Here is a 57,671-nt window from a genome sequence, read left to right as displayed (position 1 = left end):
CGCATCTCCTTGATCGTAAATGATAAAGTTATTGTCTCTATTAAGTAGATGAATGGATCTACGCAAAATAAATACTGCTAAGCTGTGGAATGTACACACCATGGGAATATTTTCACCTCGGACTTTTGAGCATAAATGTATAACGCGTTCTCTAAGTTCTCTAGCGGCTTTATTTGTAAAAGTAACAGCGAGAATTTCTTTAGGAGAGATGCCTTCATTAATGAGGTGGAGAATACGGTGAGTAACGACACGAGTTTTCCCAGCTCCGGCTCCTGCTAAAACAAGAATAGGACTAAGAGGAGCCGTGACAGCATTCCTTTGGGCTTGGTTTAATTCTGAAGTTAACATAAAATTTATCCTGATTGTTAGTTTTTCCCTATTAAGGATTAGGATCACAACTAAGTCATTATGGAATAATCAAACGGATGGTTTATGCAAGACGCATTTACTATGGATCAGCTTCCTATGTCTTGGCAAGTACAGCTTAAGGATACTTGGTCCCAACCTTATATGTATCAGCTTAAAGAATTTTTACTATCAGAATATTCTCAAACTACTATATACCCAGCTAAAGAAAATATTTTTGCAGCCTTAAAAAGTACACCATTTGACTCAGTACGCATTGTGATTCTTGGGCAAGATCCCTACCCTGGAGAAGGACAGGCGCATGGACTCAGTTTTAGCGTCCCTACAGGAGTACGTCTTCCTCCTTCGCTCGTCAATATTTTCCGTGAATTACATACCGATTTAGGGATTGAAAATACTACAGGTTGTTTACAGTCTTGGGCAGACCAAGGAGTTTTATTATTAAATACTGTATTAACTGTTCGTGCGGGATCTCCTTTTTCTCATGCAGGCCGGGGATGGGAATATTTTACAGATGCCATTATTACGAAGCTTATTGAAAATCGATCGCATATTATTTTTGTTTTATGGGGAAGTGCAGCAAGGAAAAAATGCAATTTATTGTTTCGCTCTTCTCATAAACATGCCATTTTAGCTGCTCCTCATCCTTCTCCTTTATCGGCACATCGTGGTTTTTTTGGGTGTTCGCACTTTTCAAAAATTAATTACCTGCTTAAAAAGCTAAATAAACCTATGATTAACTGGAAGCTCCCATGAATGAAGGTATTCAAACAGTATCTTTTAGTAAGACTCATAGATTGACAGCGAAGTCAACAGTAAGTTTGGAAATGCCTACAGCTACACAAAAACTGCAAAAAAACGAAGGCATGCCAGAAGCAGCACGTCTTGAAGCTGATTTTTTGCGTGCTGAAGCTTTACTGGCTGAAATGCGAGAAATTCGTGGTTGTTTAGAACATTCATTACAAAATTTAACTCCTAAAGACTAAGGAAGATTCAAGTAAATTTTGCAAATAAGGAGTAAGTTTTTGTAAAGCCTTGGCTCTATGAGAAACTTGATTTTTTACTTCTTCAGATAGTTCAGCAAATGTGTGTTTATAATCATATTTTAGAAATAAAGAATCATAGCCAAATCCTGAAGAACCTTTTTCTTGGTGGCTAATGTAGCCTTCACAAATTCCTCGAGCTTTAAAAAATTGCCCTTGGGGAGATGCTAAAACAATACAGCATTCAAAATAAGCTGAGCGATCAACAATACTTTCTAAATGCTGCATTTGTTTTAACAGATGTTTACAGTGGTCTTTATCTGTAGCATTTTCTCCAGCGAATGTGGCTGAAAGTTTTCCTGGTAACCCATGGAGAGCGGGAACCATAAGCATGGTATCGTCAGCAATAACCCACGAGTGCAATTCTTGTGCAGCGTGGAGACCTTTGGCTAGGGCATTTTCTTCGGGAAACGATCCTGTTTCTTTGGGAGCGCAGTAGTCAGGGAAATCCGTTAATGAAAAAATATCAAAATCTCCTATGTGTTTTAAAAAAGCCTTAGTTTCTCTTATTTTATAACCGTGAGAACTGGCGATGACTATTTTCATGGATTTCTCCTATGCAAGGGGAAAATGACATTGTTTTATGAAATTATATACATAATTCAATCAATATAAATTTTTTTAGTATACATAATTATCAAAATAGTTGCATTCCTAGTGTAATTAACATGGGTATTTGAAGATTTTTTTTTGGAAAAGCTTCTATTCTTATGGATGAGTAAAATTGTGGTAGATAGTTACGCAGAATCCTATGAAAATAACTAGAGTATGTTTGTTATTTACCTTAATTTTCCCCTCTTGGGGATTTTCTCAGGTTTTAGTCGGCTTAGATCGTGTTTTTGAAGAAGAGGTTTATCTATCTTGGTTACAGGGAAAGACGATTACATTAGTTTCTCATCATGCTGCGATTAACCGTGAAGGAAAAGATGCATTGACTATTTTCCAAGAAAATAAAGATCGATGTTCTTTATGTGTTCTTGGTACTTTAGAACACGGCTATTATGGCGCATCTCCTGCAGGCTCTCCAGGGGTTGTTCCAGAAGATCCTGGCTTGCGTACGGTATCCTTATATGGATTAAAAGAAATTCCTGAAGATGTTGTTCACGATAGCGATGTTCTTGTCTACGATGTACAAGATATAGGAGTGCGTTCCTATACATTTATTCTCACGTTATTGCAACTGGTCTGTACTGCAGAAAAGTATAAGAAGACGTTAATTATCTTGGATCGTCCTAATCCCATGGGAGGGAAGGTAATTGATGGACCTATGCCTCTTTCTTACTCAGTGGGTAATCCAGAGATTCCTTACTGTTATGGTATGACTCCTGGAGAACTTGCTTTGTTCTATAAAGCGAAATATGCTTCTCATGCAGATGTTCGCGTGGTTCCTATGCAAGGGTGGAAGCGTTCCATGACCTTTGCTCAAACCGGATTGCGTTGGATTCCCACGAGCCCACAGATTCCAGATGCAGAAACAACATTTTTTTATGCTACTACAGGAGTAATAGGGGCGTTGTCTATAACAAGCATAGGCATAGGCTATACTTTGCCGTTCCGATTGATTGGTGCACCTTGGATGGATGGAAAGTTAGTTGCTCAAAAGCTCAATGAAGCGCAATTACCTGGAATTTCTTTTTATCCCTTTTATTATGAGCCCTTTTTTGGAAAGTATAAAATGGAGTGTTGCTCAGGAGTTTTACTGTTGTTAGAAAATCCAGAGCAATTTTTGCCTATGGAGACCCAATGTACTATTTTAAGCATATTAAAAGCCTTATATCCGGAACAAGTACGCATGGCTTTGAAGGCAGTCAAGAAACTTCCTCAACGCTATGAAGCAATTTCTCGTTATCTAGGAGAAGAAAAATTTATGCAAATCTGTTGCAATGATCAGTATGTTCTTTGGCCATTAAAGCAATTATGCTTAGAAGGGAGACAAAAGTTTCGTATTGTTCGTAAACCGTTTTTACTTCCTGAATATGGAGAGGAATAATGTTATACTTGCACGTTTGACAGGAATTTTTCTTATTTTCTATAAGATGGCTTCACAGGGTAGTCGACTCCCTGTAGAGGTATCGTGTCTAGAGTATTTAAAAGTCATTTAGATGGACTAAGTGCATTGTATCGCGGTGTGAGGGCCTTAGCGAATGCTACGGTAACTACTTTAGGTCCTCAAGGTGCTCATGTTGTCATCAAAAAAGAACGTTCACATCCCTACATTACGAAACACGGGGCTTCAATAGCTAAGGAACTCCAGTTGTCTGATGCATTTGAAAATATGGGCTTGAAACTTGCTAGAGAAGTTGCTCTACAGACAGATATGCATGTAGGTGATGGATCAACAACAGCAATTGTTTTAACAGAATCTTTATTTGCTTTAGGTTTGCAGGGTATTGCTCGTGGTTTAGACCCTTTAGAAATCAAGCAAGGCATCGTTCTTGCTGGAGATAAAATCTTAGAAGAATTAACAAAGCTCGCACTTCCTGTACAGACGTCTAAAGATGTTGTTTCTGTCGCAACTACGGCAGCAAATAATGATCCAATGTTAGGGCAGCTAGCTGCTGATGTTATTGCGAACATAGGGATAGAGGGAGAATATTTTATAGAAAAAAGCCCGACACTTCAAACTACGATACATACATGTGTTTCTTTGGGATTACATTCAGGGTACCTATCTTCCTATTTTGTTACTCATCCTGAAACCATGGAAGTTATTTATGAAGATGCTTACGTGCTTTTATGTAATCAGACTCTTTCTTATGCAAATCAGGATTTTATTTGTTTTTTAGAGAAGGTTGCTCAAGAAAAAAAACTTCCTTTAATTATTGTTGCTGCAAATATTGATCCCCAATTGCTATCAGTTTTAATTGTAAATAAACTTAAAGGTTCTTTTCCTTTGTGTGCTATAACCATCCCGGAACAGGGAGAGATGTGTAAGCAAATTTTGGAGGACATTACTGTTGTTACGGGAGCAACTCTTATTGATAGTTTTTTAGGAATGTCTTTAAGTACTGCGGATATAACTGTTCTCGGGAAGGTAGAGAAAGTAATTATTTCTGAAAAGAAAACAGCTTTTTTCCATGGTTTGGGAGAGAGCACGATTATTGCAGAGCATATTGCTCATGTGCATCAACAAATACAAAGCAATCCTTCAAAAGAAGAGCGTGTGATTTTAGAAAAACGCTTATCGCGATTGAGTGGGAAAAAAATACGAGTTTCTTTAGGTTCTACAACAGAAGATGAATTTAAAGAAAAAAAAATACACTTGATTCATGCTTTGCAAGCAGTAAAGGCAGCATGCCGCGAAGGCTATCTTCCCGGAGGTGGTGTTGCTTTATTTCGAGCTGCTGAGCGTATCCAAGTTCCTGAGAAGATATCCCCGGGAGTCGCTTATGGTTATACATGTCTGATACAATCCATGAGAGCTCCTTTCACAGCTATGATCACAAATTGTGGGAAACTTCCAACGACACTTTTAGATACTTTAATAGAGCATCCGGACCCTTGTTTTGGCTATAACGGGATGACGCATGCGGTAGAAAATGTTATTTCTTCTGGAATATGCGATGCTTTTTCTGTGGTGAAATTTGTTTTGAAATACTCTATTTCTATAGCATGTTTACTTTTGACAAGTTCATTATTTATTGTAGACTCTTCCGGTGAAGTTCAAGACGGGTCTCTTGGAGATACTTCTGCCCAGAGAGAAGAGTAGATCTGTGTTATACTATCTTTTTGATTTTGAAGGTTTTTTTCAAAGAGAAGGAGAAAGACTTGATCATTTGCCGCATCTTGACTAAACTTTTCATCATTGTATTTGCTATGCACCAGTAGCTCAGTGGATAGAGTACCTGGCTACGAACCAGGTGGTCAGAGGTTCAAATCCTCTCTGGTGCGACTGCATAAATTATAAATAATAAGATTTAGGATAATCATGGAATCATTGTTGATTGGAAAGTCTGCTCCGGATTTTACTGCCCATGCCGTAGTTAACGGTGAAGTACAAACAATTTCATTGGCTGATTATCGTGGTAAATACGTGGTACTTTTCTTTTATCCTAAGGATTTTACTTATGTGTGTCCTACAGAACTTCACGCCTTTCAAACTGCTTTAGCAGAATTTCATAGTCGAGGTGCTGAGGTTTTAGGTTGTTCTGTAGATGATATAGATACTCACCAGCGTTGGCTGAATACGGATAAAAAAGTCGGGGGTGTTCGAGGAATCACCTATCCACTACTTTCTGATGTCGGTGGCGAGCTTTCCCGACTTTATGGTGTTTTAGATAGTGTATCGGGATTATCTTTTCGGGGATGCTTTCTAATTGATAAAGAAGGAATTATCCGACATTTGGTTATCAATGATTTATTTTTAGGTCGTTCTATAGATGAGGAAATACGGGTTTTGGATGCTCTTATTTTCTTTGAAAATCATGGTTTAGTTTGTCCTGCGAATTGGCAGCAGGGACAAAGAGCAATGGCTCCCAATGAAGAAGGATTGAAAGAGTATTTTGGGACGATAGATTAAAATAACTTATTAAATGTTAATAAGTCATACAAGTCTTGTTCAAACAATAAAAGAAGGCTTTTATATTTTTCGCACAAAGATTTAGAGGCTTCAATGAGGTGTTGGTCTCCTACTCCAGGAAGTCCCATAGCAATAATGTTTTTCAGTGTGGTTTGTGTATTTAAAAAATGGAGTCCGAAAAAATAACTATCTACGCAATAACCCTCTTCTTTTACACGGAAGTATAATACATTGTAGTTATACATTAAAGCTTGTATAGCAAGGGATATCCCCGATTTTGTTGTTGTGGGATCGCTGCCTAAATGATCATAAAGATCTGCCGTACTACGACATAAATAAGCAACGTCATAACTGCCCTTTTCTGCTTCACCAAATAAAGCTATTGTTGATTTCATTGAGTTGTGGATATAGCGGCCTTTATTCCTAATCCTACAAAAGATATTGTTTATTATCTATCAGAGAGAATAACTCTGAAAAGACAAAAAAACAAAATTATTTCTTATTCTTTGGTAAACAGAGCCTTTGATTAACATAAATAACATCAGAAGATAATTTATTAAGTTTTTTTAATTCTTCAACAGATATTTTGTATTTCGTGGCTATCTTTCCTAGGTTTTCTCCGGGTTGTACGATATGAATATGAGAGGGAATAGCTTCAGAAAAATCAGGATAGGTTTCGGAAGAACCATCGACAAGAGCAAGCAGGGATTGCCGTAAAAGACGGATATCTTGAGAAAGAGTTTTATAGTCTTTTTGAATGACTTCAAGTTTTTGTTGTAAAGCAGATTGGATGTCTTTTACTGATGTTGTCAATATGCTAAGAGTTTTTGCTAATGTTTTCTGTTCTGTTTCTAATTGTTTAATTTTACGCGCAATTACTTCGGGTTGTATCGACTCCAGCTGTTGAATTTTAGAATCTTGTTCATCCAAACGCTCTACCAAAATTTGCATTTCAGATTCATAACATAGCAATTTAGCAGAAGTATCTTCAATTTCAGCGAGAAGAGTTTGCAAAGAAGGACTTTTCCCTGCTGCACATCCAGGAGTGGTCCCTAGGATGGCAAAGAATACTCCTAGGAATAAAGAACTAATTTTATTAACGTCCATGCACTTTAAATTCCGTACGACGATTTTGTTGCCAAGCGAGCTCATCATGCGAAAGACAGATGGGGCGCTCCTTTCCATAAGAAATGGTAAATAGGCGTTCGGGAGAGATGCCTTGTTTGATTAAGTGTTGTTTAACAGCATTAGCTCTTCGAGCTCCTAGAGCAAGGTTATACGATGCAGCTCCACGTTCATCTGTATGACCTTCGATGTATAAGGTTATTTTTGGAGATTTTTGCATGTGACGAACAAGACTAGATAGAATAGCTAAATTTTCTTCACCTTTAATGGTGTAGCTGTCCGTTGCAAAGGTAATATTGCGAAATGCTACTGTACTACTACTAGTTTTATATAATTGTTCTGCTTTTGAATCGTAAGTATTTACAAGATTTTGGTTGATTTCATCATCTGAGTATAGAGGAACAAACGCGCATGCGTGTTGTTTTTTCTTTTTAGAATTCTGGCAAGTTTGACAGACAACATCGAAGTCACCGCAAGGATAGCAACATGAAGATAAAGAAAAGAGGGCCAGTAGCCAAATGCAAAAGCGTAAATATTGTTGTTTCATACAGTTCTCTTTATTTAGTTATTTTAGGGCTCCCCCAAGAAGGGAAACGTTTTTCTCCTGGCCCTATAGCTATTTTCTTAGTTTTTTGAGTAATCAGACTTAATAAATAAATTTCTGATTCTCCTGCATTTCCTGCGCTATAAACGAGGTGTTGACTATCCGCAGCCCATGAGGGACTTTCCTTGTGTATGGGAGTAGTAGTGAGTTGAGTATCTTTTCCTGTAGAGAGGTCATAAATACAAATTTGACGGACACCTTTAATTACAGAGCAAAAAGCTATTTTTGTACCATCTGGAGACCATGCAGGGCAACTGCTATTTCTATATTTTTTTGTTAAAAGTCTTGGTGTTTGGATTTCAGGTTCGATTTGAAGAACATACAACCGAGGCCTACCATCTTTATTAGAAACGAAAACAATCTTAGAACCGTCAGGGCTAAACGATGGGTTTCCTTGCGTTCCATAGGTTTCATTGAGTATGCGCCGAGGTTTCCCCATGGCTCCTTGTACTAGGGAAAAGGATTGTAAGAACAAATCGGGGTTTCCACAGCTATCAGAGATAAAAGCAAGCAGCTTTTTTTTAGGGGAAAACGTAGGCATAAACTGGTTCCCCTGAAGATTGAGAATTTTTTTCCCCGAGGAACTTTCTAAAGAACCGAGAAAGATTTTAGGAACTCCCAATTTATATGATACATAGAAGTACGTAGAGTTTTCCCCAACATTTGTCCAATGCGGTGTGACAGATAAAGAATTCTCTTGTGTCAAGGGTTCTAAGTTTTCTCCATTATAATCTACAGACCAGAGTTCTCCTTGTTTTAACTCTTGATTTTGCGTAGATTTACATAAAGAAAAGACAATTTTCCCTGAGCTGATTCCTGGAATATTTGTTAACACATAGTGTAACTTATCTGCAGCTTCATGAATTTTTTGCTGATTTTTCTTTGTGTCTTCCGTCAGGATAATGGAATAGATAGGCTGGTATTCGTGATTAGCTTTTGCTAAGCTAAAGATGAGTTCAGGATAGTGCTCTAGTATAGCAATGCGCATGGGGGTTGATGCTGTGCCTGGTTTCACAAACACGGGGTGTAGGCGATCTCCAAGAGATAAATCATTAAGGAATATATTTCCAAGTGTATGTAGGTATTTTTGCTGTTTTACGTCCTGGGAGTGGATACGTAGTTCCACATGAACAGGAAATACCGTGGTTTCTGAGCGTACGATAACTTCTAAATCTCTCGCATCTAGATAGGGTGCCCATTGAAAAATAAGAAATATACTAGTCAGGACACGGAGTAACATCTCCACTTCCTATTGGTTAAGACTCATTACTTAGAAGCTTAATATGAAAAGTGATATTTTTCGAGATTTTGTATTTGTCTAGGAATTTTGTAAAAGGAATTTCTCGTATATGTGTAAGAATAAACTGTTTTTCTGCTTCACTAATTGGCGATAGAATTGTGCATTCATAGACTTTTCCTTGAGGAGTCAGTATGAGTTTAAGACGTATTTCTTTAGAGATAGGTAGGACAATATATTGACGGAGGAGTTGGCTGAGTTCTTCTTGTGTTTCTGCTAATGTAGATTCTGATGAAGGGATTTCCTGTTGTTTTGGCAAAGCAAGAGTTAGATGCGATGTGCTAACTTCCAGGTGATCGGAAAGTTTTTTTGTAAGATCTGAGATAGTTTTAAGTTTAGTGTTTTGAGCAGGGATATGCTTAGTTGTTTTTGGAGCTTCTTTAGGCTGGGGTTTGTCTATAGGTTTTTCTTGCGGCTGATGAGGAATTGCTTTGCTTGTTGTAGGTATCTCGGGTTGTTTGTCCGAACGGGAAAGCGGAGTAGCAGGTATTTTGCGGACTTGGTGGGTTTTAGGGGATACTTCAGGTTGGTCTGCTGGAGATTCATGAAGAAAGACAAGTTTTTCTTTAAAAGGCTTGAGTTTTGGACGGTTTTTTTTCTCTGGGGAACAAAGTAAAAGAGCGATGCAAACTCCGTGAATTAAAGCTGCAAAGAACACATAAGGGAAGAATATACGCATAACTAGCTTTTTAAAGCTATGTGAAGTTCAGGGAATCCTGCAGACTCTACAGTGGCCTTGACTTCTTGATATACTTTAAACGGAGTGTTTCCATCTTGTAGGAGCAAAGGGATTCTGTGCGGATTTTGTTGATATAAACGTGTGAGTTGTGCTTTCAGTTCTCCTAAAGCAAGTACCTGATCGTTTAATGTAATCGTACAGTCTGCAAATACTTTAATTGTGGTTGGTAACTCCTCCTTTTTCTCGAATATTTCATGTTTTTGTGTCCCTGGAGCTAGAGCAATCGAATCTAACCGCAGTAAAGGCATAGTAATCATAAAGGCCATGAGAATAACAAAGACAATGTCAATGAGTGGCGTAAGGTTTACACTAGATTCTTCTTCGGTATCTTCGATGCTAATATACTTCATAGTTTTGTTTGGCGGTATTTTACTTCTATGGAATTTAATAATAAATATGCGGTTTGTTCGATTTCTAAAATTAATCGGGAAGAGTGGGCTTTAAGGTAATTAAATCCGATAAGAGAGGGGATGGCTACAAATAATCCGACAATTGTTGTGCCTAGAGCTGTGGCTAATCCTTCCATCATGGCTGTATTCTGTACTTGACCTGAATGAATGTGGGAAAAAGCTAATAAAATCCCCCAAACGGTTCCTAAAAGACCTAAGAAGGGGGCAAGACTTATTGTTGTTATGGGAATGAAGTTATTTTCATGCACAAGCGCACGATATTTTGGCATAACAGCCCCCAGTAACGTTTCTAAAGATTGGATATCTTCAGTGAATAATAGGGGGCCTTGATCCGGAGCTTGTTGGCGATTTTTATCTAAGAGTTCTAAAGTTCCTCGTTTAATTGTGAAGTAAAGATCAGCAAAAGGATTAAGTTCGGGGTGAATTTCTAAGGATAAGGGGGCGTGACGGTTTTTTATTAAGAAATCTTTAAGAGATTTTCCTGATTTTAAAAATTTTTTTTGAATGACAAGCTTCTGGTGTAGTACTGTCCAGGTACATAAAGAAAGGAGCAATAGGCTGAAAAATATCCCTTTACCAAAAAGATCCGCTTCCTGAAAGGCCTGGATAATGGGATTATGAGTACTCTGTAGCATAGATGATAAAGTTCTTTACATTGGTGGGTGAACTAAAGACGATCCTAGCAAAATTTAAGTATAGAGCCAAGAGGGTTTCTCAGAGAAATAAAAAAAAATAAGTATTATGTAGTATAATTAAATGCCTGATTTAGAATTAAGTGGGGTTAATTTGAATAAAATCAAAAGGTATTTTCAAACTATCCTAGCAACAGCATGCTTCTTGTTACCTATGTCTATGAGAACTTTATATGCTCAAGAAAAAGGCAAGGAAGAATTAGGAGCCAGTTTAATTTCTGCAGATTCTCATATCCCTCGAGGTGGACAATTCCGTGTGGGGATACGAATTGCTGGACCCGAAGGTAGCCATATTTATTGGAAAAACCCTGGGGAAGTGGGTAGCCCGTTAAAGATTTGTTGGAATTTACCCGAAGGATTTGTTGTTAACGAGGAACATTGGCCCGCACCTCAGGTTTTTGAGGAAGAGGGTACAACCTATTTCGGTTATGACAGTACTGCGTTGATTGTTGCAGATATAAGTTCTCCTGCAAATGTTGAGGGAGAAGGTGCGGACATACAGGCTCATGTAGAATGGTTAGCATGTAGTGATAGCTGCGTTCCTGGTAAAGCAGATTTAAAATTGTCTCTTCCCTATGGAGAGGGTAACGAAGTCATCCATCCTGATGATGCACGAGATTTTGCCAGAACCTTGCAGCTGCGTCCTCGTGTTTTAGCAGAGGGGCAGCAGGTAGTATTGGAGAAGAGTTCTGACGGGAAGATCATCGTTAATATCCCCGTGTCTAGTGAGGCAGAGAAGGCATGGTTTATATCTGAAAAAGCAGATAGAATTTTTGCTTGTTCTGAAGAAGAAGCTATAAAAGTTGGTACACAAACACAATGGAAGTTAAGTGTAAAGACACGAGATCATATTCAAAGTAACCAAGAATTAGAAGGTGTCTTGTTACTCACAGATCGCTTAGGAAGGCAATTGGAATCTTTTATTATTCGTGGTCATATTGCGGGCGATCCAGTAACACCAAGTTCAGGCATTCTAGGTTATGCAACTATTTTAGTTATGGCATTTTTCGGAGGTCTTTTATTAAACATCATGCCCTGTGTGCTACCTCTGATTACTCTTAAAGTCTACGGATTAATTAAGTCTGCTGGGGAACAACGTTCTTCAGTCATTAGGAACGGGCTATGTTTTACCCTAGGTGTTGTGGGATGTTTTTGGGCATTAGCTGGAGTTGCGGTTTTTTTAAAAATGCTAGGGCATAATATTGGTTGGGGATTCCAGTTACAAGAGCCCATGTTTGTTGCAACTTTAATGATTATCTTTTTCCTTTTTGCTTTGAGTTCTCTCGGTTTATTTGAAGTAGGAGCCATGTTTACAAATTTAGGGAGCAAATTGCAATCCGCAGAGATGGGAACCCCAAGGAATACAGCTATAAGTTCTCTATGTAACGGTATCCTCGCTACGTTGGTGACAACGCCTTGTACGGGACCATTCTTAGGTTCGGTATTAGGGTTGGTTATGTCGTTAACATTTGCAAGTCAGTTACTTATATTTACTGCTATTGGTTTAGGAATGGCTCTTCCTTACCTAATATTTGCGATTTTCCCCAAGATGCTTTCCCTACTTCCTAAACCTGGAGGTTGGATGAGTGCATTCAAACAGCTTACAGGTTTTATGCTTCTGGGAACGGTAACGTGGCTAGCATGGATTTTTGGTTCAGAGACAAGTACAACAGCGTTGATTATTTTATTATCGGGTTTATGGTTGTCCGGACTTGGCGCATGGATTCAAGGGAAATGGGGAACTCCTGTATCTCCTAGGAGAATGAGGGCTGTAGCTTCCACAGTATTTTTCGGATGCATTTTGGGGGCGCTATCCTTAAGTTTTGTTGCTTCTCGCTATTTTGTAGAAATGCACAATCCTGCAGAAAGCGAAACGTGGCAACCATTTTCCTCTGCGAAACTTGCAGCATTGCGTAAGGAAGGTCATCCAGTGTTCGTGAACTTTACTGCTAAGTGGTGCTTAACGTGTCAAATGAATAAGCATGTGTTATATGCACATACGGTACAGGAAATATTTAAGCAGCACGGTGTAGTCACTCTAGAAGCTGACTGGACACGTCAAGATCCTGGAATTACTGAAGAACTTGCTCGTTTAGGGCGAGCTAGCGTTCCTTCCTATGTGTATTATCCTCCGAATCAGAAGGAACCCATCGTGCTTCCTGAGAAATTAACGCAAACTGTTATTGAAAATATGTTCTTTTCGCAACGGTAAGAAGTTCACAGGGAAATCATTATTCTGATTTACTGTATAGCTTGAGCACGTGTCTCTTCAGGAATCGTTTTCTCTGAGTTCTGAAGGTGTTGCAAATAGGTGCAAGATCGTATAGTGTATATTCCTAACCTGAGGGGGGAGGATGAGTTTAGCTGATGCCCATGTGCATCTTTCAGACGCCGCTTTTTGTGAAGATGTGGATGATGTGATGGCTCGAGCTAGGGATTCGGGAGTATCCCTTGTGGTGAATGTAACGACAACCAAAAACGAGCTTGATACATCATTTGCTTATGCAGAGAGGTTCTCATACATGCGTTTTTGTCATGTTGCAGGAACTCCTCCCCAGGATGCTCAGAACGTTATAGAAGATGATTTTCGCTATTTTCGTGACGTGGCTCATACAGGGAAATTATCTGCTATTGGAGAAGTCGGGTTAGATTATTATTTTGCGGATACTGAGATAACTAGAGAAAGACAAAAGGAAGTTCTTTGTCGGTATTTATCTTTAGCATTGGAGTGTGCTTTACCTCTTGTTATTCATTGTCGTGCTGCCTTCTCTGACTTTTTCTCTATATTAGATCAATACTATCACCATGATTCTCGCTCTTGTCCGGGAATGTTACATTGTTTTACTGGAACGCTAGATGAAGCTAAGGAACTACTTTCTCGTGGGTGGTTTATATCTATCAGTGGCATTGTTACTTTTAAGAATGCCCAGGATTTACGAGATCTCGTTGCTGAAATTCCCCTAGATCATTTGCTCATAGAAACAGATGCTCCTTTTCTTGCTCCAACTCCTTGGCGAGGTAAGAAAAATGAACCCGCTTATATAATACACACGATAGAAACCATTGCAACAATTTACGGTATAAGCATAAAGGATCTTAAAGATATCGCTTATACAAATATCCTACGTTTTCTTCATAAAACCAAAAATTAAGTATTTTTTATAAAATTACTTTCCATAATTTTATATAAGCTTCTATGGTTCTGGCAAAGATCTTTTGGAGTCGCAGCTTACGATGCGTGGGAATAAGGAAATTCATTCTGCAATTGCTCAGAAACCACGAAGCTATGCTCGCTTTGTGTTGCGTTGTGTGCATTCTTTATCTGGGATAGTCTTCACATTATTTCTTTGTGAACATATTTTTACTAATATGTTGGCTTCTTCTTATTTTCTTGAGGGCTCGGGTTTTGTTCAATTAGTAAGTAGTTTTCACCGCATTCCTGGTTTGAAAGCTATAGAAATCGTGTGTTTAGCTTTGCCTTTTCTATGTCATGCAATCCTTGGCATTCCATATCTTTTCCAAGCATGTCCTAATGCAGGTATTTCCCGGGGAAGTAAGCCTGCGTTACTATACGCTAGGAATATTGCGTATACTTGGCAAAGGAGAACAGCATGGATTTTACTTTTTGGATTGATCTTTCATGTTGTGCAGTTTCGTTTTGTCTGTTATCCCGTTTATGTAGAATTGCATGGGCAGACTTATTATGGCGTGAAGATCCATCCTGAGAGGTATTCTGCTATAGTGCGAGGAACCCATGGAATGTTTACAGTAAATTTTTCTGATCCTCAAAAACATACATTGCGTTTGGATATTAGTGATTTTGAAGGTAGTCAAGTTTCACGTTTATCAACACATCCGTATCTTCTTACACCTAGTATAGGCACAGCTTTCCTGTATGTGGTGCGAAATGCTTTAGGATCGTTGTGGGTAGCTGTTTTTTATACAGTACTTGTCCTTGCTGCTGCGTTTCATGGATTTAATGGGTTGTGGACGTTTATCTCTCGTTGGGGAATAGTTCTTCCTACACGGTTACAGACAGGTTTGCGTAATGTATGTTATTGTGCCATGGTTATTGTTTCTGCTATGGGCGTGAGTACGATTTGGAATATATATAACATGGCGTAGGGTATGGAAAGACGTATTATTATAGTTGGAGGAGGATTAGCAGGATTATCGGCTGCTATGAAATTAGCAGATCATGGGATTTGTGTTCATTTAGTGTCGTTAACAAAAGTAAAACGATCACATTCTGTCTGTGCTCAGGGGGGGATTAATGCAGCTTTAAATCTTCATTCTGAAGAAGAAGACTCTCCTTATATTCATGCTTATGACACAATTAAAGGAGGGGATTTCCTTGCAGACCAACCTCCTGTTTTAGAAATGTGCTTAGCTGCACCAAGAATTATTCGTATGCTGGATAATTTTGGTTGTCCTTTTAATCGTACAGCTCAGGGTTCTTTAGATGTACGACGTTTTGGAGGTACTTTATACCATCGTACAGTATTTTGTGGCGCTTCTACAGGTCAGCAATTAATGTACACTTTAGATGAACAAGTCCGTCGTCGTGAACATCTGGGAAAAATTATTAAATATGAAAATCATGAATTTATACGGTTGGTAATCAATGGTTCAGGAAGAGCTTGTGGAATCATTATGATGAATTTGTTTAACCAGCGATTAGAAGCTTTACAAGGAGATGCCGTTATTTTTGCTACTGGTGGTCCTGGAGTGATTTTTAAAATGTCGACCAATTCTACATTTTGTACAGGAGCAGCCAATGGACGCTTATTTATGCAGGGCATGACGTATGCCAACCCAGAATTTATTCAGATTCACCCTACGGCCATTCCAGGTATTGATAAGCTTAGATTAATATCTGAGTCTGTACGAGGCGAGGGGGGGCGTGTTTGGGTTCCTGGAGATGCTTCAAAAACGATTACTTTCCCTGATGGTTCACAGCGCCCCTGTGGAAAAACAGGAGAACCCTGGTATTTTTTAGAAGAGATGTATCCTGTTTATGGAAATTTAGTAAGTCGTGACGTTGGAGCACGAGCTATTTTACAGGTATGTGAAGCTGGATTAGGCATTGATGGGCGTATGGAGGTGTTTTTAGATGTCACGCACTTGCCTTTAGAGACGCGAAGTAAGCTCGAAGTTGTTTTAGATATCTATAGAAAATTTACAGGAGAGGATCCAAATCATGTACCCATGAGGATTTTCCCTGCTGTGCATTATTCCATGGGGGGAGCATGGGTAGATTGGCCTGCAGCTGATGATCCTGATCGCGACAGCCGTTTTCGTCAGATGACGAATATTCCTGGGTGTTTTAATTGTGGAGAATCTGATTTTCAATATCATGGAGCCAATCGTTTAGGAGCAAATTCCTTGCTTTCCTGTTTATTTGCGGGATTAGTAGCTGGAGATGAAAGTGCTCGGTTTATTTCTGCATTTGGTTCTTGTCCCGCACAATCAACGGATTTTTCTGATGCTTTGCAACAAGAGAAGGAAGAGAATAGACGTTTATTGTCCCAAGATGGCGGAGAAAATATCTTTGTTTTGCACGAAGAAATGGCAAAGATGATGGTGAAGCATGTCACTGTAAAACGCAATAATAAAGATCTTCAAGATACGTTGGATCAATTAAAGGTATTACGAGAACGCTTACAAAGAGTTTCTGTGCATGATTCTTCAAAATTTGCTAATAAGACATTTCATTTTATCCGTCAGATGGGGCCTATGATAGAGATTGCTTTGGCAATTACTAAGGGAGCATTGTTACGTAATGAGTTTCGGGGATCCCATTATAAAGAGGAATTTCCACGACGTGATGATCTACATTGGTTGAAAACAACGTTAGTATCGTATTCTTCTGAAGAGCCTGAAGTTTCTTATACTCCTGTAGATACACGACATGTAGAACCTACACTGCGAGATTACACACAATCATCAACGGAGAACATTACGTTGATGAATGTCCCTAAGAATATTTGTTTACCCCTATAGGTGAACCATTATGGATCTTCCTACAACTTTTATATTAAAAATTTATCGAGGAACTCCAGGAAAACAATATTGGGAAAATTTTGAGCTTCCCCTACATCCTGGGGAGAATGTTATTAGTGCTCTTATGGAAATTGAAAAGCATCCTGTTAATGTTTTTGGGGAAACGGTGGACCCTGTAGTTTGGGAACAAGGATGTTTAGAAGAAGTTTGTGGATCATGTGCTTTATTAGTGAATGGCGTGCCTAGACAGGCTTGCACAGCATTGATAAAAGAGCATATCTTAACTACAGGATCTCGAGAAATTACTTTAGCTCCATTAACTAAGTTTCCTTTAATTCGGGATCTTATGGTAGATAGAACTCAGATGTTTGACAATCTAAAACATATTCAAGGATGGGTAACTGTAGAAACTCAAGGAGAAACTTTTGGTGTTCCTGTTTCTCAAGAGCAACAGAAACTTCTGTATGCATTATCTATGTGTATGACATGTGGGTGTTGTACAGAAGCTTGTCCACAAATAAGTACACGAAATACATTTATTGGCCCTGCAGCTATTGCTCAGGCACGATATTTTCATGCGTATCCTGGAGATAAACATAAGGAGAAGCGCTTACAAGCACTTATGGATACGCAGGGTATTGCTGGGTGTGGTCAAGCACATAATTGTGTTCGTGTATGTCCAAAAAAATTGCCGTTAACAGAAAGTATTTCTGCCATGGGAAGAGAAGTGTCTAAATATTCATTGAAACTTCTATTTCGCAAGATTTTCAGAAGAAAAAAGAAATCAGAAAATTAGAAGAATCCCTTAGGCATATGACTACGATACCCTGGAGGGGGAGGCATACCATAATCAATAGGATTGGCATACAGAGTCCAAGGTTGAGAAACACCGAAGAGTTCGTGTCTATTCTCTAAGGGATAGCCCTGTAATCCTGCGTAATTAAATTTCCACAGGTCAATTTCCTGTGTTCCTGGGTGGAGGATAAAGCCAAAGTAACTATAAGCCCAATTGGTATCGCCAAAAAGTAACGGAGCAGGATAAGCCAGTTGGTAATGACGCATAGCTGTTATCAGCCTAAGGAATAAGTCCTCTTCAAAGTAGATACGGCGATAGCTTTCCATAAGTAAACCTAACAATAAGTGACGCATATTTTCCGAGGATAATAAAGATAATTTCGGAATAAATTGTTCTATGAGTTTGGAAAATTTGTCATAAGTAATTCGAGATGAAATGCCTAAATAACCACAAATATTTTCAAGAACTTCTGGGATTTGTTGCTCTGAAATGTAGGGGATATCTTGAACAAGAGTATGAGCTAACCGTCTTTGATATAAAGTAAGTATTAGAAGTTCTGGAAATACATCTTTTAAAAATCGAGAGGCTTTGTCATAGAGCTCAGGAAGTGTGAGAGAATAATCAGAACAGAAATTATGGAAGTCTTTGGCAACATTTTGTAGGTTGTATTTTACGCAAAATCGATGAATAAATGTATAAATTTCCTGTTCACGTAAAAGAGTATCTTTGAGGAAATCTTGCTGTTGTTTCATCCAAATATCGCGTAACCATGTATAGCTGTACCAGTCGTTATTCCAAGCATCGCGAAATAATGGTGACCCTGCAGTTATGGAAAATACGTGAGTAGGAGACGAAGCTAAGAGATTATGAGAGCCATCTTCTAAATAATTTTTAATTGCAGATGGAAGGTCTTTTAAGGCGTCAGAAAAAAAAGCTGCTAATTCATGCGCATTTTCAGGATGCTTATTGATTCGCATCACCTTTTCTGTGTTTTCAAAGTAATCTTGAATTAAAGTATCTAAAGTTCCTCCGGAAACATATACCCAAGGCGTATGAGAAATCTTATTTAAATTATTGAGAATGGAAGAAGGTATAGGTTGCTGGTAGGCATGAAGTATACGTAGAATCGCAGATTCTTGAAATGTCGTTTTTTGTAGATGAGAAATGATCTTATTAATAAGAGTGGCGGCTTCTTTTTCTAGCCCTATTATGCCATGTTTACTTAAAAGATCATCTTCAGTAGAAGAAAAGAATTCAGAAAGAAAGGAGATAAATTCTTTTAGAGAATAGATAGGAGACCACGTGTGGGGATGGCTTCTCCCATGGGTAAATAAAATTCGAAATCCGGCAGGAATATCATCGTACATATGAGAGAATTCTTGAATAAAAGCATCATAAGAACTCCGGAAATACTGAGGCAAAACTTTGGTGTAAAACGACAAAACAAAATTTGGCAAAGATAATAATTTTTTTGCTTTTTCTTGAGCTGTATTCCAATCATGAAGCGCTTGGTTGAGTTCTTGGCGAAAACGAATATGATCCATGAGAAGAATTTTATTATCCTCAGCATTTATCGGATGTTTCATTCGGTTTTCAATATAATCTAATTGCGCTCGAGCTTCGTTATATGTTTGTTCGCACTTTTCTATAAGCTTACGAGCGTCATGCACTTCTTGTTCTACAGATTGTTGAATGACATGAGCTATACTTTGAGGATCCTGGGAATCCCATCCCAAAGCAATGCATATGTGTTTTAATGTGAATGAATTATTTGCGTCTGCAAGAGTGGCTAGCGTATATTCCCAAGATTTTAATAGAGGATTTTGTGTATCACGAATGAACGCCATTTTTGCTGCATTATAAGCAGTTAAATAGTTATATACGCGTTGATTTTGAGATAAGTTTTGTGTATGTTCCCCAGAGAAAACTGCTAGTTGTTTACTATACAAACCCTCCTGATATAGTAAAGACTGTAAGGCATGCGAAGTGATTTGGTAATGGTGTAAAAGTGTGCTTTCAATGATTTCATTTGCTGTTATGGTCTCATCAATATGCTGTAGCTTATTCATCAGATATTCATGAGACAGTAATTGTTGTATGCGAACTTGCGGATCATCTAAGGTTTGCACTAGTCCTGCTGCTAGAAAGGCATGGGTTAATCCCGGAGATAAAGAGAGTTTCATTATAGGATCGGGATATAAATCTAAAATACGTACGGGTTTAAATAGTTCTCCGATGCATCCCGAGAGATTGATAGGAACAGAAATTTCTCTGGAATTTACGATTCGTGTTATTTTCCCTGAAGATAGGAGATGATCCATATCTTTAATAAATAACTTAGGATATTCTTGATGGATTCTTATGGCGAATGCTGTAACGAAGCAAGATCCCACATCTTGACGTAAGTAGGAAAAAAGTGCGGTAAGAACGGCTTGACGTACATGGGTAGGAGTCAGAGAACTTCCTGAATCAAGAGCTAAAGTATGACGTATAAGATCTTGAATTGTGGTATACGAAGGGACAAAAAGTTTTTTTATCCGTTCTTTAATTTCAGATTCTTGTTTAATGGCTTGGAGCATGTGTAGAATATGTTCTCGAGATTGTGTTTCATCTTGTCGATAAGGTCCCAGAGGATATAGACATGAGGTGAGATGTTCAATTGCACGAACAACTTTAGCTATATCGATTTCTCCGTTATCTGCAAGAATGTAGCGTGCTGTATTTCTTGCTAGTGTAATATTTTTAGCTGCTAGGGGAGATTGTAGAGCTGTTATTTGGTAAGCACGGAATAGCTCATCATCTTCAGCACAGAAGATGTTATCTAATTCCTGAGGTTTTTGCTTATGAATTAGAGAATCAAAAACAAAATAGTCTAAACGTGACATAAGAAATAAGAGAGAGGTTAAAGCTTTTCCCGTTTCTTAGCATGAATTCTTGGTTTCTGTCAGCAAACGATTCCCTAAAACTAAGTGAGGTGTCTTATCTTTGTAATGCTTATGTATTCTTCGCTTGTTTTGTATATTTTTAGATTTTCTGTCGGGTTATACTTAGCGTGATACATTAAAGGTAAAGAAACTGATAGTTCCTCCATCTGGGGATGGCGCTTGATTCAGTAATTCTTTGAGAGTATCTATAAAATTGTCGGAATTTATCGGAGACAAAGAATCTTTAAGCAGCTCTTCAATTGGAAGATGCAGGAGATAGTCCGCAAGTTGAGGATTGCCTGTAATGCATAAAAGAATATCTTTAGGATGTATTTTTTGTATGATTGGTGGAAAGAGCTGAAAGAATGCATTTTCTTTCTTTAGGAAAACAAGCGGAGGAGTATCCCCAACGGACATCAATTCTAAAGTACCTTCTATGGATGAATACTTTAGAAATGTTATAGAAATGCAACTTCCTTCAGTCCCTTTCTTAAAAGAAACATACGTTTCAGTACTGATCTTTTCTAGAGAAGAAAATAAGTCAGCGTAGGTTAAGAACAAACTTCTAGCAGATAATGCGTAAAGGTAGGAAGGAAGTCCGACATCTTCAGCAATTCCTAAGACTCCTAAGAGATTATCCTGTGTAGCTTTCCACCCGCAGAATTGTCCCGATACTTGTGTCCCTAAGTGATGAGATTCAAACGAGATTTGAGGGAAATCAGGAAATTTTTGGCTGAGTAATGTTTGTTGTAAAGAACCTAGAATAGTGAGTTCTTTTTGTAATTTATTGCCTGAGGCGTATTCTATTTCTGCTTTTTCTTTGGAGTTAAGCAAAAGAAGTAAAGTACAGTTAAAAATATTGCCAAGTTCATTAATTTCATATGCATAAGGACAGGACTCATAGCGGATGTTATGATTGCCTCTCCAAGCGGATTCCATACAGGTTGCTAGTTCTTGAATAGGGTGATTTAAGCGCTTATTCATTTTTGTTAATATCCAGCCCATGCAGAGGAAGGCTAAGGAATAAAAGAAAATTACATTGAGCGGGAGTTTAATCGATTTGGTAATTAAAAGTGATTCTGGAACTAGAGATAAGGAATAAATGCCTTGAATCGGTATGTGATTTAAGAAAATGCCTAAATAAGACGTGTTATTGATTTGAACCCTAATGAGGTTATTTTCTTGGAAAAATTTAGGAGCTTTTTTGATAGGTATTGCTGGTAATCTTGGTGTGATTTTGGGGAATGAGGGAACATCTAAAGAGAAAACAGAGGAAAATAGCTCGGGATTAGATGAAAAGAGAACCTCTCCGTATTTATTTAACAAACAAATATCTTCATTTTGGAGATGGAGAGACCTAAAGAGATCTTTTTGTAAAAAATGCATAGGATAAAAACTAACAAGCAGACCTGTATGTATGGAGGAGTTCCAGGTTTCGATATTTTCCGTAATGACGAGGTAGTAATCTTGCTTTTGTTGGGTTTCTGAAGGGACGGCAAGAATACAAGCTTTACCAGCATTTTTACTGAGTTTCTTTTTACTTTCTGGGTGGTGTTTTAAATAACGAATAAAAGGATCTAAAGGATTTTTTGCTTGAATATTTTCATTTGCTAGGGGAATTAGGCATAAGGAAAAATCAGAATCTGCTATGGAAAGTGCTTCATAATATGCTTGGGCAAAATCCTCTGCTGTATTTGATTTTAGAGCCAAAGTATTTGCCAATCTTTTGAGAAACATTTTGTGAATAGATAGTTTTTTCTCAAATTCGAGGTTAAAATGTGTTGCATGTGTATGTAAATTACTAATGATAGTGTTTTTAGCTGCTGAAAAAGAAAATACCGAAAGAACAATTAAGTTCAGAATTAGGGGAATCGGAATCACCAAAAAAAGAAAAAATAAAATACGTTTAGTAAAATTTTGTTTCATGAGTCCGTAATTTTAAGAATCAGTAAAGTAATGTCATCATGTTGATGGCAATTACTTACAAAGTTTTTTACTGCTAGCATTAATGTGTGCATAGCATCTTCAGCGCTTTTCCCTACTAAAGTTTTTACAGTATTTTTTAAACGTTCCTCACCGAACATCATCCCTGCTTGATTATGAGCTTCCGTAATTCCATCGGAGTAGAGAATGATAAATGCTCCTGGATCGACATGAAATGTTTTCGTCGGGACAGGAGGGATGTGAGGAAGAAATCCTAGAGCAATACCTGGGTGAGTAAGCATAGATACGTGTCCATCAGGAGATAAGAGACATGCGGGGTTATGACCACAGGAATAAAATTCTACGGTTTTAGTTGCATAATGGTAACTATACACACAGCAAGTGACAAACATCCCTGTTTCAGCTGTGGTTTCATGGAAAAGTTGCGCAGTTTTTTCAATAGCTTCTTGAATAGATGGTGTGTGAGATAGGAAAGTACGCAGCATATTTTTTAGGAATAAGGAATAACCGCAAGCATAAACTCCTTTTCCTGAGGCATCTGCAACGATAAGGAATAATTTTGCATTTTCACCTTCTCCAACAATGAATACATCAAAAAAATCTCCGCCAACAGTGATTGCTGGAATATAGGCTTTTGCTAGTTCTGTATGTGGGTAGTGAGGAAGTGTATTGGGAAGAAGGCGCTGCTGTGCTTGCTCTCCAAGATATAGAGCATTTTGCGCATTTTCTTTTATTTCGTGATTTTTTTGAGCTAAGGCTTGTTGTTGGTTAAGATTTGTTACCATAGCGTTAAAAATATGGCCTAGCCGGTTGATTTCAAATCCTAGGGTATCATCAATGTAGGGTTCAGGAGTCTGGTTTCTAGTATTAATCATCACGGTAGCGAGTTTTCGTATAGGCAGGGATAATCGCTTGGCGACAAGATAAGCTACTGTGCTTCCTAATAGTACGCAGGTAAAATAAGCAAAGTAGATAACAGCACGTTTCCAGAAACCGGATAATAAATCTGTTTTTATTCCGTAAGAAAGGAGACTGAGTTGCATTTGGGGAATATCGGCTAAGTATCCCCAGATTTCTTGTTTTTTTGCTGTAAATGAGAAAAAGTTTTTTTCGATAGGTAAGGGAGTTAAGTGAATTGGCTGTAAGGGAATTTCCTTAGGACAGGTATCTTTATTGATAAAGATATTACAGAATTGTTTTCGAGTAATTCCTGGATGTAGAGTGCGTAAATGTAATTCTGGATCTGAGGATTTTAAGATGACCCCATTTTTGGATACAATTGCTGTTTTTACAGTGAAGAGGGGTTGAGTGCTTATTAAGACATTTTTTAAAAAATCCTCTATATTATGCGTGGTATAGAGGATACCCGAAATTTCATTTGTATTTGTATCGACAATATTTGCCTGCATAACTGAGAAAACTTCATGATTTTCTGTTGACTGTTTGAATGTCGCTGAAAACATGGAGTTATCAGAAATATCCAGAATATCTTGGTAATTTTGCCCCAGGCGTTCTGGAACACTGGAGGCAACGACAATTTTCTCACCGTTTGGGAAAATTTTGATTAATGAGATTTCATTGTATGTTGCGCTAAACATTTGATGCATTTTGTTGCTAAGCTCAACATTAGGGAGAGTAGGAATCCCCTCTTTCAGGTCTAAAATCTCAGAAAATAAGGTAAGGATATCAGCATTTAAAGGTACGATTTGCTGAAGAGCATCGATTTTAAAAGCAGCATTTTCCTTAAATGCTATGGTAATTGAAGATACTGTATTACGGTATTGTTTAAGGTTAAGTAGAACAATATTAATCCCCAGAGGGAAAATAATTGCAGCTACACAGGCTAACCATAAACGGAAACCTATTGTTTTTGTAAAAGGAATCATTTACATGAACTACATGGATTGAGGATATTATTAAGCAATCTTGTCTGTCCTGTAGGCTAGTTATTTGTGTATTTACTTTTTTGATATATAAAGGATTTGGTTTAACCAAACACCTACTATTTGAATTTTGAAGAACTCCCTCAGTATATTTTCATAAGAGAGCGCAGAAAATAGATTTTCATTTTCTATATAGAAAATGAAAATCATAGGCAAAAACATTCTTATTTAGAAAATGGATTGGAATCTTCAAAGAATCCTGCATCTTGCAATTCTTCTTCTATTGCCATGAGTCTGTTGTACTTAGCAATACGTTCTGAACGCGATAAAGATCCTGTTTTAATTTGTCCTGTGTTAAATGCCACAGCAAGATCGGCAATAGTTGTATCTTCTGTTTCTCCAGATCGATGAGAAAGAATCGTTGCATATCCTTGGCTATGAGCAAGTTGTATAGCTTCAGATGTTTCTGTTAATGTGCCGATTTGATTCGGTTTGATTAACACGGCATTGGCTATGCCTTTATGAATCCCTTCGGCAATGAGTTCAGGGTTAGTCACAAAGAGATCATCTCCTACAATTTGAATGCGATTCCCTAGTGTTGAGGTAAGGAGCTCCCAACCTGTATAATCTTCTTCAGCAAGACCGTCTTCTATAGAATCAATAGGATAGTGATCACAGAGGTGGGTGAGGATCTCGACTTGTTCTTGATAGCTTTTCCCTTGATACGTATGCGTTTGTGTGTCGTAGAACGAGGACGCGGCACAATCTAATGCTAATGAAATCTCTTCACCGGGAGTAAAGCCGCTTTTTTCAATAGCTTGCATAAGAAGATCTAGGGCATCAGCATTGGTTTGTAGTTGAGGAGCAAAGCCTCCTTCATCTCCCACTCCTGTAGTAAGGTGCTTGGCATCAAGAAGCTTTTTGAGAGTATGGAAAACATCAGCACCCATGCGTACAGCTTCCGTAAACGAAGGGGCTCCCGTAGGGCGAATCATAAACTCTTGGAATTGTAGGCCATTGTTTGCATGCATGCCACCATTAATGAGATTCATCATGGGACAAGGAAGGATGCGAGAGAAACAACCTCCGATATATTGATAGAGCGGACGATTTAAAGTTGCTGCTGCTGCTTTAGCTAATGCTAGGGATACCCCTAAAATAGCATTAGCACCGATTTTTTCTTTATTTGGAGTGCCATCGGTTTCTATCATGACTGTATCTACAAGAATTTGATCAAAGATGTTTAGTCCTCGGAGGGCAGGAAGAAGAATTTCGGTAATATTTTTTTTTGCTTGTAAAACCCCTTTTCCTTGATAGCGTATGTTATGTTGATCGCGAAGTTCTAAAGCTTCTTTAATTCCAGTAGAGGCTCCTGAAGGCACACAAGCTTCTCCAAACGTCCCTAAATCTGTAATAACTTTAACATATAAAGTAGGATACCCGCGAGAATCTAAAATTTCTCGAGCTTGGATATCAGAAATAACGACTTCTAACATAAGCTTTATCTCTTTTGTCAAGGGGTTTGGATAGTATTTCCCGGCGGTACTCTGCTTCCATTTCATGATTAATCAGGGCAAGAGTATAAGGGGAATTTAATGATATGAGAATGTAAAAAGCAAGTAGATTTCTAAGAATTTTATGAAAGATAAAGAAGACGTTCTTTAACTGCTTTCATCTTATCTCGATATTTAGCTGCATCATCGAAGCGAAATTCTCTAGCAGCTTCGTGCATAAGGGTTTCATATTTCTGAATAAGTTTTTCACACTCTGGTATGGATGTGGGAACCGTGGAAATTGGCGTTTCCTTTTTCTTCCCTTGAGGGATAGGATTAGCAAAAATTCCCTTGATGATAGGCTTAGGAGTAATACCATGTGCTTTGTTGTATTCTAATTGTATATGACGACGGCGTTGTGTTTCTTTTAGTGTTTGTTCTATAGATGCTGTTTTATGATCTGCATAGAAGATGACTTTCCCTTGGACATTTCTCGCAGCTCTTCCACAAAATTGAATTAAGGATGAAGTACTACGCAAAAAACCCTCTTTATCAGCATCAAGAATAGCAACTAAAGATACTTCAGGAAGGTCTAAACCTTCACGAAGTAAGTTCACTCCTACAAGTACATCAATATTCCCTACACGTAAGTCCGTGAGAATGCGTGTGCGTTCGGCAGTTTCTATCCCTGAATGTAGGTAGGCAGCGGAAATATTTAACTCGAGTAGAAATGCTGTAATATCTTCAGCAAGTTTTTTTGTTAAAGAAATGACTAAAATTTTTTCTTGGGACTTCGATAGGCGCTGGCGAATTTCCTCTAAGAGATCATCTACTTGGCCTCTTGCTGGACGGATTTCTGGTAGGGGATCGGGAATGCCTGTAGGGCGAAGAATTTGTTCAACAACATGACCTCGGCTTTCACGTAATTCCGTTTCTCCTGGAGTTGCAGATACATAAATTACCTTACGAAAATATTTCTGTGCTTCGTTGTAAGTTAGCGGACGGTTATCATATGCTGAAGGTAATCGAAATCCATATTCTACTAAAGATTGTTTTCTGGATGCATCGCCTCGATACATAGCGCGCATCTGCGGTAGGGTTTGGTGAGATTCATCTATGATTAATAAAAAATCCTCAGGAAAATAATCTAGAAGGCAGGTAGGAGGGGCCCCAGGAGGCAGTTGGGTAAAATGTCGAGAATAATTTTCAATTCCCTTACAAAATCCTGTTTCTTTAATCATTTCAATATCATGAGTTGTCCTATGGAAAAGACGATCTTGTTCTATAGGACGGTCTTGAAAAAATACTAGGCGTTCTTCTAATTCTGCACGAATAGAGCGTATAGCTTGCTCACGAATTTCTTCAGGAGTTACGTAGTGAGATCCTGGATAGACAACTACGGAATGCACAGATTGTTTGGGAATCATTGTTAGAGGATCACTAAATTCTATTGAGGTGAGCGTATCATTGATAAACTCTAAACGAATAGCCTGATCATTATCATAAGCAGGGAAAATATCCAGAACACTACCACGTTCTCGAAACGTAGAATGTTGCCCAGTAAGAGAAGCTTGATAATGCATTTTTACTAGCTGCGTAGTTAACATAGTTCGAGGGTAGTCTTCCCCTACAGTAAGTGTTAATGTCATAGCAGCGTAATTTTCTGGAGATCCAATACCGTAGATACAGGATATGGAAGAAACGATCAATGTATCTCGACGTTCTAAAAGAGATCGTGTTGCTGATAAGCGTAACTTATCAATTTCCGCATTAATTAAAAGGCTTTTTTCTATATAGGTATTGCTTCGAGCAATATAAGCTTCTGGTTGATAGTAATCGTAATACGATATGAAGTATTCTACTGCATTTCTGGGGAAAAATTCTCGAAACTCCTGATAGAGTTGCGCTGCTAATGTTTTATTGTGCGCTAGTACTAAAGTAGGCAGGTTCACATTAGCAATTACATTAGCAATCGTGAAAGTTTTCCCTGATCCTGTAGCTCCTAAAAGGACTTGAGCAGGAACATGATCCCGTATGCCTTGAGTTAGCTTAGCAATAGCTTCTGGTTGATCACCACAGGGAGCATAAGCTGCACATAATTCAAATGTCATAGGGCATGAGTTTTGCATAGGCGAGAGCGCCACTTGTGGCTAAGACCTAGGGTATCATGAACTTCTTCCATGGTTGCTTTTGCTATACTTTGCATGGTTTCTGTTCCTTGCTGTAGGATTGTATGCAAAACTTGTGGTTTAGCTAATAATTCTGCACGTTTTTCTTTAATGGGCTGTAAAAAGAGAATAAGCTCTTCAGCAAGGCGTTCCTTGATTTCCACATCCTTTATACGTCCTTGACGATAACGAGTTTTAAATTCTTCGACTTCGTCTTTATTAGTGTTAAAAATGTCATGATAGATAAACAAGGGATTGCCTTCTACGCGGCCTGGTGTCGTAGCGTGAATGCGATTCGGATCTGTGTACATTTTACGCACTTTCTCTTTGATAATATGGTCTTCATCAGAGAGATAAATCGCATTGTTTGCGGATTTACTCATTTTCCCTAATCCATCAATTCCCACTAAAGAAGTGAGGTCTCCTTGTAAAACGGTAGGTTCGGGGAAAACCTCGCCATATAAACGATTAAAATTACGAGCAATGTCTCTTGCTAGCTCAATGTGGGCTTCATTATCTTTGCCTACAGGAACAATTTGTGCTTTCGCAAGTAGAATATCTGCACTTTGTAATACAGGGTAGCCTACGAGACCTAAGGATAACCCCCCCTCTTCTATAGAAGCGTGTTTTGCCATTTCCTTGAGACTAGGAATTCCCATGACGCGGTTAATCGAAATTAACATGGAAAACAACAAATGCAACTCATAGATCTCGGGAATAGCAGACTGCAAATAAATAGTCGACTTATTCGGATCAATTCCTACACTGAGCCAATCCACAAGAACTTCATAAATGTGATTGTCTACATTTACAATTTGTTCCTTACGTATTTTGGTTGTTAAGACATGAAGATCAGCAATGATAAAAAAACAATCATAATTTGGATTGTTTTGCAAAGCCAAACGGTTTTTTATTGATCCAACCCAATGCCCTAAATGTAACTTACCTGTAGGTCGATCACCCGTAAGCACACGTTGTTTCTTGTTCATATGGTATTTATTGTAGAAGAGATTTTTCTAATTCTTCGAAGTAGTTTTTCAAGGATACAATATCGTCTTGAATTTCCTGAAGATTTTTCTCTCCTATAGGATTTTTTTGGGCTTCTATCAAACGGGCTAATAGATGACGAATTAAATGACAGGTATTTTGTACGTCTGTCATGAGTAAGAATTCCTGCCCATCGACTCGTGCTAATCGATTTAAAAATACGCAGCGTTCTTGCTGGGTCAGCATATCAGAAGTAATGAAATTAATAAATTCTCCACGTTCATGAATGTCTTTAGCAACGCGAATGGGCATCATAAAATCAGCAATTAAACTTTGAGATGCTTGCTTTTGCTCTGCAGGTAAATCTTGGATTAATTTTCCATTAATGAGCATTTCAAAAAAGAAATTCGCCACTTCTTGTTTTCCATTAGAGCAGTTAAAGACAACGTTTTGAAATTCACGAAATGTAGTGTAACCAATGGGAGTAGCAAAGATTCTTTTTAAATTTCCTTCCAGAATGAGAAAAACATTATCTTCAAGTTCAAGAGCTTTGGATTTTGCTGCCATATATTATACCTTTGTGTTGGAAGAGAAGCTATTTTTAATTTTTTGAATTTTTTTTATCAATTTGTCCAGGTCTAAACAATCTTCGGAAGATAATTCTGGACATTTTTTTAATAATTGTACGCCTTTAGATAGTAGAGAAAAAGCTTGTTTTGCTAAGCAAGTTTGCCGGCGATCCGTAGCTACTAGGGGAAATTCTTTTCGAATGATATCTAAAAGCTCACCTTTGCTTTCCCCGCGATAATTGCGAATAATGGCTTCTTTTTTTTCTTGAGGACCTTGGCGAGCCGCTAGAGTGTATATTGCTTGCCGTGGCATTTTTTCTGCTTCGATTTTTAAAGATTCAGGAAGAGTAGTAAATAGTTCATAATACACAAGGAAATTATAAGGAGTCTGTCTGTTACCGTAAGTAAGCAATAGCCAAGAAGAAAAAGCTCCTTCACGATAATTTTTTAATAAATCACGTACTTTTTTTATACGTTCCCCATGCAAAAGGACAGCCTGATGATGGATTTGTTTAATTTGAGCAGAAATCCAGCACAGATTATGGAAATCTTCTTCAGATACCTGATTGTCACAGGTATAATTTTCTAGAAGCTGACGAAATTTTTCCTCTTCTTGTGGAGATAATTTGAGCGTAGAAAACCTACTTAAGAGGGGAGAGAGCTCGCCATCCATACGTTGACGTGTTAACGTATCCATTTTTTCTCGAGGGTTTTTCTTAAAGCGACTTTCTAATAACGTTTTTAAGTTTCCCATCGATTACATGTCCCTCAGTAAAATCAATAACTCTTTGGTAAGATTTAAGTAATCTTCAGAGGCTCTAGCTGAAGGAGCAGTAGTAAATACGGGTTTGCCATGAATAGCGGCTTCCGAAATGGTAATATCCCTACGAATTTTTGTATTTAATAGTCTGCCTGGGAAAGTTTTATGAATCAGTTCAGCAAAAGCTGCGTTATTTTTCCCCCGGTAATTCCAAAAAGATAGGGCGACACCCAGAACACTCAAAGGGTGACGGGAAGCTATACCTTGAATAAATGAGGCGAGTCTTTCCAATCCCTTAACACTATAAAACTCGGGAGTAGCACAAATTAATGCATATTGTGCTGCTATGAGTGCAGATTCTGTAAGCCAGCATAGCGAGGGAGGTGTATCGATAATGACAAAGTCATACTCATCCTCTAAAGAAGAAAGAATAGTCTTTAGTCTTTCGTGGGAATAGCGATCGGCAGCTAAATTACCAGAAACTTCAATACGTTCCAACCATGTGTCAGCAGGAATTAGATCTAATGTATTTTCAATAGGCCGAATGACCTCATGAATATTTTTTTCTCCTTGTAGCACGACAGCTAAACTATCATAACAATCAGGGTCTAGACCTAATCCTGAAGTTAGGTTTGCTTGAGCATCGAAATCAATTAGGAGCACTTTAGCATGATGATATTGAGCTAAAGCAGCTCCTAAATGTAAGGCTGTTGAAGTCTTTGCTGTGCCACCTTTAAAGCTATTGACAGCAATAGTTTTCATTAGAGATGCCCATCCTTAAAAATTAATCAGTTCCTATAGTAGAGGAGTTAAACTTAATGAATTCTTTTCATCAAGTAATGTATTTATAAATCTTTCCACTGTCATATCATTTAATACACGATTATCTCGAGTACGTACAGCTAGAGTTTTTTCCTCAACTTCTCTATCGCCTATAGTTACCATATAATTCACTTGCATATTTTGAGCGTTACGGATTTTTTTACTTACCGATTCATTAGAGTCATCCACAGTAACAACAAAACCTAACTGCTGCCAAACAGAGAAAAGCTCATGAGCACGTGGTTGATGGCGATCTGCTACAGTAATAATTCTTATATGTTCAGGACTTAACCACAGAGGGAATTTTCCTTTGAAATGCTCGATAAGAATACCTAAGAATCTTTCAATAGAGCCAAATAAGGCCCGATGTAGCATGATCGGAGTGCTTTTTTCTCCTTGAGCATTCGTATATTCTAAAGCAAAGCGTTCAGGAAGGAACATATCTAATTGAATTGTTCCACATTGCCATGTGCGCTGAATTGCATCTTTTACATGAATATCAATTTTAGGACCATAAAAAGCACCGTCTCCTGGATTAATAAAGAAGGGTGTTTTTGAATTTGTGAGGGCTCGTTGTAATGCTGAGGTCGCTAATTCCCACAGTTCATCGCTCCCAATAGTGTCTTTCTCTGGTTTTGTGGAAAGCTCGAGATGATAGTCTAAGCCGAAGGTTTTATATAGCTCGGAAACTAAATTTAAAATATTTAAAGTTTCTTCTTCTACCTGTTCAGGAGTGAGGAATACGTGAGCATCGTCTTGGTGAAAAGCACGAACACGCATTAACCCCGATAGAGCTCCTGAAATTTCATAACGATGAACATGGCCAATTTCTGCTATTCTTAATGGGAACTCTTTATAACTGTGTAAGCGGGTTTTATAGTATAGCATACACCCGGGGCAGTTCATGGGCTTAATCGCGTAATCTTCGTCATCGATTTGCAAAGTGTACATATTTTCTTTATAGTTTGTCCAATGACCGGACACTTCCCAAAGACTACGATTCATGAGTTGTGGTGTTTGGATTTCCTTGTAACCAGCGAGTTGATGCAGCCGCTTCCAATACCCGATTAAGGCATCCCAAATAATCATTCCTCGGGGATGGAAAAAGGGCATGCCTGCGGAACATTCTTGTTGTGAAAAGAGGTCGAGTTTTGCTCCTAAAACACGATGATCCCGTTTTTTAGCTTCCTCTAGTTGGTATAGGTGTTCTTTCAGTTCCTTTGCTGTAGGGAAAGCTACCCCATAAATTCGTATTAAAGAATCTCTTTGCGGGTCCCCGCGCCAATAGGCGGCAGATGTACGTAAAAGCTTAAAAGCTTTGACGGGAGCTGTAGAGGGGAGATGGGGGCCCCGACAGAGATCTATGAATTCCCCCTGGGAATAGGATGTGATTGTTTCTCCATCAGGAAGTTCTTTAATTAGCTCTACTTTAAATGGATTGTGACCAAATTTTTTTAGAGCTTCATTTTTGTCACAGAAAATTTTTCTCGCTACTGCGTGGCGTTCTTGTGCAATTTGCTCTGCCATTTTTTCAATAGCATCAAAATCGTCTTCACTAATGGATAAGTTCGCAAAATCATAGTAAAATCCTTGGTCGATTACGGGACCAATTGTTGGTAATGCATTGGGCCATAGTCGTAGAACAGCTTGAGCTAAAATATGTGCTGAGGTGTGTAGAAAGATTTCTCGGCCTTCGGGATCAGAAAATGTGACAAATCTTAAATTATCTCCTTCTTCTAGGGTTGTGGTTAGATCTTTAATTCGATCATTTATGACAACGCCAGCAAAGTAATGAGAATTTTTTAATTTGCTCGCGAAATCAGCAGCTGTAGAGCCTTGAGGAAGTTCAAAAGTTTCTTGGTTGCAAATTACGCGGATCATTTTCTCTCCAATTTATGGGATTTCTAAGTCCATTATTGTAATGTTTTTCGGGATCTAAGCAAGGGAGTTTTCTGAAAAATATACGTAGCTGTTAGAGGAAAAATATTATTTGAGTTGGAGGCAAAGCTGTCTTTTTTTACAATGGGAGGGCTTTATTGCTGAATAATACATCTTTTCATGTCCGTTTTCTTTATTTTTCTTACAGCCTTTATTTGGTCCTCATCATTTGCTTTTAGTAAATTAGCAATGGAAGCGGCTTCTCCGATGTTTGTCACAGGAAGCCGAATGTTGATAGCTGGAATCGTGTTAACAGGCATTGTTATTTGGAAGAAGGGTTCATTACGACTACCTAAAAATATGTATCTACCCGTGGGTATTGTCTCTGTAGTTGGATTTTATTTAACCAACGTGTGTGAATTTTTAGGTTTACAACACCTATCTTCTGCAAAAGCATGTTTTATTTACGGGCTTTCCCCTTTTGTGTCCGCGTTATTTTCCTATGTTCAGTTACGAGAGATTGTGACTATAAAAAAATTCTGCGGCTTAAGTCTGGGCTTGTTGGGTTATTTATTTTATTTATTTTTTGGTGGAGTAGAGACTACGTGGAGTTGGCAATTAGGATGGCCAGAAGTACTCGTCCTATTGGCGACTTGTTTGGGGTCCTTTGGCTGGACGTTATTAAGAAAAATTGAAAAATCCTCATCATTATCGGTAATGGCGATTAATGCTTATGCCATGGTAATTGCTGGCATTTTATCCTTAGGACACTCTCTGATTGTAGAAACTTGGCGACCCATGCCTGTAAGTAATTTTCAAGTTTTTATACAGGCAATATTTTGTCTCGTACTATTTTCCAACCTTATTAGTTATAATCTTTATGCCAAGTTGTTAAAAAAATATTCGTCCACCTTTCTGTCATTTTGTAACCTTGTTATGCCTCTATTTTCTGCATTTTATGGTTGGGTGCTACTAGGAGAAAATTTTTCGAGGTCTTTACCCTTTGCTGTTGCCTTTATGATTATTGGCTGCCGCATGATTTATGGAGAAGAGTTCCGCCAAGGATATATCTCTTGTGAATAGGGTAAAGCAGCTTTACATGAACTAGGCCTAAATTAACATTAGGCCTAGCAAGAAGATGGTCTAGTTGAAAATAGCTTGCGTTGTTTGTGTTTGCGAATCGGAGATATTTTGTAGTGTTTGTAACGCAGAGTTAAAGCTTTGCATTGATTGCTCTTGTAAGTTCTGAGCTTGGCCTGCATATTGAGATTGTATAGAAGCCAATTGCTTTAATTCTTCTGCACGAGCTTCTTCCATCCCCGCCGCTCTTTGTTGTACAGCTACCTCAGCTCCAATGATACCACCTGCGATACCATCAACAGCGGCTGTAAGCCCATGTACGAGCTGAGCCATTTGCATGGATGCAGAGAGAGCACGGCCAGCAAATGCGGCTGCACGGCCTCCTTGCGTTTTTACCACATTCATTCCTCGAGAAAGTTTGTCTTGCCATCCAGGAGAGTTGAGGACCTTACCAAATAATCCTCCACTTTTTGTAGCTCCTGCTGTAGCTTTTGATGTAGCTGCAGCGATATCATCCACGAGGTTGGATGCGGCTTTAGCTGCTGCACCTCCTGCGCTTCCTAAAGCTGTTGTTGTCGCTGTTGCAGTTTTAGTTGCTGCTGAAGCAACACTAGAAGCTGCTTTCGAAGCTTGGGTGGCTGCTGCTGCTCCCGCTGAAGCAGTTTCTTTCGTAAAAGCTGCAGATTTCAATCCACCTAAACTTTTAGCAGCAGAAAGAATACCTCCACCAACGGAGACAGCAAAACCAACAAGGTTCGTAATACCAGAGATTAAACTTTGTTTAGCCTGAAGTTCTGTGGCACTAGCTTGGTGTTCTGCCTGGTTGCGAATAGCCTGTCCAATCATGGGAGCCATAGCAACTTGGTTTTGAATTGCTTGGTTTTGTTGTTGGAACTGTGATGACCAGGACTTTGCGCTGGATTGTGCGAGCAAAGTCATGATTAATCCTAAAAGAGCTAAGGTTCCCATGCCTTTTTTAATAACTACACCATTGACTTCTGTGTTTTCTGGTGTAGGCAATGTAGGGAGTTCATAATTACCTTTGCTCAGAGATGATGGACCTTTTACTGCTTGGGCTGTTGCTGTGCTCGATGCGCTGGATACGGAGGAAGAAGAGGAAGAGGAGGAGGTCTTTTCAGATTTTTTCGATTTCTCGGATCTAGAGGTTTGCGCCGCTTCTTTTTTGGTTGTTCCCTGGGTTTGTGTTTCTTGGATCAAATCCTCGAAGCTACCAGCGACTTCTGTTTGCTTTGTCGCTTGATTTTTTGAATCCTTGCCTTGCAAATGAGCGCTTTGTTGAGCAAGTTGTGCTGCTAATGTAGGATCAGAACCCTGATTTCCGCTAACTCCTGATGTCATAACCAATACTCCCCCTTAAATGGTTTTTACACTGCCGATGCTAATCCGGAACTAATTGCTGAAAATGCCTTAGCAATTTGAGCACCTAATTTTGTTGCTTGCTGTTGCATTTCGCTAGCACTGTCTACTTGTTTTGAAGCAATTTTACTTGCTTGCTGCCAGAATTGAGTGAACATATTCATCATTTCTGCTTGTGCGGAGAGCTTTCCCGTAGTTCTTTGTATTTCTGCAAGTTCAGTTTGTAGTTGCGATAGTTTAATGTCTCCAATGCCCTTAACGAGTTGAGGTACAGCCACCATAGCTCCTAAGGTAATTGTAGCGACTTTACTTCCTAAGGCATTAATGACTTTGGAAAGGTTAGGATAAGCTTTTGCTAGGGCTGTTTTTCCTGTTTTGAAAATTTTCCCTATGTTTTTGGATAGTGTTTTTACAACTGTTTTGACTACTGTTTTTATAATGTTTTTTATGCTTTGTTTTATAAGAGCCTTAACAGCTTGTTGAACAGCCTGCTTTACAGCTATAATAACAGCTTGTTTGATTGCTTGCATAACTGCTTGGACAGTAACCTGAGTAGCCACGGATGTTGCTACTGAGGCTCCTGCTGTAGCACCAGCTGCGATTCCAGCAGCTGCTGCTGTAGCACCAGCTGCTGCAGTTCCTATAAGTCCTAAACCACAAGTGAATAAAGCAGCAACCACAGAAATCACGGTGATTGTTATGGAAACAGCCATCATCACTGTGTTTACAGTTTCCAGAGTTTTATTTGATCCCGCTTGCTTTTGCATTTCCTGCATTTTTTTGTACTCGGCGCGCTCAGAATCAATTTTTAATCCCTGGGACTCTAGTGCAATACGGCTCATGATTGATGCTTGTGCTTGTGTACTTTGATAGTCAGAAAGCGCGGATGCCGTAGCTTCTCCTAAGGCAGAAATTGCTTTGGCTAATGCCAAGCTAATTTCAGAAACATCTTGTCTGGGTGTTACGGAAGGCTTAGGAAGTTCAGGAGTTTCTAAAGAGGTTTTAGATAGGTTTGAGCTTCCTGAGGTTGCGGTTGAGACTAATTCTTGAATTTGCTGGGCACTAGAAGCACTTACAGAGGAAAGAGAAGAAAGAGAGGTCTCTGTTGCTTTACTGAGTTCCTCTGTTCCTTTCTTCATATTGGCTCCAGCTAAAGCACTGCTGAATCCCGCTTTACTGAGCTGAGCGGCTTCTGCAGAGGCTTCCATTTCTTTGCCAGCAGCGAGTCCTTGTTGTTCTATGCTTTGAGCTTCTCCAGCTTTTTCTTTCCCCTGAGTTCCAGCAACTGCGGAATTGCTTTCCATCTCAGTATTTTTCCCTTGGCGAGGCTGCTGAATTTGTTTGGTTTCGTTTCCAGCTATTTTATCTTGGTTTGGAACGCCTTGAGGTGAGGAGGCAATCACCTGAGATAGGATATTTTTAGTGTTAATGTTATCTGGACCTGAAGAAGAGACGGACATAGTAACATTACCCTTAATTATTTTAAGTGTTTTTCAAAAATTATTTCTTATGAGGAAAATGCTTGCTAACAGTGGCAGAAAGATTTTTTAATCCATGCAATACAGTGGAGAGATCTTTCGCGAATTTTGCATCTTCCTTAGGATTATCAAATAAACCTTGAGTCAAAGTATCGATAGGTAAAGCATCTAAAGTTCCATTTAAAGCCGATATCATTTTGGTAAGCTGTTTTTCGTCTTGGATGCCTGAGAAAGTTTGCGCTAGGGGGAAATCTTGGTAGATAGAGGAAACAAGATTCTCTAAATTTGCAATCGCCTGCTCTTGTTTATCTGTTTCTTGTGAGAATACGATCACTTGGTTTTCAGCTTTTTTCGTTGCTTTTGTATTTTTTTTATGTTTTTTGTTCATTAGTGTTTCTCCACAACCTTGATGAGATTAACGTTTCCCACTAGACTTCTTTTTTTTGGATCCGGAAGCTTTTGTTTTTGCAGGGGTTTTTTTCTTTTTATCCGTACTTTCTTCTGCTTTGATCATGTTTTTGAGAGACTCTTTCATAATGCTGCAGCGTTCTTTAAGGATGCGATACTCTGGTTTATTTGCACAGATGTCCATAGTAATGTCTAAGAAGTTCTTTGATTCTTCTGGTTGTTCTAGCTTCATTAAACTATCTGCTATGTAATAGGGTGGGATAGGATTTTCAGGCTCTGCATCGAATGCAAGGAAAAAACCAAAGGCAGCTTCATTGTAAAGCTGGAGTTGATGATAGCATGAGCTTAAGCCTAAAATATATTTGTAGCATTGAGGTTTTGAAGCGGTAAGAATTTGGAAAAGCCCTACGGCTTCATTGTATTTTCCTTGGGAATAGAAGTTGTAGGCGATAGTATAGATTTCCTCTAACAAAATGTCGGATAAACCTAAGATTTGTTGCAGAGTTAGTCCGTTACCTAATCCTTCTAGAATATTTGCAAGAGCGGCTTTTGCTTCTTCTTCTGTAGGGAGAGGATACTTTTGTTCTAAATCGTCAGCCTTCGCCTTCTTTTGTGCAGCTAGTTCCGCAAGTCGGCTACGAGTTTTTTTATTAAATGATGCGGATGGCTTATTAGAATTATTAGAGGTAGGCTTGCTCATTAATATAATTCCTAAAATTATTTAAACTTATAAATTTAATTTTAGAAATAAATTAATTCGTAAAACAAGTTATTTTTAATTTATTTTATTTTTAAATCAGGATAATTAAATCGTAAATCTCTAACGCTTTATTTCTTTGGCTAGTAAAAATTAGGCTCCTTGACATTAGTTTAACAGTATTTTAACTTCAACGTGCGTAAGATCCTTCTACGGTAGCTTGTATTATGACTTCGAAGAATCGTATTCAATTACTTGATACTACTACAATTAATCAAATAGCAGCTGGAGAGGTCATTGAAAGTGCAGTTTCTGTTGTTAAAGAGTTGGTAGAGAATGCTTTAGACGCAGGAGCTAATGAGATTGATATTGAAACGCTAGGCAGTGGGCAGGGCCAGATCATTGTTAAGGATAATGGTTGTGGCATGGATCCTGAGGACATCCCTTGGGCTATTCAACGTCACGCGACTTCAAAGATTTCTGCGTTTTCAGATATTTTTTCTTTGTTAAGTTTTGGGTTTCGTGGCGAAGCACTTTCAGCAATTGCGGCAATTTCTAAAATGGAAATCCTTTCTTGTCCAGATTCAGGAAGAGGATCTCGAACGCTTATCCATGGGGGAGAGATTGTGATGACAGAACGTAGCCCGAGACAACGCGGCACGACGGTTTCCATAGATTCCCTATTTTATAATGTTCCTGTGCGTCGGGGGTTTCAGAAGAGTCCTCAAGCAGATCGCGTGGGAATGCGCAGGCTTTTAGAGAATCGTATTTTATCTACCGAAGGCGTAGGTTGGACTTGGGTTAGCGAAAAACAACAAGAGCTTTATGTACATAAACATTGGGAGTTTTCTGAGCGCGTTACTTTTGTTATGGGCCAGAGCTTTATGCAATCTGCTTTAGATATCGATAAATATTCCCAGCCTTTACGTATCTGTGGCTTTTTAGGACTCCCGGATTTTCATCGTCCCACGCGTCAAGGACAAAGAATTTTTATTAATGATCGACCCGTGGAGTCTGCTTTTATATCTAAAAAGGTTAGTGAAGCCTATGCCTTACTCTTGCCTCCTCAAAGGTATCCTGTGTTTGTTTTAAAATTGTATACTCCTCCTCATTGGTGTGATTTCAATGTGCATCCCCAGAAAGTAGAAGTTCGTCTTCTTAAAGAAGAGGAAGTAGGAGAGTTTATTTTTGAAGCTATTGGAGAGGTTTTAGCAAGATCACAGGGGAGATCTGTATGGGATTACTCCCTCCCTACCTTGCAGGTTGCTGATCAAGAACAAGGATTTGTTGAAGATATGCACCATGTCCCCGAACTACAGGGCACTTATGATAACTCTATGCCTTGTGTACCTGAGGTTCCAGAGTTTGCTACGGAAGAGAGACAAATGAGTGTACCATGGGGGAAAGAGTCTTCGTCGGTGAAGTTTCTTGCTTCTTTAGGCAAAGTTGTTCTTGCAGAGGATTGTGAGGGAGTTCACGCGATTTTTGTAAATGCCGTTAGAAAACATTTATTTTATCTTTCCGTAATGCAACAGCAAGAGTTTCGTACATATGAAACACAACGCTTTTTTCTTCCCGTATATTTAGAGGTGACTTCTCAAGAGAGTGATTTTCTTATTTCTCATTTGCAAGAATTAACACACTTGGGGATAGAAATTTCACAAATGAGTCCTAGTGTATTTGCTATTGAAAGTGCTCCCACATGTATATGTGATGAAGAATTAAAGTCATGGTTGCTTCGTCTAGCTGCAGAGGGTAAAAGGAAAGTAGATAAAACATCCATCACACTTTTAATTAAAGAGACCCTAGCGCAGACCATATTTCATAGAGTAATGCCTACATTTGATATTTCTTGGTTATCTTGTCTTTGGGAAATAGGAAAGCCAGAAAAGGCATTTGATGGTACGTTAATGCGTCGATTAGTTGTAGACGAGGATTTCATTAAGGAGAACTCATGATGTTTCAAGAGCGTATTCATAGAGCACAGGCTGCATTATCTCATTTTTCTGTAGACGCATTTGTTATAGAAAGAAGTGAGGACATTGCATATTTTCTTGACGATCAGGCGACAACAGGGACCCTCCTCATAGGACGAGATGAGGTTGTGTTTTTCATTTATCGTATTGATAAAGATGCCTATGCCCATGTTCAGGGGGTGACCTTAGTATTTTGTGATAGGGATACAACAACCCCGTTGATTTCGTATCTTAAGAAAACACCATACCGCACTATAGGTTTTGATAGTCTTCATACCTCCTATCAGAAGTATGTGGAAAGACAACAAGCGTCTTCTGTGTTTTCCTGGGAGCCTGTGACTTTATTTGCAGAAAAATTGCGTTGTTATAAGTCTGCTGATGAAATAGAAAAAATGCGCCAAGCTGCAATTTTGGGATCGGAAGGATATGATCATGTGCTTTCCATTTTGCAAGAAGGAATCACAGAGAAGGAAGCGGTACGTCTATTGCGTATATTTTGGGCAAAAGCTGGTGCTGAAGGCCCCGCATTTTCTCCGATTATTGCTTTTGGAGAAAACGCGGCATTTCCTCACGCTATACCTACAGAACGTGCTTTACGAAAAGGTGATATTGTCCTTATTGATATTGGCGTTTTGTATCAAGGTTATTGTTCGGACATGTCTCGAACAGTAGCCTGGGGACGTCCGGATTCTCGTTTAATAGAAAGTTATTCTGCTGTAGTTGAAGCACAAAAAGCTGCCTTACAGCGATGTCGAGAAGGAGAGCGTTGTGTGGACGTGCATGCCGCTGCTGTACAGGTATTGAAAAACTTTGGTTTAGAACAGTATTTTTGTCACGGCGTAGGCCACGGTGTAGGTAGGAATATCCATGAATATCCTACTTTATCCCCTCGAGGAGCGGACGCTTCTTTAGCAACGGGAATGACAGTTACTGTAGAGCCTGGAGTGTATTTTCCCGGGATCGGCGGCCTGCGTATTGAAGATACTGTGCTCATTGACGGGAAGAAAAATTTTAGTTTAACGGACCGCCCCGTGCCTGATGAACTTATTATCTTATAAAAAAGAATCGTTTTTAGTTTTATTCTTTTTTTAATTAAATCTTTTTTGATTTTAGTTTGTATAAATTGCTTTTTTTCTCTCATTTGGCTATCTTATAACTTTATTTTTATTTGCTTCTATTATGCACCAGCTTTTTTCCATCGGATATAGCCTAATAAGCATAGCAGCTTTTTTTTGGATGGTGTGTGGTTCTTCTAACTACGTGGGGAATATCTATGGTCTTTCATTGCAATATGATGAGACCAAGAATATGCGTGCTTCGTTTTCGAAGTCCCAAGATATTACTTCGGGGATGTGGGTGTTGGATTTTCCTGCTCTCAAAGAAAGTTTACCTGATCTTAGGCAAGAGGTTATTTTTTTGGGGAGCAATAATCGTCCCGATGCTCTTGGAGGGAAGTTTCTTTTAGAACTGGCTTCTTCGAAAGATCGTTACGTAGCTTGTGCTAACGAAAAAGTATATTTACAACCTCTTCCTTTGGATGAAGGTGGTGGATTCACTTTTAGTCCCAAGGGTCAACCTACAGATTTGTGGCTAGAATGTCGTCCCTTAAGTGGGGATAATCGTATAGAAATTCGGGTACGATTATTAGGAGTCAACAAAGAAATGATTACTTCTCCCAAGGAGAGAGAAACATTATGCTTATCAGTGCCGCCTCGAGGATTAGAATCTTGGGAAATTGGGGGAATCCGTGTAGATGCTAGCTTCCCTGTAAAGCAAAAGATACGTCGTATCGGGATAGATAAGTTTCTATTAATGCATGGAGGCGCTGCTTACGCAGATATAGCAAGCAAGGAGCGCGTAGATTTTATTTCTTCATCTAATGAAAATTATAGTCGTTATCTTTCTGTAGGAGATATTTTACTGTGGGATGGTAATTCTTGGAGAACATGTGGAGAGTTTCAAGGAGATAGTTCTCAAGTACCTTTACTGGAAGTGAAAAAAATAGATGAGAAGTCCATGCTTATTGAGATTTGGAGTGTGGGAGGTATGGCGCATCAGGCTTTTAACTTAGCTAAGTTTACGAGTTCTCCTATGGAAATAGCAGAGATTCTTAAGGATTTTGAATTTGTAGGTATGCGCTCTTGGTCTCGTCCTATTCTACATGTCCACGGACAGAGGTTGATTCTTTCTCCTGATGACTGGATTGTCTATTCGGAAACAGGGGGGTGGGAAAAGATTGTAAGAAAAGAACAGTTGGAAGCTTATTTGTCAGGCCAGATTTCGGGGCCCCTGTTGATTTTTGATAAGCTAGAAAAAGATGTAAGGGGGTTTGTATTTCGAGGCCATATGTTTAATGCGCAAAGAACTTTGGTTGAGACAGTTACCTTGCCATTGAAACAGGGGGGTAGTGTAGTAGATACAGAAGGAAAAGAGGAAGTATCTCTAGCAAAGCCATTGTTGGCTAATAATGGAGGAACACATCGTCGTGGGGGAGCATAGATGCGTTTATTTTGGAGTCCTTTAGTTTATGTAGGTTTATTTGGGGGACTATTTTGGAGTTTCCCTAGTGTTGCGTTAACTATTGCAGAGAAAGCTGCTTCTTTAGAAAGCACGGATAGCCGTTCTGATAAGATAGCTGGATTGGCTTCGTTTAATGCAAATATGAAGGAATTAAATTTACGTTTGCAAGAACTTTATGAGGAGGGGGCAGCGCTACGCGCCGCAGGATGTCAAGATGAAGAAAAATGGCAAGTATTGCGAAACCACCTTCAACAAGTGAAAGAACAAATTCGAGAACTAGAAACTTTATGGGCTGCGGAGATTCGCGAACGTGGAGATAATCCCGAAGATTATGCTTTATGGCATCATCCTGAAGCAACTATTTATAATTTAGTTGCTGATTATGGTGAAGATAATGTTGTGTATCTTGTTCCCCAAGATATCGGAATGATTAAAATTTCTGCGTTTTCTCGGTTTGCTATTCCTAAAGAAGGGTTTCAAGAGTGTTTAGAACATTTGTTAGCGCGACTTGGAATTGGGGTTCGTCAAATTAGTCCCTGGATTAAAGAGTTATATATTACCCGTAAGGAAGGGTGTGGGGTTATTGGGGTTTTTTCCTCTAGGAGAGATTTAGACACCCTGCCGTCCTCGGCTTATATTGGTTATGTTATTTCTTCGAAAAATATTGATGTGCGTGCTGATCAACATATTTTAAAAAAATGCATGAACACTGACACGCTGCAAATAGATATTTTTGGAGGAAAGCTGTGGATTTTTGGTTCTGTTGGGGAAATTAATGAGTTACTGAAAATTTATGATTTTGTTCAGTCGGATAGTATTCGTCAGGAATATCGCATTATTCCTCTCACGAAAATAGATGCTTTAGAAATGATTTCTATCCTTAAGGCGGCGTTTCAAGAGGATATGGTTAAAGAGGGTGATGAGGGTAGCCATAGTGGAGGGTTAAAAGTAGTTCCTCTACAATATCGTGGGCGATCGTTATTCTTAAGTGGCACAGCATCATTAGTATATCGCGCAGTTGATTTGATTAAAGATCTAGAAGAAAGTATCGAGAATCCTACGGACAAGACGGTATTTTGGTATAATGTAAAGCATTCGGATCCTCAAGAACTGGCCTCTCTATTATCTCAAGTTCATGATGTGTTTTCAGGTAAAGACGAGAATGTATCTGTAGCAGATTCTCCTATAGGAGGAGAGGCCAAAACTTCTATACACATTGATACTTCGAAAGGAATGGCTGCGGGAGAAGGTTCTGTTAAATACGGCAGTTTTATTGCTGATTCGAAAACGGGAACATTAATCATGGTTATCGAAAGAGAAGCCTTGTCGAAGATCAAAATGTTATTAAAGAAACTTGATGTTCCTAAGAAAATGGTTCGTATTGAAGTCTTGTTATTTGAAAGGAAACTTTCGAATCAACGTAAATCAGGGCTCAATCTTTTACGACTTGGAGAGGAAGTATGTAAGAAGACAACTTCCTTATCATGGACAAATGCGGGGATTTTAGAGTTTTTATTTAAGGGAAACACAGGAAACTTTGTAGTTCCCAGTTATGATCTTGCGTATCAATTTTTAATGGCTCAAGAAGATGTTCGTATTAATGCGAGTCCTTCGGTCATTACTGTGAATCAGACACCAGCAAAAATTGCCATCGTTGAAGAGATGTCCATAGCTGTTGCTGCGGATAAGGATAGCGATAAAATTCAGTATAACCGTGCGCAGTACGGTATTATGATTAAGATGCTTCCTATCATTAATATCGGAGAGGAAGATGGAAAAAATTATATCTCTTTAGAAACAGACATTACGTTTGATACCACAGGAAAAATTCCGGGGGATACTCCTAACGTCACACGAAGAAATATTACGAATAAAGTGCGTATAGCTGATGGTGAGACGGTCATTATTGGAGGGTTACGCTGTAAACATATTTCTGATTCTCAGGATGGCATTCCTTTCCTTGGGGAAATTCCGGGAATGGGAAAATTATTTGGTATGAATGCAACTTCAGATAGCCAAACAGAAATGTTTGTATTTATCACACCGAAAATCCTGGAAAGCTCAATGGAACAACAGGAGAGACATGAAGAAGCTGTTTTAGCATCGCGTCCAGGAGAAATTGATGAATTTCGTCGGGCATTGTTTGCGAGCGAAGAAGCTGTAAAGGCAGCACATAAAAAATTAGAGTTGATTTCTGCTGTTCATTTGCCCGCATCTCGAGTCGAGGGCTGCGAATATGATGGACGATAAACCTCAGCTATCTCCGGAACTCCTTGCTAGACTTCCCTATGGTTTTTTGAAGAAACACTACCTATTGCCCTGGGAGGAGAAAGAAGATCATGTAGTTATGGCTCATGCTAAAGACACTTCTTTGATAGCAAAAGATGAAGTGCAGTTATTAATTCAAAAACCTGTAGTTTTTATTCTTAGAGATGAAGCCAGCATAGTACATAGTCTGCAAAAAATATATTCAGACCTAGATGGAAAAGCTTCTGATATGTTGCTAACCATGGCAGCAGATGTAGGAGCTCCTTCGCCAGAAGAAGATCTTTTAGAAAATACAGATTCTGTTCCTGTTGTACGTTTTTTAAATTTAATTTTAAAAGAAGCAATTGAAGAACGTGCTTCTGATATTCATTTTGAGCCTTTAGAAGATACTCTACGTATACGCTACCGTATTGACGGGGTTCTTCATGATCGTTTATCTCCTCCTATGCATTTACGCTCCTCATTGATTATGCGTATTAAAGTTCTGGCAAAGATGGATATTGCTGAACATCGTCTGCCCCAAGATGGAAGAATAAAAATTCAGCTAGGTGGCCAAGAAATTGATATGCGCGTGAGCACTGTTCCCGTAATTTATGGAGAACGTGTTGTTCTTAGAATTTTAGATAAGCGCAATGTAATTTTGGATATTGCAGGCTTGCAAATGCCTGAGAGTTTAGAAAATTCTTTTAAACAAGTGATTTCTTCTCCTGAAGGCATGCTCTTAGTTACTGGTCCAACCGGAAGTGGAAAAACCACTACTTTATATAGTGTAATTCAACATTTATCAGGGCCGTTTACTAATATCATGACAATCGAAGATCCCCCAGAGTATAAATTGGCAGAAATTGCGCAAATAGCTGTGAAACCTAAAATTGGTTTATCTTTTGCTTGTGGTTTGCGACATTTGCTGCGTCAAGATCCCGATATACTTATGGTTGGAGAAATTCGTGATCAGGAAACAGCAGGAATTGCCGTTCAGGCAGCTCTTACGGGACACCTTGTAATTAGTACTCTACATACCAATGATGCAGTTTCCGCTATTCCCCGTCTTTTAGATATGGGGGTAGAACCTTATCTACTCTCAGCAACACTAATAGGTGTTGTAGCTCAGAGGTTGGTCAGGAAAGTTTGCCCTCACTGTAGAGAACAGTATGAAGCAGATGAACAGGAGCAAGTGTTTTTGCAGGCTTTGGGAAATAGTCCTGACGCACAATTATATCGTGGGAGAGGATGTTCGCAATGTTTTCATTCGGGATATAAAGGGCGAAGAGGCATTTATGAATTTTTACGTCCCGACGCTATTTTACAATCTGAAATAGCAAAAAACAGTCCTTATCATGTTTTAAGAACATTTGCAGAATCTCAAGGATTTCTTTCCCTATTAGACCATGGGTTGGCTCTCGTCTTAGCAGGAGAAACAACACTAGCCGAAGTTTTTCGTGTTACCAAACGATATGATTAGGGAGATGAAGCTATGCCGCGTTATCGTTATACTTATCTCAATGAAAAAGAGAAAAGAAAGCACGGATGGATAGAAGCTCTTCATATTCGCGCAGCTAGGGAGCAATTGATGCAAAAAAATATACGGCTATTAGCTATACGCGAAGTTCTTCCAAAGAAAGTACACATAAAGACACATGAGTTAATTATTTTTTCTAGGCAGATATCTCTTTTATTGCGTTCAGGACTTCCTTTATACGAGAGCTTAGTATCCCTAAGAGATCAGTATCAAGGACAAAAGATAGCTGGATTATTAACAACTTTTATAGAGGTTTTACATTCGGGGGGATCGTTATCTCAGGCTATGGCAGCATATCCTCACATTTTTGATGACTTTTACCGCAATGCAATTCTTGCTGGAGAAAGTGTGGGAAACTTAGAAGGATGTTTGAAAAATATTATTGTCGTTTTAGAAGAACGTGAGCAAGTCAAGAAAAAATTCATAGCAGCACTGAGTTATCCTATTGTGCTGCTATTATTTTCATTTGCTGTAATTCTTTTTTTCCTTACAGGAGTGGTGCCTTCCCTTAAGGAAACCTTTGAGAGTGTGGAATTCAATACGCTCACCTCCCTAGTTTTTGGATTAAGCGATTTTCTATGTCGGTATAAGTTTGCTTTGCTGGGAGGGTTGGGCGTTATCTCAGTGAGTTTAGGAATATTATGGCGAAAGCCTTTTTGGAAACAGGGGGTAGAAAACTTAATTTTCTCCCTTCCTCGAGTGAGAGAATTTTTTGTTAAAGTAGGGTTTTGCAGGTTTTGTTCCGTAGTATCCGTAATTCTTCTTGGAGGAGGCACACTTATTGAAGGACTGGAATTAGGTTGTGGTGCTGTCCCCTACAGGCATTTACGTAGTGATTTGCAGAAGATGATTAATGCTATTGTTGAAGGAAGTGCGTTAGGCAAGGAATTAGCAAAATGTTCTTGGGTTCCTAAACTTGCTTTGGGAATGATTTCTTTGGGTGAGGAGTCGGGGGAATTAGCTAGTGTTTTGGGTCATATAGCACGAATTTATAGTGAAGATGTTCAAAAAACTTTGACATGGATAACTTCATGGTGTCAACCCATTATTCTTGTCTTATTAGGGGGGGTTATTGGGCTCATTATGTTAGCAACGCTGATTCCCCTAACAAGTAATATTCATGTTTTATAACACACAAAAGAGGAAAATTATGAATAAATATAAACGTAAACAATCCATCACTTTAATTGAAATGATGGTAGTCATTACTTTAATTGGCATTATTGGTGGGGCTTTAGCTTTTAATATGCGGGGAAGTATCCAAAAAGGTAAGGCGTTTCAGTCAGAACAAAACTGTGCGAAAATTTATGACATTTTAATGATGGAGTATGCCACGGGAAACCTTTCTTTAAGAGAGATTGTCGATCGTAAAGAAGTTATTCTTGAAGGTGCGGCATGGTGTAAGGAAGGTAAAAAATTATTAAAAGATGCCTGGGGAGAGGATATTATTGTCAAAGTAAGCGAAACAGGTGATGATTTAGTTGTTTTTTCCTCTAAGGCTCATGGAGTGAATAATAAACAACAAGGTTAGCGTTATGCACAAAAAGCGAACAAAGCGGAGTTTTTTGCTTGTAGAGGTTTTAACAGCGCTCTCCCTTATTTGTGTAGTACTCACACCATGTATTCGCTTTTATCATAGTATCCACAGATCTATTGAAGAAGAGGTTATTAATCTGCAGTTACCTATGGTGATTGATAACTGTTTTTTTGCTATTGAAGATGCTATGCGCGAACAAATGTTGGCTGGGGTATTTCCTTCATCAGGTACCGGAGAGCTTACGTATACGATGACAACATCTCAAGGAAACACCGTATCAGTTCCTTATACGTATTCCATAGATATCCGTAAGGGAATGCGAGGAAATTCCTCAATTCGAGCATGTTTTGCTGATGTTGTCTTAGAAATTTTTCCTAACCACAGGCATGCTACGTTAGCGCAGAGAAGTTTATGTGTAGTTCTGTAGTCTCCTTGCATAACCGAAAAAAAAGGTCCTTTGTTTTAGTCGAAGTTCTTGTTTCGTTAGTATTATTTTCCCTGCTTTTTTGTACTCTAGGGTTTTGGCAGAGACATCTATTAATCTCTAGTAAACGTAATGAACAGTTATATAAAGTTTTTCTTCAGGAAAATAATGCTTATAAAAAATTAAGAGAGCTTTTTCGATTTACGTCACAATTTGAAAGCCTATCTTCTGAATCTCTATGTTCAGTTGTTTTTGATCGTGGGGTGTATCGTGATCCTGAGCTTGCTGGGGAAGTTGCTGCTATTCTATATTATAATGAGCAATTTCAGCGGCTTGAGCTTTGTATACGTAGTTTAAAGAACCAAGATAAAATGGAAATCTTCGTACTTTTAGATCACGTGTCTCGAGTATATTGTACGCCTTCCTTTAGACATTTAGAGAATACGGATTTCCCTGATAGAATTGGGCTGCATATATACCGGAATTCTCCGAACTCACAGCGGGAACGCCTTTTGGTTTATCAATTTGCTGTAGGGAAATAGTGCATGCAATCGTATATCTTTACTTTACTATGCTTGACGTTCCTTGTTTCTGTAGTGTCTTTCGATGCTATGAATGCACGCAAACGGTGTCTATGTAGTCGGATGATGGAAAATGATGAATATCTCCTCACTGCCCAGAAGTCTGCCTGTGCAGAGGTAGAATATCAGGAAAAAACCAAAAAAATATCTTCAGTTGAGAAAATTTCTAAAGAAGAGGATGTTTTCATTCCGAAAAAAATTGCCAAGGTAGTTACTAAGAAGCAACGTAAATATCGTCTACTCAACGTACCTTTTTCTCGGCCTCCAAATAATTCTCGATTTAATCTTTATGCCATGTTGCAAGAATGTTCTGGAAATTATGAGGATCCCGCTTCATGGCGTTCTATATTCATACGTTTGCTTAAACGTGTTTATGTAGATACAGGGTGTGTTCCTCAAGGATCAGAATACATAGTTACTGAAGCTCTATTGAATAAAAAAGAGGAAATCATTGAAGGAGGAAGAAAGTTTGGCGCTGATGTTATCGAAACGTTAACTTTGCCTACACAGGAAGCTAATATTCTTTATACCATGTTACGAGGATCAAAAAATGTACAACCCTTATTGAATTTTTTGCACTACGAAGAGAAATCACAAGGGAATTATAAATTAAATTTAATTTTTATGGATCCCATATTTTTAGAAGCAGTTATTGATCATCCTCGGGCTTATAGAGAACTTGAAACGTTACGTGGAAGTATTTGGGAAAGTGTAAAAAGACAAGAGCAAGCGATTCAACAACACGGGGAATCTGCAGTTTTAGAACTGTTTAAGACACGGACTGATTTTCGTATGGAGTTGAAAGATAAAACGCAAATTCTTCTTGCTCAATATGATTTGCTCCCTCTCCTGAATAAGAAAGTTTTTGACTATACTTTAGGCAGTGCTGGGGACTATATCTATCTTATTCATCCAGAAACAGGTGTTGTTTCTCGATGTCGTTGTTGTTCAAAGGGAAACAAATTATAATTAAAATTTTTGTATTTATTTTTAAATAATTTTTTTGATAATTATGATTCTATAAGTTTTTTATAATAAAAATAATTTTTTAAGGGTAACGCCATGGCAGATGAGACACCAAAAGAAAGCTCTTCAAAAGAGTCGCCATCTCAATTTGAGTCTTTGAAGCATAAGGTGAAGGGCTTACGTACAAATCCTAACGTAGGTAAAATGAAAAGATTCTTTTCCCAACATTCTCGCGAAGTCATTAGCGGAGGATTAGTCGTATTTGGGATTATTGCCGATTTTGTTTCTTGGGTTGGAGGAGTATTCGTAGCCTGTGGTGTTGTCTTAGGGTTTTATCCCGAGATCCATGCAATATTGAAAAACTTACAAAGCTACTATGCAAAAAATGGCACAGCTAAAAATGCTGTTTTTTGTGGCTTATTGTTGTTTTTCCTTCTTAACATGTTCGCCTTCACCCTTTCATTTTTAGTTCTTTGCGTGATTCTTGTTTTGCTTGTGGATAGTAAGGGGAAAGGTGATTCTTCTCAACAACCCTAATCTGGGGAGGCACTCTTAAGTTTTATTGGCTGATCTTTTGAATGCCCCCACCCCATGCAAAGAACAATATTGTGAATAAATTTGTCGGGCAGAAGATCAGAGGATTTGGGGCGGGTGAGCTCCCAATAACATCACGGGAGTTTCCTTGAACCAAGCAAGAGTAAAGTAATCAATTTGTTTTACTATAAACCACCAGGCAAGGGTTAAGAATAATAGTCCCATAAAAGCTTTGAGAGCTGAAAGAAGGTAGATAACCTGTACTTGGGGAGCCATCCTATTGATAATCCCTAAAAATAAGTCAGACATAAGCATAGCAACGGCAGCAGGAGCACTCAGCTGAATTGTCATAATAAGACAGAGTTGGCACATTTTGATCATTGTTGTCCAGAAAGGTGCTTGTAAAGACATCATTTCCATAGGAAGAAAATGATGGATTGGAAGGGCTTCTAGGGATTGGAGGAGTACGGATAAAATAATTTTGTGACCACCAGATAACCAAAAAACTATGGTTACAAAATAGTGATAAAATATTCCGTGAGGGGAAGTCTGCTCAATAGAAATAAGAGAAGTTGCCCCTTCTAATCCCTGGATACCTTGCTGGTTAGTAATAAAAGATCCTGCTGATTGGGCAGCGTAAAAAGGAAATGCTAGAATAAATCCTATAAATACACCTATGCATAATTCTTTAATCAGCAGGAAATAAAAGGTATTGTCACTCAAATAGTTATATAGTTGAGTTGCCATGAGGACTTTGGGGAAAATAATAGCCATCCAAGACAAACCAATACCAACTTTAATAGGTGCAGGGAATAACTTAGCTCCAAGAAAAGGGACAATAGCAAATATAGGAAGTAAACGGGCAAATAGGAGTAGAAATACACTCCATACGTAAGCAGGAGGCTTTTGAAAAATATAATCTAGATATGTGGAACCGAAAACAGAAACAAGCTCTGGGAGAGAGATTGCCATAACGGTTTATTTCCATTTATAAAAGTTTTGGAAAATTTGTGAAGCAAAGCGATAGATCATATTGCTTAACCATCCTCCAGAAATCATCAGAGTTCCAAAAATGACGACTAATTTAATCGCAAAAGCAAATGTTTGTTCTTGAATTTGCGTGGCTGCTTGGAAAATAGCCACCATAATTCCTACAATAGAAGCTAAAATAATCGGAGGAGCTGAAATAATTAAAATAAGGAGTAACGATTGATACGAGTACTCAAAAAGCATAGATTTGAAACTAGTAGCAAAAGTAATCACGGCATGTCCTTATTTAAAGCTAATCATAAGACCTTGGAGTAACAATGTCCATCCATCTACCATCACAACAAGAAGCAGTTTTAATGGCAGCGAAATCGATAAGGGAGAAAGCATCATCATTTGCATAGCAACCAAGACGTTTGCAGTGACCAAGTCTATGACAAAAAATGGTAGATAAATGAGAACACCTATCTCAAAAGCGTTTTTAATTTGTCCCATAATAAATGCAGGAATGACAATCACGAAATCTGATATCGTCATATGTTCTCGAACTTCTTTAGGGAAAGTTTTTTGAGAAATTTTGAAGAAACTTTGAATTTGTGATTTCGGGGTATTCCGTATTAAAAATGAGCGTAGAGGTTCTTTGGATTTGCTTAAGGCTACAAAAACCGTTTCAGCTCCTTCAGCTGAAAACAAATCTCTAGGAATAGTATTCGCTTGAATTTCTTTCTTGGCATCATTATACATAGCGACCCCAGTAGGAAACATCACATAAATGGAAAGAATAAGAGCGATACCATTTAGAACTTGGCTGGGAGGAGTTTGTTGCACTCCCAAGGCATTCCGGAGTAAAACAAGTGTGATGATAATTTTTAGATAAGATGTGAGCAACATCACTAAAAAAGGCGATAATGCTAAGAAAATAAGGATGATCGCTTGAGTAGTTAGATCTGGATATGTATCAGAAAAACTCCCTGCGGAGAGACGCTCTTGAGGAAGGACATCATCCGCTGTGACACGTTCTCGATATGTAGGCAAGGGACGAGGTTGGGGCTTTTCAGGTTGTTGAGGAGTTGTGACAAGCTCTTTAGGTTGCGAAGGGTTGCAGTGAGAAGGACATGCGTAAGGACTCGTATCTGCAAAACACCACGAGGCACTAAAAATTAACATACACAGGAAAGTACGAAAAATGCAACGCATGATGTCCAATATCCTTATTCTATCTCATCCTGAGTTTGCTTTGTAGGGGCTTGCTGCTGAGATTGAGATATGCTTACAGAGGTTTGTTGTTGTAGTATAGTAGAGAAAGCTTTTTCTAAGGCAGCTAATTGTACGTCTAACTGAGCATTGATAATGCCTGCTTCTGTTTCTATGATGCATCCTCCAGGAGCAACGTCTGCTTGTGGAGATATAATGAGTGTATCCGCATACTCGACTATTTTTTTTAATTCTGGACGACTTTGCTCTACAATAGATAAATCTTTTGGATTTACATGAATGAGGATTTTTTTATGTTGAGTAAGTTCTTTTAATGCTTTGACAATAATAGAAACAATGGTTTCAGGATGGGTTTCTAATTCTTTCCCCAAGATTTTTTTTACACTAGCAATGGCTAAAGGAACGAGAGAAGCTTTAACTTCATCACGAAGATTGTGTAATTCTTTTTCGAGATAGGCAATCTGAGCACTCCAAGCTTCGCTACCTTCTTTGAATCCTTGTTTTTCTGCTTCCTGACGTAATCTTTCACATTCTTGTTTTGTTGCTTCCTTATAGGCTTCGCTATCTTCTTTCGTTTTATTGAGGAGTTCTTGAGCATCAAGAAGAGCAGAAAAAGCCTCTGGAGAAAGGATTTTTTGATTTGGTGTAACTTCGTTATTTTTAAAGATTAAACTAAAAAATTTCATCCACTTAACAGCGTAGCAAAAACCTAATAAGGCATATATTTGGGAACCGCTGCTCCTTTTACTATTTTTATTTTTTATTCTTGCTCGACATATTAAAAAAATCGAGAAAAGTCCTCTTAGAATATATAATCAAAACTTATAAAGATTTTATTGTACTAAGATCTTTATGCATTGTTCCAATTGATTTTTGAAATAGTCACTATGAGGATGTTCATAAAATTCCTTCAGTGCTCGTTCAAAAATATATCCTCGGCCAATATCTAACCTACGGAGAAAATACCAAAAAAAAGAAGCATCTTCTTTGGCTAAAGCTATAGCAAGAAATTCTAATCCTTTCTTATGAATAAACTTACGGAAATCATCTTCCTGATCCCAAGAAGCTAGAAAATTCGTAGTTTCCAGGTGTTTCATAGGATGGGATTGGCAATAAGTAAGAAATAACTGTTCTGTAGGAGAAAGGAGTTTGTGAACCCGGTCAATAATTACCTTATCCACAATGTTTCTTAATTCTTTAGCAATAGTAAATAAGCCAAGACAATTAATTAGTGTCATCTTGGTCGCCCCAGAATAGTACAATATAGCATTGAACGGAGAGGGTGGAAGAAAGATTTCTTCAGTAATACCTGGGGGACGGATTTTTTTGCTTAGTATATCCAATAAATAAAAGGCACCAAAATTAGAACAGCGTTGGCTTGCAGGAGAAATTCCGGGTAACAGAGGCAGTAGTTCTTGAACTAAAGAAGAAGGAAGCCAAGCGAGTAGTTGACTTTGTATAACAGGAGGACATTCTTTAATAGCAACGCTAATCCATGAGGGATGGATAGTAGCTAGCCAACACATGGTAAAGGATAAGGAACTTAAAGGAATATCTTCGAGATGAGAGGGAGTAACTATTAGGTCCTCTGGCAAAAAATTTGCAAGATTATCCTCTTTGGAGTACTTCATTAAAATGTTTAAAGTTCCAAATGTGTTTGCTGTCACTAAACATCCTCATTTTCTTCTGCATCGGAGGAATTTTCTGTAGCGAGGGGTGTTTCCTCTGTTCCTGTTGCAGGTTGCTCTTCTTTTTTCTCTTCAGTACCTTCTGTAACTTTTTTAGTTTTAGTTTCTGGAGTTTGAGAATAAGGAGCAGGATCAAAGAAACCTTTTACCCCACCTAAGGAAAGAATAAGTGTATGAGTTTTCCAAATTACCCAAAGAAGACCACAGGAAATAATGAAAAGAGTCAGAATTAATAGATAGAAGATTAAACGGAATTTCCCTAAAGAAGATTTCGCTAGGATAATTCCCCATACGGAAACATAGTCAACTTCATCAGATAATCCCCAGGGACCATTAATAGTAATATCACTATAAGAAGCTCGATCACTAATTACAGAAACATTTTCTGCAGTTAACCCAGGGACAGCACTCGCAACTAGGCGTTTAATTTTAGAAATCATGATGCTATTAGGATTATCTAAAACACCACGGTGCTTAATATAAACAGATGCTGTTAAGGGTTGGTTATCATCTATATCTGCTGCAAAGGAAATCTGCACACTAGCATCAACAATACCATCCATTTTTCTAATAGTAGACGCCATTTGTTCAGACAGACCTTCTTGATAACGGATCTTTTCTTGCATTTCTGAAGGAACAAGGCCTTGCTTAGCAAATAAATCAAGTAAACTCGTCCCTTTCATTCGCGGAAGTCCTGCTTGATTTAAAATAGCTAAAGCTTCAGTGATTTGCGCAGCAGGAACAGAAATGTCCCATAACTGTTCTGAAGACCCTCCTCCTGTAGAGGCTGCAGCTTGGGGTTGCTTTTGAGCAGCAACTCCTTTGCTAACCAACAAGACAACAATTTCATTTGCATCTCTTCCAGTAAGCCCATGAACAATTAAAGATCTACTGTTACAGCTAGTGCAGAAAAATAAGGTTAGTACAAAGAATAAGCAAGAAATAGAACGACGAAACATAACCCACGCATACCTTTTTACTCACCATAACAAAAGGGGGGATTAGTGCCAATCGTGAACATTAAACAAGAAACACCTTATTAATTATGAATGAGATGCAAGCATTAAAAAACTTTTTATTTGCGATTTATGTAATATAAAAAGTGTTTATTCGCGCGACTAAATGCAAGACCTTTGTTATGACGAATGCTATGAGGCAGAATCTTGCGGTTGTGTTTTTCCTGTTTGTTCTGCCAATTCATGAAGAACTTGATCAGCATTAAAACTAGAACGTACAAAGGGTCCAGAATACACAAACAGTCCTAGTGATTCTCCCACGGTACGATAGTAATCAAAAGTTTCAGGAGGTACATAATTTTTCACAGGAATATGTCGTCGCGAAGGACGCAGGTATTGTCCTATAGTGACAATATGCACTCCATGGTTAGCCAGGTCTTTTAGTGTCTGTTTCACTTCATTTTCTTGTTCCCCTAAACCTACCATAATTCCTGATTTGATTTTTAGGTTGGGGGATGCATATTCTGCTGCTTTTTGTAACATAAAAAGAGATCTTCGATAGGTCGCTTTGTGGCGTACTAACGGAGTTAATCGTTCTATAGTTTCGATATTGTGATTGTAAATAGTTAATCTAGAATCTAATAGAGTGTGTAGAGCAGCTAGATTACCTTGAAAGTCTGACGCAAGGACTTCGATAGTTGCTTTAGGTAGTTCTTGATGCAGAGAATGAATAATGTTGACTAAAGCACTTGCTCCACCATCCTCTAGATCATCGCGAGCTACCATAGTTAGTACAATATGCTTGAGTTGCAACATTTTTGCTGATTGGGCAATTTTATCTGGTTCTTTAGGATCAGGAGGTTGAGGCTTCCTAGTAAAATGAATATTGCAAAATCCACAGCGACGAGTGCAAGCATCTCCTAACGCAAGATATGTAGCTGTTTTACGTGACCAGCAGCGTGTACGATTTGGACATAGAGCTTCTTCACATACTGTAGCTATACCCGCATGTTTAATAGTAGCTTCTGTATCATAAAAAGCCGAACCTTGAGGTAGGGATTGTTTGAACCAAGGGGGGAGGCGATTTGGAACCTGTTTTTTCTTTGGAAGAGCTTGCGCTTCTTTAGAGGAACAATGATTCATAATTTCCCAGATGGAGGTAAGTGTAGTGGAGAGTTCGTAGCTAATAAAGCACTTTCTGCCCAAATTTCTGCAAGAGTGGGATGTGCATGTATTGTTTCATAAATACAAGGCAGAGTGAGTTCATTGCGAATGGCTAAAGTCATTTCTGCTATCAAGGATGCAGCATGTGGTCCTATAACATAGGCGCCTAAAATTTGTTGTGTAGTTTCATGACTAATAATAGCAGCAAAACCATCAGCTTCTCCCATAGCGACAGCTTTTCCTATCGCGCGGAAGGGGAACTTCGTCAGTTTAGCTGGAATATTTTGTTGTTGTGCAGCTTCTAAAGAAAGCCCTACGGTAGCAACTTCAGGGAAAGTAAAGATTACAGCAGGAACTGCTGAATAATCCATGACTTCATGATGACCCGCAGCATTGCGTGCTGCAACATTTCCTTGATGAGATGCTGTATGAGCGAGTAGCCATTTCCCCGTAATATCTCCAATAGCAAAGATATTTGGGACATTCGTTCTCATGGTGTCATCTACAGGAATGATGCCTCGTTCATCACGAATTACTCCTGCATTATCCAACCCAATTGTTTCTGTATTAAATTGTCGACCAATGGCTATGAGGACAACATCGTATTCTTCTGTTTGGCCATTGACGATAATCTTTACATGACTTCCTAAGTCTTCCAAGTGCTGTAAAGAAGCTTTGGTTAACACGCGAATGCCTTGACGGGAAAACTTATCCTGCATAGTTTTAGAAATATCCGCATTGTTGATAGCAAGGATGTGATCAGCAACTTCGATTATAGTAATTTCTACTCCTAAAGTATGGAATAGAGAAGCAAATTCACAACCGATAACCCCCCCTCCAATAATTGCGAGTTTTTTAGGAAGTGTCTCCAAGTTGAGAATTCCAGTAGAACAAAGTATGCGAGAAGAAAAAGGGATCGCAGGGAAGGGACGAGGTTCTGATCCTGTGGCTAATATAATATACTTAGCTGTAAGTACTGTAGTATCTTGACCAAGAACTTTCACTTCTGTGGAAGAGATCAAAGACCCTTTACCTTGGAATGTAGTAATTTTGTTACTACGTATGAGTCCGTCTAAGCCTTGACGTATTCCTTGTACGACAGTATTTTTTCTTTGGACCATAGCAGGATAGTCAATTGAATACCCATCAATGTAAACACCAAATTGTGAGGCTTGGCGAATTTGAGAAACAATACTCGCTCCTACGAGTAGAGCCTTAGAGGGAATGCAACCTCGATTTAAGCATGTGCCTCCTGCTTGTTGTTCTTCAATCAG

At 38.6% G+C, this 57,671-nt stretch carries 53 protein-coding genes and 1 tRNA gene (2 of these 54 only partly in view); 23 read left to right on the top strand and 31 right to left on the bottom strand.

Features of this window, described 5'->3' with window-relative positions; genetic code table 11:
• Positions 1–348, bottom strand: partial view of an ATP-dependent helicase gene (locus tag M787_RS01770; RefSeq protein WP_021828750.1) — the 5' end (the start) only. It extends 1,566 nt beyond the left edge of the window; the window shows 348 of its 1,914 coding nt (coding positions 1–348); the start codon lies at positions 346–348; the stop codon falls past the left edge of the window.
• 84 nt (positions 349–432) lie between these two features.
• Between M787_RS01770 and ung the strand changes: the two genes are divergently transcribed.
• Both ung and M787_RS01760 read left to right on the top strand, forming a co-directional pair.
• Positions 433–1,122 carry a uracil-DNA glycosylase gene (gene ung / locus M787_RS01765; RefSeq protein WP_021828749.1) on the top strand — a complete coding sequence of 230 codons (690 nt, stop codon included), beginning with the start codon at positions 433–435 and terminating at the stop codon, positions 1,120–1,122.
• On the top strand, positions 1,119–1,352 hold the full coding sequence (locus tag M787_RS01760) for a hypothetical protein (protein ID WP_021828748.1): 234 nt from the start codon (positions 1,119–1,121) through the stop codon (positions 1,350–1,352). The genes ung and M787_RS01760 overlap by 4 nt, the downstream gene beginning before the upstream one ends.
• Here M787_RS01760 and rdgB read toward each other — a convergent pair.
• Positions 1,335–1,955, bottom strand: a complete 621-nt coding sequence (gene rdgB / locus M787_RS01755) for an RdgB/HAM1 family non-canonical purine NTP pyrophosphatase (RefSeq protein WP_021828747.1) — start codon at positions 1,953–1,955, stop codon at positions 1,335–1,337. The two genes, M787_RS01760 and rdgB, sit on opposite strands and share 18 nt — an antisense overlap.
• A 205-nt stretch (positions 1,956–2,160) precedes the next feature.
• On the opposite strand from rdgB, the gene M787_RS01750 reads away from it, so the two are divergent.
• The 4 genes from M787_RS01750 (at position 2,161) to M787_RS01735 (ending at position 5,928) form a co-directional block, all read left to right on the top strand.
• Positions 2,161–3,399 (top strand): DUF1343 domain-containing protein, encoded by a 1,239-nt coding sequence (locus tag M787_RS01750; RefSeq protein WP_021828746.1) that lies wholly within the window; start codon positions 2,161–2,163, stop codon positions 3,397–3,399.
• Between the two features lie 84 nt (positions 3,400–3,483).
• A complete protein-coding gene (groEL, locus tag M787_RS01745) occupies positions 3,484–5,118 on the top strand; it encodes a chaperonin GroEL (RefSeq protein ID WP_021828745.1) in 1,635 nt (544 codons plus the stop codon).
• A gap of 109 nt (positions 5,119–5,227) precedes the next feature.
• Positions 5,228–5,300: transfer RNA gene (locus tag M787_RS01740), tRNA-Arg, on the top strand.
• Between the two features lie 37 nt (positions 5,301–5,337).
• Complete coding sequence (locus tag M787_RS01735) at positions 5,338–5,928, top strand: peroxiredoxin (protein WP_021828744.1); 591 nt, start codon at positions 5,338–5,340, stop codon at positions 5,926–5,928.
• Here the strand turns inward: M787_RS01735 and M787_RS01730 are convergent.
• From M787_RS01730 to M787_RS01700, 7 genes are all read right to left on the bottom strand, one after another.
• Entirely contained in the window at positions 5,925–6,323 is a 399-nt protein-coding gene (locus M787_RS01730; protein ID WP_021828743.1) for a hypothetical protein, read from the bottom strand. The genes M787_RS01735 and M787_RS01730 overlap by 4 nt on opposite strands.
• A gap of 97 nt (positions 6,324–6,420) precedes the next feature.
• Entirely contained in the window at positions 6,421–7,035 is a 615-nt protein-coding gene (locus M787_RS01725; protein ID WP_021828742.1) for a LysM peptidoglycan-binding domain-containing protein, read from the bottom strand.
• Positions 7,025–7,600, bottom strand: a complete 576-nt coding sequence (locus M787_RS01720) for an OmpA family protein (RefSeq protein WP_021828741.1) — start codon at positions 7,598–7,600, stop codon at positions 7,025–7,027. The genes M787_RS01725 and M787_RS01720 overlap by 11 nt, the downstream gene beginning before the upstream one ends.
• A 10-nt stretch (positions 7,601–7,610) precedes the next feature.
• On the bottom strand, positions 7,611–8,897 hold the full coding sequence (gene tolB, locus M787_RS01715; protein ID WP_021828740.1) for a Tol-Pal system protein TolB: 1,287 nt from the start codon (positions 8,895–8,897) through the stop codon (positions 7,611–7,613).
• A gap of 16 nt (positions 8,898–8,913) precedes the next feature.
• A complete protein-coding gene (locus M787_RS01710; protein WP_021828739.1) occupies positions 8,914–9,633 on the bottom strand; it encodes an inclusion-associated protein in 720 nt (239 codons plus the stop codon).
• A 2-nt stretch (positions 9,634–9,635) separates the two neighbouring features.
• Complete coding sequence (locus tag M787_RS01705; protein WP_021828738.1) at positions 9,636–10,043, bottom strand: ExbD/TolR family protein; 408 nt, start codon at positions 10,041–10,043, stop codon at positions 9,636–9,638.
• Positions 10,040–10,738, bottom strand: a complete 699-nt coding sequence (locus M787_RS01700) for a MotA/TolQ/ExbB proton channel family protein (protein ID WP_021828737.1) — start codon at positions 10,736–10,738, stop codon at positions 10,040–10,042. The genes M787_RS01705 and M787_RS01700 overlap by 4 nt, the downstream gene beginning before the upstream one ends.
• A 151-nt stretch (positions 10,739–10,889) precedes the next feature.
• Here M787_RS01700 and M787_RS01695 point away from each other — a divergent pair, with 151 nt between their 5' ends.
• The 5 genes from M787_RS01695 to sdhB all read left to right on the top strand — a co-directional run bounded on the left by M787_RS01695 (position 10,890) and on the right by sdhB (position 17,594).
• Complete coding sequence (locus M787_RS01695; protein WP_021828736.1) at positions 10,890–13,007, top strand: protein-disulfide reductase DsbD family protein; 2,118 nt, start codon at positions 10,890–10,892, stop codon at positions 13,005–13,007.
• Between the two features lie 142 nt (positions 13,008–13,149).
• The gene (locus M787_RS01690; RefSeq protein WP_021828735.1) at positions 13,150–13,947 is read left to right on the top strand and encodes a TatD family hydrolase; all 798 of its coding nucleotides are present in this window, start codon (positions 13,150–13,152) and stop codon (positions 13,945–13,947) included.
• Positions 13,948–14,029: 82 nt separating this feature from the next.
• Positions 14,030–14,920, top strand: a complete 891-nt coding sequence (locus M787_RS01685; protein WP_021828734.1) for a succinate dehydrogenase/fumarate reductase transmembrane subunit — start codon at positions 14,030–14,032, stop codon at positions 14,918–14,920.
• A gap of 3 nt (positions 14,921–14,923) precedes the next feature.
• Positions 14,924–16,798, top strand: coding sequence for a succinate dehydrogenase flavoprotein subunit (sdhA, locus tag M787_RS01680; RefSeq protein ID WP_021828733.1), 1,875 nt, complete (start codon positions 14,924–14,926; stop codon positions 16,796–16,798).
• Between the two features lie 10 nt (positions 16,799–16,808).
• The gene (sdhB, locus tag M787_RS01675) at positions 16,809–17,594 is read left to right on the top strand and encodes a succinate dehydrogenase iron-sulfur subunit (protein WP_021828732.1); all 786 of its coding nucleotides are present in this window, start codon (positions 16,809–16,811) and stop codon (positions 17,592–17,594) included.
• On the opposite strand, the gene M787_RS01670 is transcribed toward sdhB, so the two are convergent.
• From M787_RS01670 to thrS, 10 genes are all read right to left on the bottom strand, one after another.
• A complete protein-coding gene (locus M787_RS01670; protein WP_021828731.1) occupies positions 17,591–20,479 on the bottom strand; it encodes a hypothetical protein in 2,889 nt (962 codons plus the stop codon). The genes sdhB and M787_RS01670 overlap by 4 nt on opposite strands.
• A 162-nt stretch (positions 20,480–20,641) precedes the next feature.
• The gene (locus M787_RS01665; protein ID WP_021828730.1) at positions 20,642–22,444 is read right to left on the bottom strand and encodes a PP2C family serine/threonine-protein phosphatase; all 1,803 of its coding nucleotides are present in this window, start codon (positions 22,442–22,444) and stop codon (positions 20,642–20,644) included.
• Entirely contained in the window at positions 22,441–24,348 is a 1,908-nt protein-coding gene (locus M787_RS01660) for a SpoIIE family protein phosphatase (RefSeq protein ID WP_021828729.1), read from the bottom strand. The genes M787_RS01665 and M787_RS01660 overlap by 4 nt, the downstream gene beginning before the upstream one ends.
• A 221-nt stretch (positions 24,349–24,569) precedes the next feature.
• Complete coding sequence (gene eno, locus M787_RS01655) at positions 24,570–25,841, bottom strand: phosphopyruvate hydratase (protein WP_021828728.1); 1,272 nt, start codon at positions 25,839–25,841, stop codon at positions 24,570–24,572.
• 140 nt (positions 25,842–25,981) lie between these two features.
• Positions 25,982–27,949 (bottom strand): excinuclease ABC subunit UvrB, encoded by a 1,968-nt coding sequence (gene uvrB, locus M787_RS01650; protein WP_021828727.1) that lies wholly within the window; start codon positions 27,947–27,949, stop codon positions 25,982–25,984.
• Complete coding sequence (gene trpS / locus M787_RS01645; protein WP_021828726.1) at positions 27,946–28,995, bottom strand: tryptophan--tRNA ligase; 1,050 nt, start codon at positions 28,993–28,995, stop codon at positions 27,946–27,948. The genes uvrB and trpS overlap by 4 nt, the downstream gene beginning before the upstream one ends.
• Positions 28,996–29,002: 7 nt before the next feature.
• Positions 29,003–29,560: a CT584 family type III secretion system tip protein gene (locus M787_RS01640; protein ID WP_021828725.1), complete on the bottom strand. Its 558-nt coding sequence runs from the start codon at positions 29,558–29,560 to the stop codon at positions 29,003–29,005.
• A 3-nt stretch (positions 29,561–29,563) separates the two neighbouring features.
• Positions 29,564–30,316, bottom strand: a complete 753-nt coding sequence (locus M787_RS01635) for a pGP6-D family virulence protein (protein ID WP_021828724.1) — start codon at positions 30,314–30,316, stop codon at positions 29,564–29,566.
• Between the two features lie 3 nt (positions 30,317–30,319).
• A complete protein-coding gene (locus tag M787_RS01630; protein ID WP_021828723.1) occupies positions 30,320–31,084 on the bottom strand; it encodes a ParA family protein in 765 nt (254 codons plus the stop codon).
• A 33-nt stretch (positions 31,085–31,117) separates the two neighbouring features.
• Entirely contained in the window at positions 31,118–33,025 is a 1,908-nt protein-coding gene (thrS, locus tag M787_RS01625; protein WP_021828722.1) for a threonine--tRNA ligase, read from the bottom strand.
• 177 nt (positions 33,026–33,202) lie between these two features.
• Here thrS and M787_RS01620 point away from each other — a divergent pair, with 177 nt between their 5' ends.
• Positions 33,203–34,105, top strand: a complete 903-nt coding sequence (locus M787_RS01620; RefSeq protein WP_021828721.1) for a DMT family transporter — start codon at positions 33,203–33,205, stop codon at positions 34,103–34,105.
• A 60-nt stretch (positions 34,106–34,165) separates the two neighbouring features.
• Here the strand turns inward: M787_RS01620 and sctE are convergent, their stop codons facing one another.
• The 4 genes from sctE to M787_RS01600 are packed head-to-tail and all read right to left on the bottom strand — an operon-like array spanning position 34,166 to position 38,065.
• A complete protein-coding gene (gene sctE / locus M787_RS01615; protein WP_021828720.1) occupies positions 34,166–35,461 on the bottom strand; it encodes a type III secretion system translocon subunit SseC family protein in 1,296 nt (431 codons plus the stop codon).
• A 26-nt stretch (positions 35,462–35,487) separates the two neighbouring features.
• Positions 35,488–36,939: a secretion system effector C (SseC) like family protein gene (locus M787_RS01610; protein WP_021828719.1), complete on the bottom strand. Its 1,452-nt coding sequence runs from the start codon at positions 36,937–36,939 to the stop codon at positions 35,488–35,490.
• A 40-nt stretch (positions 36,940–36,979) separates the two neighbouring features.
• On the bottom strand, positions 36,980–37,345 hold the full coding sequence (locus M787_RS01605) for a hypothetical protein (protein ID WP_021828718.1): 366 nt from the start codon (positions 37,343–37,345) through the stop codon (positions 36,980–36,982).
• 27 nt (positions 37,346–37,372) lie between these two features.
• Positions 37,373–38,065 (bottom strand): SycD/LcrH family type III secretion system chaperone, encoded by a 693-nt coding sequence (locus M787_RS01600; RefSeq protein WP_021828717.1) that lies wholly within the window; start codon positions 38,063–38,065, stop codon positions 37,373–37,375.
• Between the two features lie 224 nt (positions 38,066–38,289).
• Between M787_RS01600 and mutL the strand changes: the two genes are divergently transcribed.
• From mutL to M787_RS01545, 11 genes are all read left to right on the top strand, one after another.
• On the top strand, positions 38,290–40,020 hold the full coding sequence (mutL, locus tag M787_RS01595; protein ID WP_021828716.1) for a DNA mismatch repair endonuclease MutL: 1,731 nt from the start codon (positions 38,290–38,292) through the stop codon (positions 40,018–40,020).
• A complete protein-coding gene (locus M787_RS01590) occupies positions 40,020–41,096 on the top strand; it encodes a M24 family metallopeptidase (protein WP_021828715.1) in 1,077 nt (358 codons plus the stop codon). The genes mutL and M787_RS01590 overlap by 1 nt, the downstream gene beginning before the upstream one ends.
• Before the next feature lie 121 nt (positions 41,097–41,217).
• Complete coding sequence (locus tag M787_RS01585; RefSeq protein ID WP_021828714.1) at positions 41,218–42,537, top strand: hypothetical protein; 1,320 nt, start codon at positions 41,218–41,220, stop codon at positions 42,535–42,537.
• Positions 42,538–44,808 (top strand): secretin N-terminal domain-containing protein, encoded by a 2,271-nt coding sequence (locus M787_RS01580; RefSeq protein ID WP_021828713.1) that lies wholly within the window; start codon positions 42,538–42,540, stop codon positions 44,806–44,808. It begins immediately after the preceding gene.
• Positions 44,795–46,288 carry a GspE/PulE family protein gene (locus M787_RS01575; protein WP_179945614.1) on the top strand — a complete coding sequence of 498 codons (1,494 nt, stop codon included), beginning with the start codon at positions 44,795–44,797 and terminating at the stop codon, positions 46,286–46,288. The genes M787_RS01580 and M787_RS01575 overlap by 14 nt, the downstream gene beginning before the upstream one ends.
• Before the next feature lie 12 nt (positions 46,289–46,300).
• Positions 46,301–47,476, top strand: coding sequence for a type II secretion system F family protein (locus tag M787_RS01570; protein WP_021828711.1), 1,176 nt, complete (start codon positions 46,301–46,303; stop codon positions 47,474–47,476).
• Between the two features lie 19 nt (positions 47,477–47,495).
• Positions 47,496–47,876 carry a type II secretion system protein gene (locus M787_RS01565; protein ID WP_021828710.1) on the top strand — a complete coding sequence of 127 codons (381 nt, stop codon included), beginning with the start codon at positions 47,496–47,498 and terminating at the stop codon, positions 47,874–47,876.
• 4 nt (positions 47,877–47,880) lie between these two features.
• Positions 47,881–48,309, top strand: coding sequence for a hypothetical protein (locus M787_RS01560; protein WP_021828709.1), 429 nt, complete (start codon positions 47,881–47,883; stop codon positions 48,307–48,309).
• A complete protein-coding gene (locus tag M787_RS01555; protein ID WP_021828708.1) occupies positions 48,294–48,848 on the top strand; it encodes a DUF1494 domain-containing protein in 555 nt (184 codons plus the stop codon). The genes M787_RS01560 and M787_RS01555 overlap by 16 nt, the downstream gene beginning before the upstream one ends.
• Before the next feature lie 3 nt (positions 48,849–48,851).
• Positions 48,852–49,856: a hypothetical protein gene (locus M787_RS01550; protein ID WP_021828707.1), complete on the top strand. Its 1,005-nt coding sequence runs from the start codon at positions 48,852–48,854 to the stop codon at positions 49,854–49,856.
• Between the two features lie 93 nt (positions 49,857–49,949).
• Positions 49,950–50,390: a hypothetical protein gene (locus tag M787_RS01545; protein WP_021828706.1), complete on the top strand. Its 441-nt coding sequence runs from the start codon at positions 49,950–49,952 to the stop codon at positions 50,388–50,390.
• Positions 50,391–50,486: 96 nt separating this feature from the next.
• On the opposite strand, the gene M787_RS01540 is transcribed toward M787_RS01545, so the two are convergent.
• The 8 genes from M787_RS01540 to lpdA all read right to left on the bottom strand — a co-directional run.
• Entirely contained in the window at positions 50,487–51,359 is an 873-nt protein-coding gene (locus M787_RS01540) for an EscT/YscT/HrcT family type III secretion system export apparatus protein (protein WP_021828705.1), read from the bottom strand.
• Positions 51,360–51,365: 6 nt separating this feature from the next.
• Positions 51,366–51,650, bottom strand: a complete 285-nt coding sequence (sctS, locus tag M787_RS01535) for a type III secretion system export apparatus subunit SctS (RefSeq protein WP_021828704.1) — start codon at positions 51,648–51,650, stop codon at positions 51,366–51,368.
• Between the two features lie 9 nt (positions 51,651–51,659).
• Positions 51,660–52,571: a type III secretion system export apparatus subunit SctR gene (gene sctR / locus M787_RS01530; RefSeq protein WP_021828703.1), complete on the bottom strand. Its 912-nt coding sequence runs from the start codon at positions 52,569–52,571 to the stop codon at positions 51,660–51,662.
• A 14-nt stretch (positions 52,572–52,585) separates the two neighbouring features.
• Entirely contained in the window at positions 52,586–53,275 is a 690-nt protein-coding gene (locus tag M787_RS01525; protein WP_021828702.1) for an HrpE/YscL family type III secretion apparatus protein, read from the bottom strand.
• A 147-nt stretch (positions 53,276–53,422) separates the two neighbouring features.
• On the bottom strand, positions 53,423–54,256 hold the full coding sequence (locus M787_RS01520; RefSeq protein ID WP_021828701.1) for a hypothetical protein: 834 nt from the start codon (positions 54,254–54,256) through the stop codon (positions 53,423–53,425).
• Positions 54,256–55,236 carry a type III secretion system inner membrane ring lipoprotein SctJ gene (gene sctJ / locus M787_RS01515; RefSeq protein ID WP_021828700.1) on the bottom strand — a complete coding sequence of 327 codons (981 nt, stop codon included), beginning with the start codon at positions 55,234–55,236 and terminating at the stop codon, positions 54,256–54,258. The genes M787_RS01520 and sctJ overlap by 1 nt, the downstream gene beginning before the upstream one ends.
• A gap of 189 nt (positions 55,237–55,425) precedes the next feature.
• Entirely contained in the window at positions 55,426–56,376 is a 951-nt protein-coding gene (lipA, locus tag M787_RS01510; protein ID WP_021828699.1) for a lipoyl synthase, read from the bottom strand.
• Positions 56,373–57,671: the 3' portion of a dihydrolipoyl dehydrogenase gene (gene lpdA, locus M787_RS01505; RefSeq protein ID WP_021828698.1), read on the bottom strand. It continues 93 nt past the right edge of the window; only the last 1,299 of its 1,392 coding nucleotides appear in the window; its start codon lies beyond the right edge, outside the window — the gene reads right to left on this strand; the stop codon is at positions 56,373–56,375. Before lpdA ends, lipA begins: the two co-directional genes overlap by 4 nt.

Origin of the sequence: Chlamydia gallinacea 08-1274/3 (assembly GCF_000471025.2) — a bacterium.
In the GTDB taxonomy this organism is placed as follows: Bacteria; Chlamydiota; Chlamydiia; order Chlamydiales; family Chlamydiaceae; genus Chlamydia; species Chlamydia gallinacea.
Note: the sequence above shows the minus strand (reverse complement) of the source record. Positions and strands in the feature narration are given on the sequence as shown.

What these genes read in the sequence shown, in the direction of transcription:
- ung (WP_021828749.1), top strand. Translation starts at nt 433, where the DNA reads ATGCAAGACGCATTTACTATGGATCAGCTTCCTATGTCTTGGCAAGTA.
- M787_RS01760 (WP_021828748.1), top strand. Translation starts at nt 1,119, where the DNA reads ATGAATGAAGGTATTCAAACAGTATCTTTTAGTAAGACTCATAGATTG.
- rdgB (WP_021828747.1), bottom strand. Translation starts at nt 1,955, where the DNA reads ATGAAAATAGTCATCGCCAGTTCTCACGGTTATAAAATAAGAGAAACT.
- M787_RS01750 (WP_021828746.1), top strand. Translation starts at nt 2,161, where the DNA reads ATGAAAATAACTAGAGTATGTTTGTTATTTACCTTAATTTTCCCCTCT.
- M787_RS01735 (WP_021828744.1), top strand. Translation starts at nt 5,338, where the DNA reads ATGGAATCATTGTTGATTGGAAAGTCTGCTCCGGATTTTACTGCCCAT.
- M787_RS01730 (WP_021828743.1), bottom strand. Translation starts at nt 6,323, where the DNA reads ATGAAATCAACAATAGCTTTATTTGGTGAAGCAGAAAAGGGCAGTTAT.
- M787_RS01725 (WP_021828742.1), bottom strand. Translation starts at nt 7,035, where the DNA reads ATGGACGTTAATAAAATTAGTTCTTTATTCCTAGGAGTATTCTTTGCC.
- M787_RS01720 (WP_021828741.1), bottom strand. Translation starts at nt 7,600, where the DNA reads ATGAAACAACAATATTTACGCTTTTGCATTTGGCTACTGGCCCTCTTT.
- tolB (WP_021828740.1), bottom strand. Translation starts at nt 8,897, where the DNA reads ATGTTACTCCGTGTCCTGACTAGTATATTTCTTATTTTTCAATGGGCA.
- M787_RS01710 (WP_021828739.1), bottom strand. Translation starts at nt 9,633, where the DNA reads ATGCGTATATTCTTCCCTTATGTGTTCTTTGCAGCTTTAATTCACGGA.
- M787_RS01705 (WP_021828738.1), bottom strand. Translation starts at nt 10,043, where the DNA reads ATGAAGTATATTAGCATCGAAGATACCGAAGAAGAATCTAGTGTAAAC.
- M787_RS01700 (WP_021828737.1), bottom strand. Translation starts at nt 10,738, where the DNA reads ATGCTACAGAGTACTCATAATCCCATTATCCAGGCCTTTCAGGAAGCG.
- M787_RS01690 (WP_021828735.1), top strand. Translation starts at nt 13,150, where the DNA reads ATGAGTTTAGCTGATGCCCATGTGCATCTTTCAGACGCCGCTTTTTGT.
- M787_RS01685 (WP_021828734.1), top strand. Translation starts at nt 14,030, where the DNA reads ATGCGTGGGAATAAGGAAATTCATTCTGCAATTGCTCAGAAACCACGA.
- sdhA (WP_021828733.1), top strand. Translation starts at nt 14,924, where the DNA reads ATGGAAAGACGTATTATTATAGTTGGAGGAGGATTAGCAGGATTATCG.
- sdhB (WP_021828732.1), top strand. Translation starts at nt 16,809, where the DNA reads ATGGATCTTCCTACAACTTTTATATTAAAAATTTATCGAGGAACTCCA.
- M787_RS01670 (WP_021828731.1), bottom strand. Translation starts at nt 20,479, where the DNA reads ATGTCACGTTTAGACTATTTTGTTTTTGATTCTCTAATTCATAAGCAA.
- M787_RS01665 (WP_021828730.1), bottom strand. Translation starts at nt 22,444, where the DNA reads ATGAAACAAAATTTTACTAAACGTATTTTATTTTTTCTTTTTTTGGTG.
- M787_RS01660 (WP_021828729.1), bottom strand. Translation starts at nt 24,348, where the DNA reads ATGATTCCTTTTACAAAAACAATAGGTTTCCGTTTATGGTTAGCCTGT.
- eno (WP_021828728.1), bottom strand. Translation starts at nt 25,841, where the DNA reads ATGTTAGAAGTCGTTATTTCTGATATCCAAGCTCGAGAAATTTTAGAT.
- uvrB (WP_021828727.1), bottom strand. Translation starts at nt 27,949, where the DNA reads ATGACATTTGAATTATGTGCAGCTTATGCTCCCTGTGGTGATCAACCA.
- trpS (WP_021828726.1), bottom strand. Translation starts at nt 28,995, where the DNA reads ATGAACAAGAAACAACGTGTGCTTACGGGTGATCGACCTACAGGTAAG.
- M787_RS01640 (WP_021828725.1), bottom strand. Translation starts at nt 29,560, where the DNA reads ATGGCAGCAAAATCCAAAGCTCTTGAACTTGAAGATAATGTTTTTCTC.
- M787_RS01635 (WP_021828724.1), bottom strand. Translation starts at nt 30,316, where the DNA reads ATGGGAAACTTAAAAACGTTATTAGAAAGTCGCTTTAAGAAAAACCCT.
- M787_RS01630 (WP_021828723.1), bottom strand. Translation starts at nt 31,084, where the DNA reads ATGAAAACTATTGCTGTCAATAGCTTTAAAGGTGGCACAGCAAAGACT.
- thrS (WP_021828722.1), bottom strand. Translation starts at nt 33,025, where the DNA reads ATGATCCGCGTAATTTGCAACCAAGAAACTTTTGAACTTCCTCAAGGC.
- M787_RS01620 (WP_021828721.1), top strand. Translation starts at nt 33,203, where the DNA reads ATGTCCGTTTTCTTTATTTTTCTTACAGCCTTTATTTGGTCCTCATCA.
- sctE (WP_021828720.1), bottom strand. Translation starts at nt 35,461, where the DNA reads ATGACATCAGGAGTTAGCGGAAATCAGGGTTCTGATCCTACATTAGCA.
- M787_RS01610 (WP_021828719.1), bottom strand. Translation starts at nt 36,939, where the DNA reads ATGTCCGTCTCTTCTTCAGGTCCAGATAACATTAACACTAAAAATATC.
- M787_RS01605 (WP_021828718.1), bottom strand. Translation starts at nt 37,345, where the DNA reads ATGAACAAAAAACATAAAAAAAATACAAAAGCAACGAAAAAAGCTGAA.
- M787_RS01600 (WP_021828717.1), bottom strand. Translation starts at nt 38,065, where the DNA reads ATGAGCAAGCCTACCTCTAATAATTCTAATAAGCCATCCGCATCATTT.
- mutL (WP_021828716.1), top strand. Translation starts at nt 38,290, where the DNA reads ATGACTTCGAAGAATCGTATTCAATTACTTGATACTACTACAATTAAT.
- M787_RS01590 (WP_021828715.1), top strand. Translation starts at nt 40,020, where the DNA reads ATGTTTCAAGAGCGTATTCATAGAGCACAGGCTGCATTATCTCATTTT.
- M787_RS01585 (WP_021828714.1), top strand. Translation starts at nt 41,218, where the DNA reads ATGCACCAGCTTTTTTCCATCGGATATAGCCTAATAAGCATAGCAGCT.
- M787_RS01580 (WP_021828713.1), top strand. Translation starts at nt 42,538, where the DNA reads ATGCGTTTATTTTGGAGTCCTTTAGTTTATGTAGGTTTATTTGGGGGA.
- M787_RS01575 (WP_179945614.1), top strand. Translation starts at nt 44,795, where the DNA reads ATGATGGACGATAAACCTCAGCTATCTCCGGAACTCCTTGCTAGACTT.
- M787_RS01570 (WP_021828711.1), top strand. Translation starts at nt 46,301, where the DNA reads ATGCCGCGTTATCGTTATACTTATCTCAATGAAAAAGAGAAAAGAAAG.
- M787_RS01565 (WP_021828710.1), top strand. Translation starts at nt 47,496, where the DNA reads ATGAATAAATATAAACGTAAACAATCCATCACTTTAATTGAAATGATG.
- M787_RS01560 (WP_021828709.1), top strand. Translation starts at nt 47,881, where the DNA reads ATGCACAAAAAGCGAACAAAGCGGAGTTTTTTGCTTGTAGAGGTTTTA.
- M787_RS01555 (WP_021828708.1), top strand. Translation starts at nt 48,294, where the DNA reads ATGTGTAGTTCTGTAGTCTCCTTGCATAACCGAAAAAAAAGGTCCTTT.
- M787_RS01550 (WP_021828707.1), top strand. Translation starts at nt 48,852, where the DNA reads ATGCAATCGTATATCTTTACTTTACTATGCTTGACGTTCCTTGTTTCT.
- M787_RS01545 (WP_021828706.1), top strand. Translation starts at nt 49,950, where the DNA reads ATGGCAGATGAGACACCAAAAGAAAGCTCTTCAAAAGAGTCGCCATCT.
- M787_RS01540 (WP_021828705.1), bottom strand. Translation starts at nt 51,359, where the DNA reads ATGGCAATCTCTCTCCCAGAGCTTGTTTCTGTTTTCGGTTCCACATAT.
- sctR (WP_021828703.1), bottom strand. Translation starts at nt 52,571, where the DNA reads ATGCGTTGCATTTTTCGTACTTTCCTGTGTATGTTAATTTTTAGTGCC.
- M787_RS01525 (WP_021828702.1), bottom strand. Translation starts at nt 53,275, where the DNA reads ATGAAATTTTTTAGTTTAATCTTTAAAAATAACGAAGTTACACCAAAT.
- sctJ (WP_021828700.1), bottom strand. Translation starts at nt 55,236, where the DNA reads ATGTTTCGTCGTTCTATTTCTTGCTTATTCTTTGTACTAACCTTATTT.
- lipA (WP_021828699.1), bottom strand. Translation starts at nt 56,376, where the DNA reads ATGAATCATTGTTCCTCTAAAGAAGCGCAAGCTCTTCCAAAGAAAAAA.